The sequence below is a fragment of the Solemya pervernicosa gill symbiont genome, from assembly GCF_002020875.1.
Classification (GTDB): Bacteria; Pseudomonadota; Gammaproteobacteria.
This window is the reverse complement of the sequence record NZ_MPRL01000010.1, coordinates 1-54,872: the sequence shown is the minus strand read 5'-3', so window position 1 is coordinate 54,872 and position 54,872 is coordinate 1. Positions and strand designations below refer to the sequence as shown.

The window sequence follows — 54,872 nt, the reverse complement described above, 5'->3', positions numbered from 1 at the left end:
TCTTCGTCGTTCGCTCTCGCTCTCAACTACGAATAGGCAGACGGCGTCGACTATCGCGGACTAACCGCCTTCGCTTCGCTATCCATGGCGGTCAGCGTCGGAGCAAGTAATTACATCCGGGAATAAAGATCAAACACCCAGCAGGCCAAACAAGAAGGGCGCGAAACAACACGCCTCCTCTTGAGGTGTCTTCATTCAACAACCCAATCAGGCACACCCCTCCAGCCCCCTGCCAAGCCCCTATGTTAAACTCTCCACATCACTTTCAACACGTAGAAACAAGGCATACCAATGGGCAATTCACTTCAGGACCAGCTACTCAAGGCGGGTGCGGTCAGCAAGAAAAAGGCACATCAGGCGACCAAGTCAAAGCAGAAGAAAACCAAGCTGAAACAGAAGCAGAAGGTTGAGGATGTTAACGATACCAAGATCGCCGCTGAGCGTGCACAGCGTGAAAAAGCGGAGCGTGATCGTCAGCTCAACCTTCAACGCAAGGCCGAGGCGGAACAGAAGGCTGTTACCGCTCAGATTCGCCAGCTAATTGAGAGCAACCGACTTGAGCTAGGCGAGGGTGAGATTGCCTATAGCTTTACCGATGAGAGCAAGATCAAGCAGCTCTACGTGAATGAGTCACAGCAGCGACAACTTGGTAAGGGGCGTCTCGCGATCATTAAGCTCGATGAACGTTTTGAACTGGTGCCAACACCCGTGGCAGAGAAGATCTCACTACGCGACAAGAGCTATATCATCCAGATCAATGAATCTCAGCCACAAGAGACTGACGAGGATGATCCCTATGCCGAGTTTGAAATCCCTGATGACCTGATGTGGTAGTTAACAATAAAGAGGCAGGCTAATGCCCGCCTCTTTATTGTTAACTGACTGAGTGCTACTTGGTCTTGATCCGTGTCCAGCCGGGATCGATCGGTGGTGGCACATCCTCTTCGCCGTACTCTGCCCCCATCTCGAAGGTTGGCATCTCATTCCAGTCGACCTCGCTCTTCTTCTCGCCCTCATTATTTTCACTGGAGAGCTGCATCCATGCGGAAGAGGCGGTGCGCGTTGCATGCCGACGCCTTCTGGCATTTGCTGCTGAACGCGCATCGACGTCTGCAGGCGCGGACTGTTCTGCAATACTCTTCGCCACAATCTCTGCCTTGAGTTTGGCATTCTCACGTTTGTACTGTTCGAACAACACACGCAGCTCTGCCATCTGGCTTGCGTTGCCTTCGCTCTCATCAGTCAGTTGACTACGCATCTGCTCCGATTCACTCTGAACAGAGGTGAGTTCGTTACTGAGCTGTGCCTTCTCGCCATGAAGCTGCTTGATTTTTAGCAGCGCGGTTTCAATTTCATGTTTGTGCTGCTCGCGTATCTCATCGAGTGCTCGCTGCTGCTCATCCAGCTCACGTTTCAACTCAGCCTCACGTTGCTCAGCCTCACTGAGTGTGATGGCATGCCGCTCACTCTCACGGCGTGCGTGATCAAGGGCTACCGTTAGCTGGCCAATCTCTGCCTCAAACTCAACACGAACGCGTTCATTCTCATTGCCTAGCTCGGCAATACGCGTTCTGAGTGAGACCACCTCTTCCTGTACGGCGGCCAGCTCTGCTTCAAACTGCTGCCGACTCAGTTCAACCTCATCTTTCTGCCTGGCGATGGTTGCCTCGAGGCTGGCTCGATCTTGCTCAAGTTGCTGTTGCCTGCTCTCCGCACCATTGGCACGCTCACGCATCTCACCAAGTTCAGACTCGAGACCGGTGATAACACTCTGCTGTTCGCTCTGCAGTTGCTCCATCTCTGTACGTTGCACTGCAAGTGCTGCTTCACTCTCACTCAACTGCAGCTGATGCTGCTCAAGCTCTTGCTGTAATTTGACGAGTTCATCAGAGTGGCTCGTTTTGAGCTGTTCAGCAGCACGTTCAGCCTCGACTGCTCGCGTCTTCGCAGCCTCAACACCCTCTTCGAGCTGTGACAGCGACTGACTCTGCTCACCCTTAACCGCATCAAGCGATGCTTCTCTATCGGCCAGTGCACTTTCAGCATCTGCCACACGTTCACGCGCCTGTTGTAGCTCATTCTGTAGCTTCTGCTCACTCTCAGCGTAGGAGCTCTTGAGAGACTCGATCGTGGCACTGTGTGCGTTGAGCTCCGATTCAGCCTGCCCACTACGCTGCTGCGCCTGTTCAATCTCACACTGCTGTGCCTCGAGCGCTTCGGTATGCTCACGCCTAAGCGACTCGAGCAGGGCATTCGCTCTTTCAAGATTTTCGTTCTGTTCGTTTGCACGCTGCTCAGCATCGCTGCGTTGCAAAGTCATATCGTCATGCAGGCGAGAAATTTGCTGCTCAAGAGTGCCCTGAGTCGTTTCTGCCGCAACGGCTCGCTGCAGTGCCTGCTCTAACTCACCCTTGATTTCACCTAGCTGCTGATTGAATGTCTCACCCTCCTCACCAGTACTCTGTTGCATCGTCTCCATCTGCTGGCGCAGTGCTGCCAATTCTGTCGCTACACGACGGTGAGCCTGCTTGCTCTCATCGGTCTGACGCAGCTGTTGAGTGAGTGCCGATTCGAGCTGGCTCTTGACGGTTGAGGCCTGCTGCTCTGCTTTCTTAACCTCATTCTGCAGTCGCAGGTTCTGCTTCTTCAGTAGTGTCAGTTCATCTTCACCACGTACCGCAGCGGTGGTCTTGACCGGTGAGGCAACGCCCTCGGTCGCTGCCGTTGGCGCGGCCTTCTTGCCACCCTGTTTCTCCAACGACTCCTCAATTGCCTGACGATGCATGACGAGCCCGCCCTGCAGGGCGTGCACATTCATTCCCATGCGGCGCATCAGGAAGGCAGCAGCAGCAGAGCGTTTGCCATCATCACAGACGACGATATATTTTCGGTCCGGATCGAAATGGCTCATCTCACGACGTAGCAGTGCGATCGGCATACTGCGCCCTACACCGTTCTGGTGATACTCCTCGGGTGTACGCACATCGAGCAGTACCGTACCGGTAGAGAGAAGCTCGTGTGCCTCTTTACCGTTGACCTGTGCTACCAGGAAGCTGGCGATCAGGCTGTTGAAATCACTCTTGTCGAGCTTTAACAGCACACCATCCTCAATCATGGTGACAGTAGCGTTACGACGACCCTGAGTGATCAGTGCCTCCTCCCCAAAACCCTCACCCGCTTTCAGTTCGCATAGCGTGGTCGCCTCACTATCACCCGGCATAACGCGACTGACCTGACAGCGCCCCTGCTTGATGATGTAGTAGAAGTCATCCTCTTCACCCTCCTTGAGCACTACATCACCGCTTGCCAGCGGCACCTCTTGCAGACGGGTTACCAGTGCCTGAATGCTCTGCGGCGGGAGATTGAGGAGTCCCTGGGTATAGAGCAACTGCGAAATCCAGTCGGCATCATCGGAGAAGTCGATCTCCTCAACCTCATAGCTACCCTCGTCATCACCCCAGTTAAGCGCCATATCAAGCAGATCACTATCGATGCTGAGCAGCTGAACATCTGTACGGGTATGCGCGGTAATTATCCGAGGACTCTCGGTATCAATGGGACTGTGCGCTGCCTGGTGATTCGACTTAAGCACCATCGTCGCGCCACTGCTGTTACTCAGCTTGAGCTCACCACTGAGCAGATAGAGGGTACGATTATCGACATCACCCTGTTTAAACACCTCACGATCTGCAAGCAATTCAATTACGCGTGACTTATCGGCAAGCTCCTGTAATCGATCGGCATTCAGCTCCCTAAGCAACTCTAGATGACGGAGCTGATTAATTTCAATTCTCTGATTTGATGCACTCATGGATTCCACCACCCTTTCCAACACCGCATGGAAAGCTAAATTTTCTGCGACACACAAACGGTCGCTCTCTGCTAAACAGTATAGTTTTTCGTGTCCTACGCCGTGGCGAACTGGTTCACATATCTTATCTATGCAGATCTGAACGCAAAGCCCGAAACAAACGTTTTTACATTTATATTACAAATAGTTACCAGCAAACCAATCAAGACCCACAACCACTCTTCTCACCCTTGATCGGGCAGCAACCACCAAAGAACTCTCCGCACTCATCCATCGAACGTGGCATCGCCAGGTGGTAACCCTGTGCATAATCGACACCCAGTTCACGTAGCGCCTGCAGAATAGCCTCATCCTCTACAAATTCCGCGATGGTCTTGATTCCCATCGACTGGCCAACACGGTGTATCGCCTCCACCATCGCACGATCGACAGGATCGGTTGCCATGTCACGGACAAAGGAGCCATCAATCTTGAGAAAATCGACCTTGAGATTTTTCAGGTAGGCAAACGAGCTCAGACCACTGCCAAAGTCATCAAGTGCAAAGCGGCAGCCCAACTCATGAAGTGCGTTGATAAATCGCTCGGCCTGTTCAAGATTTGAGATCGCCGCCGTCTCTGTGATCTCAAAGATCAGGTCCTCGTGTGGCACCTTAGAGTTATTAATGGCATCAATGGTGTAGTCGAGCATCGCATCATCGCTAAGCGACGCACCGGATAGATTGATAGCACAGATATAGTCACCACATTTCAGACTGCTCTCAAGCTTGTAGTCGAGTGCGGTGCGGATCACCCACCGATCAATCATCGGCATCAGATTGTAGCGTTCAGCCGCCGGGATAAAGGCCATCGGCGGCACCAGATCGCCCCGCTCATCTTTGAGTCGAATCAGCGCCTCATAGTGGGGCTGTGCATCGCTCTCCGGATCGACCGGTACGATCGGCTGGTAATAGAGGCAGAAGCGATCCTCCTCCATAGCGCGCTTAATTCTAGAGACCCACTGCATCTCACCGTGACGCTGTGCCATCTCATGGTCATCGGGTTTATAGAGATGGACACGATTGCGCCCCAGATCCTTCGCTGCATAACAGGCAACATCGGCGGCACTCATCAGTTCAGAGACATTGATGTTCTCTGCAGTGACCGCCACTACGCCGATGCTCGCACCCACTTCGAAGGAGCGATCCTCCCAGACAAAGCGAAAATCGTTTATCACCCGTAACAGTCGCTCGGAGACTTCACTGGCCTCATCAATATCGCTATTGACCAGCAGCACACCGATCTCATCACCACCAAGGCGCGCCAACACATCGAGTTCACGCATCTGCTTGTCCAGCAGATGTGAAAGCTGGCGCAACAGTTCATCACCCGCCATATGACCACAGGTATCATTGACCACTTTGAACTGATCGAGATCGATGTAGCAGAGCGCATGCTCACCCTCCCCTTCATGCACACGTTCAAGTGCCGACTGGAGACGATCTTCAAATTCATTACGATTAAAGAGGCCGGTCAGCGCATCGTGAGAGGCCTGATAGGAGAGCTCCTTGGCGAGCCTGCGCGTGGGTGTAACATCCTTGAGCACCATGATGGCACCCACCACCTGATTCTCATGATCGCAAATCGGAGCAGCCGACTCCGACACGGGCAGCAACGTGCCATCGTGACGCATCAGAGAGCTTCCACTCTCCTGCATCACCACCTGCACCTCACTCATCGCCTGACTGATAGGATTGAGCATGCCCTCACCGCTATCCTCTTCAACCAGTCGAATCACCTCATCAACATGCCGACCGATCGCATCGTCACATTGCCAGCCTGTCAGTCGCTCAGCAACGGGATTGAAAAAATCGATTAAGCCCATCGCATCAGTAGCAACTACTGCCTCACTAATCGACTGCAGCGTAATCTCAACCCGCTCTTTCTCCTTGTAGAGCGCAGCCTCCGATTCAGTAATCCGAACCACAATATCTGCCAACTCATCCTTCTGCTGAGTAAGATTATCGAGAGAGCGATTAATAAACTTGGCCAGAAAACCGAACTCATCATCACGCTGTTGATCAAAACGCGCCGTGTTATCACCCGAAGAGATTTGGTCTGCGGTATCCACCATTTTGAAAAAGGGGGCTGTCAAGACACGCTGCAGAACCCACTGCAAGACAAAACCAAATAACATGAAGGCAACCCCCATCGAGAGCAGCAGCTGCTTGCGTTCCTGTGCGATCACCTGATCGAATGGCGTGAGATAGATCGTCACTTCGGATGCGAGGTGATAGAGGCCATGCTGACCGTGCAGAATAATGGGACGCGTCACCTGGGCCAACGTCACGTCAACGTTACCGCTCTGTAGCACCAGGCCATCGACATCTATCTTCACGCCCTGCAACGCCATACCGCCTTCAAGCTCAAACATTCGCTCGAACAGCAGATTAAGATTTGCCTGGGTAATCTCTTCCGGGGAGCCAAAATAATTCATTAAGTGGAAGGAGGTGCGATCGGCAAGGCTCTGGTAACGCGCTTCCAGTCGCTGTTCACTCTCCTGAAGTAGATAACCGGTAATCGCAAGGCCAACCACTACCAGACCCCAGAAGACGATACCGGTAATACGACCGGCTAAGGCAGGGCGCAATTTATCCTGTTTTGAAGACAACTCGCTCATTTAAAGCCCACATAACAGAGCAGCCACATCAATGGACAGACACCACTGAGCCCAGCGCCTAATACGGCAAAGCCAATAAACCAGCTTAGATACCAGAGCTGATCAGTGAACAGGATGGAGACCAGCAACACCAGACCGATCACCAGCCGCCAACCACGGGTTGCCTCGAAATCAATCACTCGTTCACGATGAACGGCTGGACAGACCATGCCACCGGCCACGGAGGTATGGGTAGCACCCGCAACTGTTCTTATAATGACTCGGTTTGCTATACCTTCAATGAGATTGATAGCCACCAGCAGATAGAGCAACTCATTCCACTCAAAATAGAGCCCCGCCAGAACGGCGACACCAAAAAAAGCATGTAGAAACGTTCTGCCATCACCATCTCCCGAGCACGCAGCAAACTCAATCGACACTCGAAATAAATTCACGGATATCTTTATTAGCAAAAACCGATATTCTTCAGTAATTTACGCATCCATACTAGGGATTCACCTGCACGACGGCAAGGATAAATAATTGCACTACTTAAGCTCACGAATACGCCGCTCGATCAGTTTACGAATCACACGGGAAACGGCGGCAAATCCGAAGCCAGCGGTAACGAAAGTGGCTGAGCCATAACCGTAGTTACAGTCGAGCGTAGCACCCTTCACACCCGGTTTGCGCTGACAGACCGATCCATCGGGCTTTGGATAGACCTGCTGCTCACTTGAGAAGACACACTCAACGCTGAAACGGCGTTTCGGATTATTGGTATAGCCGTAACGACTGCGTAGCGTCGAACGCACCTTGGCGGCCAGCGGATCATTATAGGTTTTACTCAGATCGGCGATCTCGATGGCGGTTGGATCACTTAATCCACCGGCGCCACCGGTGGTGATAATGGGAATTTTATTGCGCCGACAGTAGTTAATCATCGCCGCCTTATGGCTGATCGAATCGATGGCATCGATCACGTAGTCGTAATTTTGATCGAGGTAACGTTCGATAGTCGCCTCAACCAGCAGATCATCAATCGGGTGGCAGCGACACTCGGGGTTGATCGCCTTCACCCGTTCCGCCATCACCGCCACCTTGGAGCGTCCGACGGTGCTCTCCAGCGTGTGTAACTGACGGTTGCTATTACTGGCCGAGATATCATCGTGGTCAATCAGTGTAATCTCACCAATACCGCTACGCGCTAACGCCTCAACCGCCCACGAGCCAACACCACCGATACCGATCACGCAGATATGCGCCGCTTCCAGCCACGCCACCTCGCGTTCACCATAGAGACGGGCAATGCCGCCAAAGCGTTCCTGATAGACCTCCGTACTCATTCAACTCAAGATTCCATCAAACCACATCATTCGAAATCAGGCCTCTAAACAACGGCCGGACTTTGACCGGCTCAGCCTTGCCCTTCGCTTCAATCTCACGTTGATTACCAAACAGGTAGTCGGAACCGAGCACGTAGTACATATCGGTTGAGGCGAGGATCTCATTCAGCTCCGCATTATCACAGAGCCGTTTAGCGGTATTAACACTATCACCCAGCAGGTCGTAGCTCTTGCGCGCATTGCCCCCCATCACACCCTCAACAACTGGACCGGTGTGGATACCGGTACCCACACCGAGCCCATGTATTTCAAGCAGTGGTCGAACCGCCTCCAGCATCGCAATCGCTGCCTCTGCGGCTGCCTCAGGCGAGGAGAAGACCAACATGATTTCATCCGCTGTCAGCTTGACCTTGATCGCCTGGTACTTCACCCAGACCGGTTCTGCTGCTTCATAGTAGGCGTTCATCACCGCGACTACCTCTTCAGGAGACCGGGTTTCACTCCAGCGGGTAAAACCACGAATATCGGTAAACACCATCGAACGTTCGTGACGCTTGAGGCTCAGCACCTCCGGATTGTTCACCGCCTTGGAGAGTAAATCAGTACCGAGAAACCACTCCGAATATTCCCGCAGTTGCTGCGCGGTGCGCATCAGAACGTTGTGGTAGCGTTCCGTATTGATATTGGCAAAACCAAACACCATGCCCAGCAGCGGAATTACCATCACCACGAACTGGTGCGAGGCCGATGCCATAAACTCCCCATAGGAGCTGTAACCATCCTTGAGCACTTCAAGAATCATATAGAGCGCCAGAAAGATGCAGGTTCTGACCACGCTCTCGAGCATGATCATCGCATCGTGTAGCTCCTCATTTGCCGTACCGTCACGCACCTGTTGAGTAATACCGATAGCAATAGCAAAACCCCAGTAGGCGATATGGTGGGGGGACTCAAAGAACTCCATCCCCTCCAGCGACACTTCGAACAGGGTATAGATTGCGGGGGCGATCAGATTACCGACAAATTGCCGATTAAGCCCACGATGTAGCCAGCTGCCGTAGAACATCGCCTGGATAACAGCCGCTGAAATAATCACATAGGGATCGATCTCATAGAGGTAGCTGAGTGCATCATGCAGCAGCAGCTCCAGAATGATACTGGCCAGCGGGTAATGGAAGGTGTTGGTGAAGAACTCATGCACAATGTAGCGTGTGCGTGTCCCCTTCAGCCGCGCTGTGACATCTAAATCCATCTCTCTGAAACCCTCTTCCTATTTATCTGCGTGGAGCATACTGCGCACCATCATCAACATCTACTTTGCGCAACACCAGCGCACCGACCACAAACAGGATCAACAGCGTCAACATCGAGAGCCGTGGACTACCGCTTACCGCACTCGCCCACCCCACCATCACCGGGCCAAGTACCGCCGCGAATTTACCCAGCATGTTATAAAAACCGAAAAATTCGGCCGACTTGTCGGCGGGAATAATATGCGCATAGAGCGAACGGCTCAGCGATTGAATACCGCCCTGCACCAGACCGATCACCACGGCCAACAAGTAGAACTCTTTAACATGCTCCATCTGTGCCGCCCAGATCACCACCACGATGTAGACAGCGATCGCAATATAGATACCGCTACGCGCGCCGATACGGCTACCGAGCCAACCAAAGGCGAGCGCCGCTGGGAATCCGACACCCTGAGTGATCAGCAGTGCGACGATCAGGCTATTGGAATCGAAGCCGAGTGACAAACCGTAGTCGACCGCCATGCGTACGATGGTATCGACGCCATCGATATAGAACCAGTAGGCGATCAGAAACAGAAAGATATTGCGCAGCGCACGTATCTCGCGAAAGGTCTCCCGCAACTGAGACCAACCCGCCACAACTGCCGCTCGCGCCCCAATACCGCTACCATCTGTTTCTGTGACATAACGAGCCAGAGGCAGTGTGAAAAGCGCCCACCAGATCGCCACGGTGAAGAATGAGAGTTTCACCGCTTCGGCGGCATCGGTCAGGCCAAAGGTCTGTGGGCTTAGCGTCATCCAGACGTTAACCGCAAATAGAAGGCCACCGCCAAGATAGCCAAGCGCGTAGCCGAGCGCCGAGACACGCTCATACTCGGGCTTATCTGCGACGAAGACCAACAGCGAATCGGAGAAACTGATACTGCCGGAGAAGCCGATGGTTGCCAGTACATAGAGCACTACCGCCAGCCACCAATCGCCCTGCGCTACCCACGGCAGTAGCGCAGTCATCAAAATACCCAGCGTGGCGAAGGTAAGCAGAAAGCGTTTACGAGCCCCACAGCGGTCAGCGATCGCGCCTAATAGTGGTGCCAGTATTACGATTACCAGACTCGCCACCGAGTTGGCGATACCGAGGCGGAAGGTACTCTCGGTTACGCTCGCACCCGCACTCCAGTACTGTTTAAAAAAGAGCGGGAAGAAACCTGCCATGATGGTAGTGGCGTAGGCAGAGTTGGCCCAGTCATAGAGCGCCCAGGAGATCGCCTCGCGTCGTTTTTGCAGAGCCACTTCAACGACCTCCCTGTCGAGGGACTCTGGTCATCCGGCCAGCCCGAAGATACGACGTGCATTCTGCGCACTAATACGCGCCAACACCTCACGATTGATATTGCGTAGCTCAGCCATCGCATCGAGAATCAGCGGTAGATTGGTCGGAGAGTTTCGCTCGTTGCGATGCGGATAGGGGGCCATATCGGGTGCGTCGGTCTCGAGCACAATTGCATTCAGTGGTACTTCACGCACCAGCTGCCGCAGCTTGGTCGCTTTCTCATAGGTCAGAGCCCCACCAAAGCCGAGTTTGAATCCCATCGAGAGGTAGCGTTTGGCCTGATGCAGACTGCCATTGAATGCGTGGGCGATGCCGCCAGGTACCTTGGCGCGCTGCAGCATATCGAGCACCTCATCATGCGCCTTACGCACATGCAGTATCACCGGTAGACCGTGGTTACGGGCGACCTCTAGCTGCGCCTCAAATAGAAAACGCTGCCGATCCCGGTCAGATCCCTTGTGATAGTAGTCGAGACCGATCTCTCCCATCGCCAACGGCTGATGCTTTTCGATATAAAGCTCCAGGTCATCGAGGTGCTCATTCTCATGCCTCTCAATGACCATCGGATGAAGCCCCAGGGCGGGGTGTAACATCGGCTCATCGGCACTCACCTCAAGCAGGTGATCCCAGCTATCCCTACTGATTCCAGGGACAATAATATCGGTCATGCCAAAGGCACGGCACTGCTGCAGAATCGCGGCGCGATCCGCATCAAATTCTGGCAGGTCAATATGGCAGTGGCTGTCGATCAGATCCATCGCGCTATTGTAGTGTCCATTGCCCAGCCGACCAAGGCTCTACCTTGTATACTATTGGGCTCACCCCAATAGTAAGGTGTAATTCCCCTTTTTCGGTCGCCAAGGAAACCCGTTAACGATGAGTAATCCGCAAACGCACCCCAGTTTCGAGTGGGTGCAGAACAGTTCGATCCCCTCTCTCAATATCGAAGTCGAGATCTATCGTCACAAGGTGACCGGCGCCCAGCATATTCATCTCGCCACCGATGACGATCAAAACACCTTCCTGGTCGGGTTCAAGACCGTCCCCCAGGACTCGACCGGCGTGGCCCATATTCTCGAACACACCTCACTCTGCGGCAGTCGCAACTATCCAGTACGCGATCCCTTTTTCATGATGACGCGCCGTTCACTCAACACCTTCATGAACGCCTTCACCAGCAGCGACTGGACCGCCTACCCCTTTGCCAGTCGCAACCGTAAGGATTTCGACAACCTCTCCAAGGTCTATCTCGATGCGGTCTTCTTTCCCACTCTCGATAGACTCGACTTCGCTCAGGAGGGCCACCGGGTTGAATTCGCCGAGGCGGACAACGGCAACAGTGAGCTGCAGTTCAAGGGGGTGGTTTTCAACGAGATGAAGGGAGCGATGAGTTCACCCGTCTCCACTCTATGGCAGACCCTGACCCGCGAACTCTTCCCGACTATCACCTACCACCACAACAGCGGTGGTGAGCCAGCCAACATCCCCGATCTGAGCTACGAGGAGCTGAAGGCGTTTCATGCCGATCACTATCACCCTTCCAACGCACTGTTCATGACCTTTGGCGATATTTCTGCCAACGAACACCAGGCGCTGTTTGAGGAGCGTGCATTGAAAGAGTTCAGCCACAAGGAACTCGATATTGATGTACCTGATGAGCAGCGCTATACACAGCCGATCACTATAGAGGAGCACTACGCACTCGATGGTGAGGATGAGACCAGCGACAAGACCCACATAGTGCTCGGTTGGCTGCTCGATAAGAGCACCGACATGGATAAGGTACTGACCGCCCATCTGGTCAGTGGTGTGCTGCTCGACAACGGCGCTTCACCACTACGTCATGTACTCGAGACCACCGAGCTCGGTTCTGCACCCTCGCCCCTCTGTGGTCCGCAGGACTCTAATCGTGAAATGGTCTTCGCCTGTGGCATCGAGGGTTCCAACCCTGAGCAGGCCGAGGCGGTCGAAGCGTTGATTCTGGATGTGCTTAAAAAGGTCGCCGATGAGGGCGTTGAGCAAGAGATGGTCGAGGCGGTACTGCACCAGCTTGAACTCTCACAGCGCGAGATCAGCGGCGACGGCTTCCCCTACGGTCTACACCTGATCCTGCAGGCACTCGGTCCTACCCTGCACGGTGCTGATCCGGTAGCGGCTATTGATATCGACCCGATCCTTACCCGCCTGCGTGAGCAGATTAAAGATCCCGAGTTTATTAAATCAGAGGTGCGCGCCCTACTCGACAATCAGCACCGTGTACGCCTGGTAATGGCTCCCGACACAGAATTGAGCAGCAAGCGTGCAGCGGCTGAGGCCGAGCGCCTAGCTGGCATTAAGACCCGCATGAACAGCGATCAAATCGCCGAAACCATCAAACTGGCTGCCGACCTCGAGACCCGACAAAACCAGCAGGATGATCCCGACGTGTTACCCAAGGTGGGTCTCGATGACATCCCCGATGAGCTGCCGATACCCGAGGGTGAAGAGCAACAGGTCGGCTCTACACCAACTACCTGGTTCTCTCGCAGCACCAACGGCATCGTCTACCAAGATTTGGTGATCGAAATACCAGTGCTTGAACCCGAGCTCTCCGGCCTGCTGCCGATGCTCAGCGACATCATCACTGAGGTGGGCTGCGGCGGACGCGACTACCTGACCACCCAGGCACTGCAGGCCGCAGTCACGGGCGGTATCGGTTCGCGCACCTCGGTACGTAGCAGTGTTGAAGATCTCGATAGCAATCGCAGCCTGTTTGTCCTCTCCGGTAAGGCACTCAATCGCAATCACGAAGCACTCGAAGCACTACTACTCGATACCCTTGAGACGGCTCGTTTCGATGAACTACCACGACTACGTGAACTGGTCGGCCAGGAGCGCCTGCATCAGGAGCAGTCCGTAACCAGCCACGGCCACGGACTGGCCATGAGCGCAGCCGCCAGCGGTATGAGCCGCGCGGCGGCCCTCGCCCATCAATGGCAGGGACTTGCTTCGATCAAGAGCCTCAAGGGACTCGACGATTCGCTGGATGACGCTGAAATGTTATCGCAGTTTGCTGCCAACCTGGAGCAGCTGCGTAACCAGCTGCTCAACGCCCCCCGACAGCTGCTTCTGATTGGAGAGTCTAATCAGAAGAGTGAAATTGGGCAGTCGATCAGTCGCCGCTGGCAGCCGCTGAGCGGGAGTGACAACGACTCACAACTCATCCTGCCCAAGGCGACAGGAACGGTGCGTGAAGCGTGGACAACCTCAACCCAGGTCAACTTCTGTGCCCGCGCCTATGCCGCCGTACCTGGCAGCCACGCCGACGCACCCGCACTGATGGTTCTGGCCGCATTCCTGCGCAACAATTTCCTACACCGTTCTATCCGCGAACAGGGTGGTGCCTACGGCGGTGGCGCCAGCTATGACGCCGACTCAGGTGCGATGCGTTTTTACTCTTATCGAGACCCGCGCCTGAGTGAAACACTCTCCGATTTTGATGCCTCCATCGACTGGTTACTGAGCAACAATCACGAGTGGCGCACCATCGAAGAGGCGATCCTCGGCGTGGTTGGCGGTATCGACAAACCCGGCTCTCCGGCGGGTGAGGCGCGCGTTGCCTTCTATGCCGCACTGCATGGTCGCACTCCTGAGCATCGTCGCCGTTTCCGCAGCCGGGTACTCGACATCACTGAGGCCGACCTCAAACGTGTCGCCGAAACTTACCTAAAACCTGAAATTGCCAGCACCGCGGTGATCACCAGCTCCGCTATTCTCGATAGTCAGAGCGATCTCGGACTGGAACGTATTGACCTCTGAATAGAACAGACATGACCAAGGCATTAGAGATAAGCGGTCTCAAAAAGACCTATAAAAACGGATTTGTCGCCCTCAACGGTATCGACCTCACAGTCGAGCAAGGTGACTTCTTCGCCCTGCTCGGTCCCAATGGTGCCGGCAAATCGACCACCATTGGCATCATCACCGCACTGGTCAACAAGAGCGGTGGCAACGTTAAGGTGTTTGGCAAGGATATCGAACAGGATGAGATGGATGCGAAGCGCATGCTTGGCCTGGTGCCGCAGGAGTTCAATTTCAACATGTTTGAACCAGTCGAAGAGGTGGTACTCAATCAGGCCGGCTATTACGGGCTGACCACCGCAGAGGCACGAGAGCGTTGCGACTACGCATTAAAGAAACTAGGTCTCTGGGAGAAGCGCCGCGATATACCTCGCCAGCTCTCCGGCGGGATGAAACGTCGTCTGATGATTGCTCGTGCACTGGTGCACAAACCAAAACTACTCATTCTCGATGAGCCAACCGCTGGCGTCGATATCGAACTACGCCGTTCGATGTGGAGTTTTCTGCGTGAGGTTAATGAGAGTGGCACCACCATTATTCTCACCACTCACTACCTGGAGGAGGCGGAGAGCCTCTGCCGCAACATCGCCATTATCGATAAGGGCGACATCGTCGAGCACAGCAGCATGAAGGCGCTGCTCAACAAACTCGATCGCGAGACACTGGTACTCGATATCAGAGAACCACTTGAGCAGCCACCCCAGCTCTGTGGCTATCCACTCGAACTGACTGATCCGCACACCATGGAGGTCGAGATACAGCGAGAACAGGGACTCAACCCGCTCTTTGCCGAACTGGGTGAAAACGGCATCGAAGTACTCAGCATGCGTAACAAGGCCAACCGCCTTGAGGAGCTCTTTCTCGACATGGTAGAGACCGGGGAGGATCGTCCATGAACAGTCGCAGCTACACCGTCGCCTTCATGACACTGGTGCGCAAGGAGATGCGCCGCTTCTTCCGCATCTGGCCACAGACCATCCTGCCACCAATCATCACCACCTCGCTCTACTTTGTGATCTTTGGCACGCTGATCGGCAGTCAGATTAGCCCTATCGATGGTTCCACCTATATGGAATACATCGCACCTGGCATCATTCTGATGAGCATCATCAGTAACTCCTACGCCAACGTCGTCTCCTCTTTTTATGGATCGAAGTTTCAACGTTTCATTGAGGAGGTACTGATCGCACCGATCCCGGCCTGGGTCATTTTGCTCGGTTATATCAGCGGCGGTGTGGCCCGCGGTCTGACGGTCGGTCTGGTCGTTGCTATCATCGCCTCACTCTTCACCGATTTCCCGATGCACAATATTGCAGTGACGCTGATAGTGGCCGTATTAACGGCCGTACTCTTCTCACTGGGTGGCTTTATCAACGCCGTCTACGCCAAGAGCTTCGATGACATCTCTATCATCCCCACCTTCGTACTAACGCCACTCACCTATCTCGGTGGTATCTTCTATTCGATCGAGATGCTGCCGCCGATCTGGCGCGACCTTTCTCTCTTCAACCCAATCCTCTACATGATCAATGCCACCCGCTACGGCATGCTCGGCATCAGCGACATCGACATCGTCACCGCATTTGCCATCATCATCGCCTTTATCGTGGCACTGTTCAGCTTCTCGCTCTATCTGCTCAAACGAGGTGTCGGCATTCGAAACTAGTCAGCTCATTTAACTGACAGCAGCGCAATAAAAAAGGCCGACCCCGTTTCCGGGATCGGCCTTTTTACAGGCTCGTTAAGACTTAGAGCTTGTCGGCGTTATCAGCCAGGTACTCAGCAACGCCATCAGGGGTCGCCTTCATACCGGCGTCGCCCTTGTTCCAACCCGCTGGACAAACCTCACCGTGCTCTTCGGTGAACTGCAGCGCATCGATCATGCGCAGCATCTCATCGATGTTACGGCCCAGAGGAAGATCGTTAACAACCTGGTGGCGAACATTACCAGCGGTGTCAATCAGGAATGAAGCGCGGAATGCAACGCCAGCAGCAGGATGCTCAACGTCATAGTCCTGGCAGATGCTGTGGTTGATATCAGCAACCAGAGGGTACTTAACCGCACCGATACCACCATCATTGATGGCGGTGTTGCGCCATGCGTTGTGGGTGAAGTGTGAATCGATTGAGACACCGATTACTTCAACGTTGCGAGACTTGAACTCCTCGAGGCGGTGATCGAAAGCGATCAGCTCTGAAGGACATACGAAGGTGAAGTCGAGCGGGTAGAAGAAGACAACCGCGTACTTGCCCTTGATGGACTCTTTCAGGTTGAAGTTGGGAACGATCTCGCCATTACCCAGTACAGCATTCGCAGTAAAATCGGGAGCCTCGCGGCCTACCAGTACACCCATGGTAATTCCTCCAAATTGGTTAATTTTAGACTCTGTCTAGAAACAGAGCGCAATAGTATGCCTTATCGTTTTTCGGGTCAATGCTCGCGTGTCGAACGGAAGCGGATATCGGGCCAGCGCTCCTCGGTGAGCTGCAGATTGACGCGGGTCGGGGCGATATAGGTCAGGTCACCCGCACCGTCGATGGCAAGGTTGTCCTGCGCCTTCTTCTTAAACTCATCGAGCATCTTCTCGTCATCGCACTCAACCCAGCGTGCGGTGGCGACCTGAATATTTTCAAAAATCGCCTCGACCTTGTACTCATCCTTGAGCCGCTGCGCCACCACATCGAACTGCAGCACACCCACGGCACCGAGGATCAGGTCGTTATTGCGCATCGGGCGGAAGAGCTGAGTCGCCCCCTCCTCTGAGAGCTGCTGCAGCCCTTTGATCAGCTGTTTGTTTTTCAGTGGATCCTTGAGCACCGCACGACGGAATAGCTCCGGTGCAAAGTGAGGGATACCAGTGAACTTGAGATCCTCGCCCAGGGTAAAGGTATCGCCAATCTGAATGGTACCGTGGTTGTGCAGGCCAATGATGTCTCCAGGCCACGCCTCTTCGACGTGACCACGTTCCTGAGCCAGGAAGGTGATGGCGTTGGGGATTTTCACATCACGCCCCAGACGCACCTGTTTCATCTTCATACCGGGGATAAAGTGACCGGAGCAGACACGCATGAAGGCGACACGGTCGCGATGCTGCGGATCCATATTCGCCTGGATCTTGAAGACAAAGCCGCTGAACTTCTCCTCATCGGGCGCTACTTCACGATCAGCTGTCGGACGCGCCAGTGGCGCAGGTGCATTATCGACCAGTGCGTCGAGGATCTCCTGCACACCGAAGTTATTGATCGCCGAGCCGAACAACACCGGAGTCAGGTCACCACGGAGATAGGCCTCGAGATCGAACTCGTGGCTCGCGCCACGTACCAGCTCTACCTCTTCTCGGAACTCCTCGATCAAGGTACCGAAGAGTTCATCGAGGCGCGGATTATCCAGTCCCTCAATCACCTCACCATCGAGCTTCTTACCTCCATGGGTGGCACTCATGATGGTGATACGATCGTTATAGAGATCGTAAACACCTTTGAAATTCTTGCCCATGCCAATCGGCCAGGTAAGCGGCGCGCACTGGATCTTGAGCACATCCTCCACCTCATCCATCAGTTCAATAGGCTCCTTGCCCTCGCGGTCGAGTTTGTTGATAAAGGTGATGATAGGCGTGGTACGCAGGCGACAGACCTCCATCAGCTTGATAGTGCGATCCTCAACACCCTTGGCGACATCGATCACCATCAACGCCGAATCGACCGCCGTGAGGGTACGGTAGGTATCCTCGGAGAAGTCCTCATGACCGGGGGTATCGAGCAGGTTGATGGTGTGTTCGCGATAGGGGAACTGCATCACCGATGAACTGACCGAGATGCCACGCTCCTGCTCCAGCTTCATCCAGTCGGAGGTGGCGTGACGTGCCGCCTTGCGCCCCTTAACGGTTCCAGCAAGCTGAATTGCACCACCAAAGAGCAGCAGCTTCTCGGTGAGCGTGGTTTTACCGGCATCGGGGTGGGAGATGATGGCGAAGGTGCGACGTTTCTTCGCCTGTTCAGCAATCTCGGGGGGCATGGCAGCTTATCTTCCGCTAAAAACGTGGCATTTTATCACGTCTCTGACGGCTGAGGTTCGGCGAAGACGCTATAAAACCTTGACCAATACCAGCGCATCCTCTTTCCCATCCCCAGCAGGATAGTAGTTGCGACGCTGGCCGATCTCGTTAAAACCGAGTGAGTCGTATAGGTGGATAGCGGCGGCGTTCGACTCGCGCACCTCAAGCAGAATGGTATCGACATCTAAACGGCGCACCACGGTTAGCATATGGTTGATGATTTTGCGCCCCAAGCCCTCACCCTGATGCTCTGGTTTCACACAGAGATTGAGTAGATGCGCTTCACCGGCTGCAAAGGAGAAGATCGCAAAGCCGAGAATCTCCCCTGCCTCTTCATAGACCCAGCAGCCGTAGCCAACGCGCAGACAGTCTCGCAGTATGCCCTCGGTCCAGGGGTGTGAGTGGGCACGTATCTCGATAGCAAAGACCGCCTCGATATCGTCGAGCTGCATTAGGCGCATACCCATTGCAGGATTATCGACTACGGCACTCACTCTCCACCCTGCATAACACGCACCGCGAGTTTGAGATCCTCCCACGCCTTGCGCTTGTCGATCGGATTTCGTAGCAGATAGGCAGGGTGGTAGGTAACGATAACGGGAATTTGTTGATCACCCAATCGATGCACACGACCACGCAGCTTGGAGATAGACTCCTCTGTTCCAAGCAGATTGTGTACGGCGATTCGACCAACGGCGAGGATCAGTCTGGGTGCCACGAGTTCAATCTGACGATCGAGATAGGGACGACACTGCTGCGCCTCTTCGGTGGTGGGATTACGGTTACCCGGTGGACGACACTTGAGAGTATTGGCAATATAGATCGATTCACGCGGTAGATTGATCGCCGCCAGCATCGCATTTAGAAGCTGCCCGGCAACACCGACAAAGGGCTCCCCCTGACGATCCTCATCGGCACCCGGTGCCTCACCGATCACCATCCAGTCGGCATCGGCATTGCCTACACCAAAAACAGTTTGAGTTCGGTTGGAAACCAGCTCGCCGCAGGCCCTGCAGCCTGCAACCTGCTGCTGCAGCCCTTGCCAGTCAGTTGCTACTTCAGTGGGCAGAGCCGAATCAGTAGCGGCCGGATCTTCTACAATGCTATCGGGCTGTTCAACCTCTCTGCCACGCAACCGCCAGCGCTGGATGCCCATTGCATCCAGATAGCGGTCCCTGCGTGGAGAGAGACTTCCCATCGTTGGTTAAACGTCCGCCGCCTGTGGGTGAGCACGATCCTCAGGCAGCAGGATCTTGTTCAAACCGTTGAGATAGGCCTTGGCCGAGGCAATCACGATATCGGTATCGGCCCCCTGACCATTAACGATACGCCCACCCTTCTCCAGACGGACCGTGACCTCACCCTGCGAGTCAGTGCCGCTGGTGATGTTGTTGACCGAGTAGAGCTGCAGCTCGGTACCGCTCTGCGCAATGCTTTCAATCGCCTTGAAGGTTGCATCGACCGGACCGGAACCCTGCGCGCAGAGCTTGTGCTCCTCACCGTCGACAGAGAGGGTAATGCACGCCTCAGGCGTCTCACCCGTTTCAGAGCAGACCTTGAGTGAGGCGAGTTTAAAACGCTCGTTAACGATACTGTCGAGATTCGCCTCGGTCACCAGGGCCTGAAGATCCTCGTCATAGATCTCGTGCTTTTTATCGGCCAACTCCTTGAAACGTGAAAACGCCTCATTGAGTGCCTCGTCTGAATCGAAATCGATTCCGAGTTCGGTGAGACGTGTTTTGAAGGCGTTTCGACCCGAGTGTTTACCGAGCACCATACGATTGGCACTCCAACCAACATCCTCGGCTCGCATGATTTCGTATGTCTCGCGATGCTTGAGTACGCCATCCTGGTGGATGCCCGATTCATGCGCGAAGGCGTTAGCACCAACGATCGCCTTGTTGGGCTGCACCGCAAAACCGGTAATACCCGAGACGAGACGAGAGGTCGGCACGATATGGCTGGTATCGATATCAGTTGTGCAGCTGAAGAGATCCTTACGGGTCTTCACCGCCATCACCACCTCTTCGAGCGAGGCGTTACCGGCACGCTCTCCGAGACCGTTGATGGTGCACTCCACCTGACGTGCACCGTTGACTACAGCTGAGAGCGAGTTGGCCACCGCAAGCCCAAGGTCATTGTGGCAGTGAACGGAGAAGATCGCCTTATCCGCGTTGGGCATCTTTTCGCGCAGCTGGTGGATGGTGGTGCCGAACTGCTCAGGAAGGTTGTAACCGACCGTATCGGGCACATTAAGAGTGGTTGCACCCGCCTCAATCACCGCTTCAAAAATACGGCAGAGGAAATCGATCTCGGAACGCCCCGCATCTTCGGCAGAGAACTCAACATCGTCAGTAAACTGACGTGCACGTTTTACCGCGCTTACCGCCTGCGCCACCACCTCATCGGGTGACATACGCAATTTCATCTGCATATGGATCGGTGAAGTGGCAATAAAGGTGTGGATACGGCTTGAGTTGGCCTCTTTTAACGCCTCACCAGCACGATCGATATCGCGATCAAGCGCACGCGCCAGGCCACAGATCGTACTATCCTTGACGCTTCGTGCGACTGCCTGAACCGCATCGAAATCACCGGGGCTTGCGATCGGGAAACCCGCCTCGATCACATCGACCTTCATGCGCTCCAGCGCCTTGGCAATACGCACCTTTTCATCTTTGGTCATTGAGGCGCCAGGGCTCTGCTCGCCATCGCGTAAGGTAGTATCAAATATGATTAATTTGTCGCTCATCTTCCCGCTCCAAAAGTTCGCGCCAGTTTACTGGACGCAAGAAAAATATAGAAATTTTCCGGCTCAGTTTGCCGAAAATAATTTGTCTGGGTGGCCGAAACGGCCTGATCGAAGAGTTAGTGTCTGCCCTAGGGCAGTAGCAGCGACAGGGATAGCAGGAGATAGACAGACACAACACCACTGCCGGGACGGCAGATTGCAGATACGTTGTTGTGTACGGTCTGTTGCATGGTTTCCAATATAGAGATCTAAAACGGCTTTGCCAACCCCTAACCATTACCTCTGCGTGCCGCACGCATCTTGCGCAGGTTCACCAGGGTCAACACAGGACCGGAAACGGCATAGAGCAGGAACACCCCAAACAGAACCTTGGGTGGATCGATCGAGGTCAATACAAAGGCCAGCACCAACACCAGCATCGCAACAAAAGGCACACGGTTGCGCAGATCGAGATCCTTGAAGCTGTGGTAGCGAACATTGCTCACCATCAGCAGACCCGCCGATACGGTGAGCAGCAGCGCAGGCAGCCACCACTCGGCACCATCGATACCCAATTCCGTACCGACCCAGACCATACCCGCCATCAGTGCAGCGGCAGCAGGACTCGGCAAACCCTGAAAGTAACGTTTATCTGTCGACTCCGCCTGGGTATTAAAACGAGCCAGTCGCAGCGCACCACCCGCCGTATAGATAAAGGCAGCCGCCCAGGCGACCTTCCCCCAGCCCCAGCCATTCTGAACCAGATCAGCAAGCGCCCACTGATAGACCACCAGCGAGGGTGCGAGACCGAAGGAGACCATATCGGCCAGGCTGTCGTACTCCATGCCGAAATCACTTTGGGTATTGGTCATGCGTGCGACACGCCCATCGAGACCATCCATGATCATGGCGATAAAGATCGCGACTGCTGCGGCCTCAAAGCGGCCATCCATTGCAACCAGGATGGCATAGAAACCGGCAAACAGACCGGCGGTGGTAAATAGATTGGGCAGCAGATAGATTCCGCGGCGGCGCTTCTCTGTCATAGATCCCAAGGCCTGTAACGTTTTGTTGTCATAGTGGGCCTATTCTAGAGCAATTGGTACCTAGATCACTAACTCGAAATCAACTCACTACTACAAACTACCGCAACAGCAGATTGGAATGTGTAAATAGACGGAAACCGGAGATACCGATTCCCGCTTCACACTATCTTCTTCTACGATTATATGAGTCAACGTTCTTATTCGATCTATTGCCCCTAGGCCATGCAATCAAGGTCTCAATTGCATCCTGTTCCACCACCTCATCGCCATCGATGGCATAACCGGTCAACGAGACAGAGTTGGCGCCGGAGTCGATACCGACCTGTCGGCTGCGGAACTGCAGCACCATATCGAGATCACCACCACAACCAGTGTGAGCAGTTTATTTGTACCGGTATTAAGCACATCGACAAACGTACTGGCACCGCTCTCAGGCTCGACCGTAAAGCGTCGCTGCCATCAGCCAGGGCACATGACGTTTATGCAGCTTCGTTTTTCTATTTTTTCAGGCTTCTGATAACCGGTAGAAAAGCGGCAACAAATGGTAGCTCCTCAACCATCACTGTTAATATCGACCACGGCGTATGCTCATCTATTTATAGAGTGAGACCTATTACTGCTTCCATTAAAAAGGCCAGTCATCTTTCGATGACTGGCCTTTTGATCAACTCGGCCGTAATACGACCAGGTATTACCGCTTAGTTCTTGTCTTTATCGACCAGCTGATTGGCGGTTATCCAGGGCATTTTGGCACGCAGTTCAGCACCGACCGTTTCGATCGGGTGTGCCGCATTGTTACGACGCCATGCGGTCATCTCTGGGTAGTTGGTCAGTCCCTCAAGGATAAACTTCTTGGCGTACTCACCATTCTGGATGTTCTCCAGAGCCTCTTTCATTGCCCAGCGCGACTCTTCGTTGATCACCTTGTTGCCGGTGACATACTCGCCGTATTCAGCGTTATTGGAGATTGAGTAGTTCATGTTGGCGATGCCACCTTCGTACATCAGGTCAACGATCAGCTTCAGCTCGTGCAGACACTCGAAGTAGGCCATCTCAGGCTCGTAACCGCCCTCAACCAGGGTCTCAAAACCGGCCTTGACCAGTTCAACGGCACCACCACATAGAACCGCCTGCTCACCAAACAGATCGGTCTCGGTCTCATCCTTGAATGAGGTCTCGAGAATACCGGTACGTCCGCCACCCACACCACTGGCATAGGAGAGCGCAATATTCTTAGCCTTACCTGAAGCGTCCTGATGGACTGCGATCAGATCGGGAATACCGCCGCCCTTTACAAACTCAGAGCGTACGGTGTGACCTGGCGCCTTCGGAGCAACCATGATGACATCAAGATCAGCACGTGGTGTGACCTGGTTGTAGTGGATGGCAAAACCGTGAGCAAAGGCGAGTACTGCACCCTGCTTGATGTTGGGCTCGATGTCGCTCTTGTAGAGCTGCGACTGGAACTCATCGGGGGTCAGGACCATAACCAGATCGGCACCCTTAACCGCCTCAGAGGTCTCCTTGACGGTCAGACCTGCGCCTTCTGCCTTCTTCGCAGAGGTTGAACCGGCACGCAGACCGATGGTGACCTCAACGCCGGAATCCTTCAGGTTGTTGGCGTGTGCGTGGCCCTGTGAGCCGTAGCCAAGGATGGTGACCTTCATCCCCTGGATGATCGAGAGGTCGCAGTCTTTGTCGTAGTATCTGTTAAGTGCCATGGTTGTTGTCCTTCAAACGTTCAAAGTTAATTAAGAATAAGTTGTTCTAAATCTGGAGTGCCTTGTCACCGCGCCCGATACCGGTCACACCGGAACGGACCGTCTCGAGGATGTCATCTTTTTTCAGCGCACCCAGAAACGCCTCAAGCTTGTCGGCATGGCCGGTCAGCTCAATGGTAAAGCTCTTGTCGGTGACATCAATGATGTTGCCGCGGAAGATATCGGAGAGGCGTTTCACCTCATCACGCTGCCCCATGGTTGAGGCCTTCACCTTGACCATCATCATCTCGCGCTCAATATGACTGCCCTCGGTCAGATCAAGCAGTTTAACCACATCGATCAGCTTGTTGAGCTGTTTGGTGATCTGTTCGATGATCTCCTCAGAGCCGCGAGTAACCAGGGTCATGCGCGACAGTGAAGGATCCTCGGTCACCGCGACCGTCAGCGATTCGATGTTATAACCACGCGCCGAGAAGAGCCCCGCCACACGCGACAGAGCACCCGCCTCGTTTTCCATCAAAATAGAAATTATGTGTCTCATATCAGGATCATCTCCTCCAGACCAGCACCCGCAGGCACCATGGGGAAGACATTCTCGCTCGGGTCGGTGACAAAATTCATAAATACCAAACGATCCTTCAACTTGAAGGCCTCTCTGATCGACTCCTCAACATCGCCCGGCTTCTCGATCTGCATGCCAACGTGACCGTAGGCCTCAGCCAACTTAACAAAATCGGGCTGCACCTCCATCGTCACCTCGGAGTAGCGCTCGTCATAGAAGAACTCCTGCCACTGGCGCACCATGCCGAGGTAACCGTTATTGAGACAGAGGATCTTCACCGGCAGGTTGTACTGTAAACAGGTGGCAAGATCCTGGATATTCATCTGGATACTGCCATCGCCGGTGATACAGGCGACCTTCGCCTTCGGATGTGCGGCCTGAACACCCATCGCTGCCGGCAGACCGAAGCCCATCGTGCCGAGACCACCGGAGTTGATCCAGCGGCGCGGCTTATCAAATTTGTAGAACTGTGCCGCCCACATCTGGTGCTGACCAACATCAGAGGTGACATAGGCATCGCCCTTGGTCACTTCATAGAGCTTGTCGACCACAAACTGCGGTTTGATCTTGCCGGTCTTGGTCTGCTTGTAGCTGAGGCAATCTTTAGCGCGCCACTGTTCGATCTGCTCCCACCATTTGGTAAGCGCGTCTTTATCCTGTTCGGTATCGCTCTCTTTGAGCAGCTTGATCATGTCGCGCACTACGTTACGCACACCACCGACAATCGGCACATCGACCTTAACGTTCTTGGAGATCGAAGCGGGGTCGATATCAACGTGTACGATCTTGGCACGCGGTGCGAACTTGGCGATATTGCCTGTCACGCGATCATCAAAACGGGCACCGATGGCGATCAGCAGATCACAGTGCGAAACCGCCATATTGGCCTCAACAGTACCGTGCATACCGAGCATGCCGACAAACTGTCGATCGGTCGCAGGGTAGCCACCCAGTCCCATCGAGGTGTTGGTAACGGGCGCATTGAGCAGCTTGGCAAGATCGGTCAGCGGTTTGGCAGCGTCATCGAGAATGACACCACCACCGGTATAGAGCATCGGACGCTTTGCCTTCAGCATCATCTCAGTGGCGCGTTTGATCTGTCCCTTGTGACCCTTTACCACCGGATTGTAGGAGCGCATCGAGACGCGTTTCGGATAGGTGTACTTGGTCTTCTCGGCGGTGACATCCTTGGGGATGTCGACCACGACCGGACCGGGACGACCGGTGGTAGCAATGTAGAACGCCTTCTTCAGCGTGGTCGCCAGATCTTTAACATCCTTGACCAGGAAGTTGTGCTTCACGCAGGGACGAGTGATACCAACGGCGTCGACCTCCTGGAAGGCGTCATTACCGATCAGGCTAGTCGGCACCTGACCGGTGATCACCACCATCGGAATCGAGTCGAGATAGGCGGTAGCAATACCGGTCACGGCATTGGTCGCACCCGGCCCCGAAGTTACCAGCACCACGCCCGGCTTACCGGTCGAACGTGCATAACCATCGGCAGCGTGTGTTGCCGCCTGTTCATGACGTGTCAGGATGTGCTGAACGTCACTCTGCTTGTAGATCTCATCATATATATGAAGGACCGCCCCGCCAGGGTAGCCGAAGAGGTGTTCAACCCCTTCATCCTTCAAAAAGCGCACGATGATCTCGGCACCAGTCATTTCCACTGCAATGATCTCCCGCTGAGGTGGTCTGGATGGATAATTCGGAGGTCCAATCCGGCCAGACAGGCTTTTTCGGACACAATCTTAGAAAGCTACTGATATTCGCCCTACAGGTCAAGAGATTGCCCTATTTTCAGGGCATTCAGAGGGTTTTTACGCTATACCCATCAGAGCCATGTTCGATTGCCGATATAGACAGCCGATAACCTCTGCTAATAGAGTATCGGTAATAACAAGAAGGCTTGCGGGAGAAACCCGGTGCGAATAACCATTTTACTAACATCATTGCTAATACTAGCGCCACCAATTGTCGGTGCTGATATCTACAAATGGGTCGACGATCAGGGCATCACTCACTTCACCCAACAGCCCCCTATGAGCCAGCCCGCCGAAACGGTGAAACCACGCGGTATCAAACCACCCGATGACGCCGAGGCGAAGAAGCAGCGTGAGTCGTACTGGGATGCCTTCAAAAAGGATAAGAGCCAGACAGAACCAAAACCGATAAGCGCGGAGAATCAGGCAATTCGGCAGGAGAACTGCAAGCGCGCCAAGGAAAACCTACAGAAGCTAGCCGACAATCCGGGACGTCGCATGCGCGACAATGATGGCAACGTCTACATGATGCCCGAAGAGCAGCGTCAGCAGCGCATGGAAGAGGCTCGCAAACAGATAAAAGAGAACTGCAACTAAGACAGGTACCGCAATGCCCTACCTAAAGATCCAGACCAACGTTGAACTGATCCCCACTAGCCGCGCCGATACGATGAAACGTATCTCCGCACACATTGCCGAACTGCTGGGAAAACCAGAGCGCTACGTGATGATGGCACTTCAAGACGGCACCTCTATGCTCTTCGACGGCAGTGACGACCCAGTCGCCTTTCTCGAACTGAAGAGCCTTGGACTACCCGAAGAGAGGAGCGCTGAATTTTCCGAGGGGCTCTGCGCACTGATCGCCAGTGAGTTTGAGATCGCCACCGACCGGATCTATATCGAGTTCGCTTCACCCGAGCGTCATATGTTTGGCTGGAACAGTGCTACCTTCTAACCATGAAGAGCCTTCTGATTCTTATCCTTATCCTGCTGGGTGGCTTCGCCCTCAGCCTCTATCTAAAACCCGAGCTGCGCGACCAGGTGCAGGATCAGGTTCGCGATATTCCCGGCGCCTCAATTGTCGCCCCCGCAGAGACCACTCTCTACAAATGGCAGGATGCCACGGGACGCTGGCAATACACCGACCGGCCTCCCAGCGACGGTACTGCCTACACAACGATGCCGATTACCCATGACACCAACGTCGTGCCAGCACTCAAGCAGGACGAGGAGTAGCTCCTGGCCTCTCCCGCGCCGCTGCGGGTATCTACCCATGAGTTCGCCGCTGTACCCCCCTAACGCCAACAGATAGAATGGCGCGCTGAAATTCATATAACGAACCGAGGCCGCCCATGCGTCTATCACAATTCCCACTCTCCACGCTCAAAGAGACCCCTGCCAACGCCGAGGTGATCAGTCACCAGCTGATGCTGCGCTCCGGCATGATTCGCAGACTCGCCTCCGGTCTCTATACCTGGATGCCGTTAGGTCTTAAGGTACTGCGCAAGGTGGAGAACATTGTGCGCGAGGAGATGAACCGCGCCGGTGGAGTTGAACTACTGATGCCGGCGGTGCAACCCGCTGAGCTGTGGCAGGAATCGGGACGCTGGGATGCGATGGGCCCCGAGATGCTGCGTCTGAGTGATCGCCACAACCGCGACTTCTGCTTCGGACCGACACACGAAGAGATCATTACCGACCTGGCGCGTAACGAGCTGCGCAGTTACAAACAGCTGCCGATGACCTACTACCAGATCCAGACCAAATTCCGCGACGAGCGTCGCCCCCGCTTTGGTGTGATGCGTGCACGAGAGTTCCTGATGAAGGATGCCTACTCCTTCCATGTCGATGACGCCTCGCTCAAGGAGACCTATCAGGTAATGCACGACGCTTACTCGCGCATCTTCACCCGTCTCGGACTCAACTTCCGGCCAGTGCTGGCCGATACCGGCGCCATCGGTGGCAGTGGCTCACACGAGTTCCACGTGTTGGCCGACTCGGGCGAGGATGCCATCGCCTTCTCTACCGAGAGCGACTACGCCGCCAACATCGAGAAGGCCGAGGCACTGCAGCCACAGGGTGAGCGCCCCGCGCCCTCTGCCGAGATGGCGGTGGTCGAGACCCCCGAGCAGAAAACGATCGAGGAGGTTTCTAACTTCCTCAAGGTCGCAACCGACCAGACCCTCAAGACGTTATTGGTGCACGGTGCCACTGAAGAGGGTGAGCTTGAGGGCGTGGTAGCACTGGTATTGCGTGGCGATCATGAACTCAACGAGATCAAGGCTGAGAATCTGTCGCAGGTCTTTGCCCCTCTGACCATGGCATCCGATGAGGAGATTCGTGCTGCAGTCGGCTGTAGCGCCGGCTCAATCGGACCGCTTGATGTCGGCATTCCGACCATCGTCGATCGCGATGCCGCACAGCTGGCCGATTTTATTTGTGGTGCCAACGAAGACGGAAAACACCTTAGCGGTGTGAACTGGGAGCGTGATCTACCGATGGCGCAGATTGCCGATCTACGCAACGTTGTCGAGGGAGATGCCAGCCCCGACGGCAAGGGTACGTTGACCATCAAACGTGGTATTGAAGTCGGCCACATCTTTCAGCTCGGCGAGAAGTACAGCAAGGCACTTAACGCCACCGTGCTCGATGAATCTGGACGCGAACAGGTGATGACCATGGGCTGTTACGGCATCGGTGTCTCACGCGTGGTCGCGGCAGCGATTGAACAGAATCACGATGATAACGGCATCAGCTGGCCCACCCCGATCGCCCCCTTCCAGGTCGCTCTGCTGCCGATGAATATGCAGAAATCACAACGCCTGCGCGAGGCGATCGAGAAGCTCTATGCCGAGATGAATGAGACCGGGCTCGATGTGGTGCTGGATGATCGCGGTGTTCGCCCCGGCGTGATGTTCGCCGACATTGAGCTGATCGGAATCCCACATCGCGTGGTACTGGGTGAGCGTGGACTCGACAGCGGCATGGTCGAGTACAAGGGTCGCAACGATAGCGACTCCAGAGATATTCCACTGAGTGATCTGGTCGCGTTTCTTAAAGAGGCGTGCGCCGACTAGGTACTACTGAGTGGTAAAGGTGGTGGGGGGTATCTCGTCTGCCAGCTCACACACCACCTGATCCACTTGGGAACCGGGTGAACCAAGCCAGAGCCACTCACTCAATAGATCGACCTGCCCCTCTTCCCCACAGGCGAGCACCTCAACGGTGCCATCGACCAGATTACGCGCATAACCGACCAGGCCCAGCTGTGCAGCACGCTGCTGGGTGGTGGCACGAAACCAGACACCCTGCACTCGTCCAGTGACCCGGCAGCGCTTGCAGACGGTCATGGCAGAATAATCTTCGCCTTTTGACCTAGATAGAGATGGTCGTTGCTGTGTGAAAAGGCGACATCTAGCTGGTGCCCCCCTTCAACAGCACCAATCGATGCAACACGAGCACGATAACGCTGCTTACCCACTACGACCGTTGCCGAGCTGCCGATCTCAATCTTTCTGGCCAGGCTCGATTCGATTTTAGTCACCGCCCGCATCCGTCCTGCATAGGTAACCACCAGCAGTGGTGCTGTCTGTAGCTCACTAACAATTGAAGCGCCCGGCTCAACCAACCGCTCCACCACCCAGGCATCAAAGGGGGCGGAGATGGCACTCCGCTCCAGATCGAGCGTTGTCTCTACCAGTCGCAGCTCTGCGCTTCGCATCGCAAGGGAAGCTGCTGCGAAGTTAACCTTAGACTGCTCATACTCATGATTGGAGAGCACGGTCCGATCGTAGAGTTCATCGGCACGTTGCTGTTCACGCTCAGCCTCCTGAAAGAGCAACCTGGCATGTTCAAGCGCGGCCTCGGCCTCAGCATTGCGTGCCTTAAAGAGACGATCATCGAACTGCAATAGAAGCGCGCCCTGATCAACATGCTGCCCCGGCTCAACATTCACCGCTTTCACCACACCCGAGACGAGCGGTGAGAGTTCAACTCGCTTTGACCAGTCGAGCTTGGCTGCCAGTTCTGCACTCCAGGCCTGAGCAGGCATCGAGAGCAGTAGCGACAGGAAAAGTGTTCTCATAGTTACCGCAGCCATTAATTCTCCCCTACTCATTACCCTTTACTCCTCCAGCCAGCCAGTAACTTCCCGGTCGATTGCCGGTCAGTGCATCGAGCTTCGCCCACGCTAGCAGCAGTTCATAGTCGGTCTTGGTTCGCTGATAACGTGCCTCGGCAAAACGCACCATTGCATCACCAAGATCGGTCTTCACCTCCAGCTCATAGAGCGCCCGGCTCCGATCGAGGTAGAGGTCACGATAGTCAGCCAGCGCCACCATCTCTTCGCGCTTGATATGCAGCAAGCCGATCTGCTGCCACAGCTCCAGCAGCCGCTGATTCATCTCGCGCTGTTCAATAGCGTAGTCGGCCTGCAAGCCGTGTAGAGAGGCACGCGCCTTGGCAACCGCCGCATTTACCCGCCCACCCGTGAAGAGCGGCACATCGAGCACCAACCCGGCACGGAAGGGATCGCGTGAGCCACCGTCACGATTGTAAATGCTGCTCTCCAGCTCACCGCTAAGCTGCGGACGCCCCTCTCGACGCGCCGCCTCAACACGCAGCCGTGCGGCCTCCAACAACTCTCGCTGGGCACGCATACGTGGATTGGATTCAACAGCTGCGGCCAACAGCGTCTCGAACTCAGGCAGCTTACGATCAAGCGCACCCAGCTCCGGTTCGACCAGTTCAGAAGAGAGTTCACCGGGACGATTCAGCGCCGCTGCCAATAGGGCACGCGTGCTGCGCTTCTGGGCACTGCTTGAGGCAACTCGCAGACGCTGGGTCTGATAGTTACTCTCATACTCGAGCAACTCAATATCAGAGAGCTGTCCGAGTTCGTTACGATCCCGCGCCTTGTCGAGGGTGACAAAGGCGATCGCCATCCCCTCGTTATCGACCCCGTTCTGGACATCGGCCAGCAGCACATCAAAAAAGCGCTCCATCACCTCGATCCGTTTCTGATCCTCGGCGCGCCGTAGGTTGAGGCGCTCACCCGTGAGCTGCGCCTCTCCAGCCGCCTCGGCGTGACGGCTCTGGCCAAAGTCATAGAGGCGTTTACGTAGATAGAGATGCGCGCTGCTGTCGTTATGGGATTGATCGGCGGCCAGATCCGCGGGTTCGATCCAGCGCGCCTTACCCTGCAGGCTCAGCTGGGTACCGTTGGCAGCATCGACTGCAAGCAGCTCCGCCTCAGCACGCTGGTAGGCGGCCTCGACACGTTGAAATTGGGGGTGTGACTCCGCATCTGCAACGACAAACGCCTCGCTAAGTGAGAGCGGTTCCGGCAGTGAACCGGCAGCCGATTCAGCCGAGGCCCATGTCGCAACAAGCAGTAGTGCACTGCCGAGCATCCCGGCAGCGATGCATCTCGGCGCGTGGATCATCTGTTCTTCGACGCCTTACGTTTCTCTCGCTTATAGCGGGTGAATGACTGCTTCTGGTAGTGGCCATCGACAAAGTATTCACCCATCCAGAGAAACTCATCGGGACCCGAAGTAGCGCCTGTATAGCGAACCACCTGCTCGCCCTGCAGGTCATAGAAGGCAATCACCGGAGTGGCACGCACCCGGTTTACCTTGAAGGAGAAATCTTTCTGCGACATCGTCTCGCCCTTGAAGTCGACCATCTCCACATCGCCTTCGATATCGATAGCGAAGCTGAGCATGTTCTCCTTGAAGAACTTCTGCACCTCGGGGCGATTTAGCACGGTGCGCTTCATGCGATGACAGAAGGGACACTCGTCCATCTCAAAGAAGATCAGCACCCCCTTTTTGCCCTCCTCCTTGGCGTTGGCCAGCTCCTCCTGCAGATCACCAAAGAACTGATCGAAGAAGTGGACGTACGGATCACGAGTTTCGACCGATGCAGCCTCAATCGTTACGGTAAAGATAAGCAGCGAGATGGCTGCCAGTAGCTGTTTCACGAACGCTCCTCCCTGTCGCGTTTTTCATCTTCAATAAATTGCTCAAGCATCTGTGCCTCAATACCACCCAGATAGCTTCCGACCACCTTACCCTCAGGCGAGACGACAAAGGTGGTTGGCAAACCCTTGAGGGGCTCGAACGATTTAACCGGTTTGTTATTTGTCAGCAGCACTGGATAGGAGATCAATTGGTCATCGACAAAGCTGCCCAGCCGATCACTGTCAATCTGCTCAAAGTTGATTCCCAACACCACTGAGTCGTTATCTTTATGCTTGTCGTGATAACCAATCAGCTCTGGAATCTCCTCAAGGCAGGGTGGACACCAGGTTGCCCAGAAGTTAACCACCACCCACTTGCCACGATAGTCAGAGAGCTTGTGGATCTTGCCATCGACACCCTGCAGCGCAAAATCGGCCGCATCAGCAGCAAACAGCGAGGGGGTAAAAAGGAGTAGAATCAGAGTCAAAATTCGACGCATTACAAACCCTTCCTTACGAGACAAAACCGATCTGATATAAACTGTAGGGAAATTCATAGTCGCACACCTCTCTACCCAAAGACATCAGGGATTACCATGACTCTTATTCGCCAAGATGATTTCATCACAACCGTTGCCGATGCCCTCCAGTTCATCTCTTTTTACCACCCTACTGACTTTATTGAAGCACTTGGAACGGCATACGAAAAGGAGCAATCGCCTGCAGCCCGTGATGCCATCGCGCAGATTCTGACCAATTCGAAGATGTGCGCCGAGGGACACCGACCAATTTGCCAGGATACTGGTATCGTCACAGTGTTCCTCAAGATCGGTATGGGCGTGAGCTGGGAGGCAAGCCAGAGCGTCGAAGAGATGGTCAACGAGGCGGTGCGGCGTGCATACACCGCCGCAGAAAACCCGCTACGCGCCTCGATCGTCAGCGATCCTGCCGGCAAACGCAGCAATACCCGAGATAACACCCCAGCAGTGATCCACACCGAGGTGGTTGCGGGTGACAAGCTCGATATCACCGTCGCCGCCAAGGGAGCAGGATCGGAGAACAAGACCAAGTTTACGGTGCTCAATCCAAGTGACAGCCTGGTTGATTGGGTGGTCAAAACGGTTCCCACTCTGGGTGCAGGCTGGTGTCCACCCGGTATGCTCGGTATCGGTATCGGCGGTACGGCCGAAAAGGCGATGCTGCTGGCCAAAGAGGCGCTGATGGAGCCGATCGATATTCAGCAGCTTCAGGAGCGTGGCGCACAGAATCGTGCCGAGGAGCTACGCCTTGAGATCTACGACAAGGTCAACGCACTGGGTATCGGCGCACAGGGACTCGGTGGTCTCACCACCGTGCTCGATGTAAAGGTCTTCGACTACCCAACCCATGCCGCCTCACTGCCGGTGGCACTGATCCCCAACTGCGCCGCCACCCGCCATGCACATGTGGTGATGGATGGTCGCGGCCCGGTGCTACTCGAGCCACCCAAGCCTGAGACGTGGCCTGCAGTCGAGTGGCAGCCGAGTCCCGATGCACGGGTTGTCGATCTTGAGACCCTGACCCAGACTGATACCAACGATTGGAAGCCGGGCGAAACGCTACTGCTCAACGGCAAGATCCTCACTGGTCGCGATGCGGCCCACAAACGCATCTGTGATCTGCTCGATCGTGGTGAACCGCTGCCCGAGGGGCTCGACTTTACCAACCGCTTCATCTACTACGTCGGACCTGTCGATGCGGTGGGTGATGAGCCGGTCGGACCTGCGGGGCCGACCACTGCAACCCGCATGGACAAGTTCTCCGATCAGATGCTCGACACCGGCCTGCTCGGCATGATTGGCAAGGCGGAGCGTGGTGCAGCAACCATCAACAGTCTTGAGCAGCACCACGGCGTCTACCTGATTGCTACCGGCGGTGCCGCCTATCTGATCTCACGCGCCATTCGTGGATCTCGAGTCATCGCCTTTCCCGAACTAGGCATGGAGGCGATCTACGAGTTCGAGGTGGAGAATATGCCGGTCACCGTAGCGGTCGATGCGCATGGCGGTTCGGTGCACAACAGCGGCCCCGCAGAGTGGCAGGCGAAGATCGGTAAGATTCCCGTCGTAACGGCTTAAGGTCTACTTCTCTGCAGCACGCGAGTGTTTATCACCCGCGTGAGAGAGATAGAGCGCCAACCCGATCAGGGCGATACCACCCGCCAGATAGAGTAGATCGATCGGTGTCTTGAAGGGCATTCCAATGGCGTGCTCAAAGAATTTCACTACCAGAATCATCAGGATCACCTTTGCCAATCGCGCCTTCAGGTCATCAAGACTGTGGATCAGCAGGATATTGGATGAGTTTTCAGAACCTTCCGCCTGATCGATTTTGCTAATAAAGAGTTCATAGAGACCCAACGCAAAGATCAGCAATACTGTCGCCAGTAGATAACCATCAATAATCTCCACCACATGGGTCACTGTGGTACTCCGCAGCTCGTTACGCGCTTCGATTGAGAGCGAGAATGAAGCGTAGTCACCAAGGTGAGAAATCATCACGACTGCATCGATGGTTGCCATATAGAAGACAGCAAAGGCGGTCAGTAGACTCGTGATCACTGCCGAAAGCACTACCAACCGGCTATTCCACAACGCACCTTCGAACCACTTTTCAAGCCGTTTCAACATCACTACTAATCCATATAATTATCTGTCGCGCACGATACACGCAGCTTTCCCCACTTTACAAATAGTATTGGCAAGTTATTCTGTCTGAATATTCACCAGCAGCAAGGTGCAGCGGTTCACGCAGGGAAACCACTAACAAGATGAGAACGCTCCGCCTCACCACCCCAGCGCCTAGCAAACGCATCGATCAATCGATAGTGACAAAACCGAAGGCCTTCAAGGATTGGCTCGACTATCTTCCCTACGCCACCCCGGCCAACGCATTAGAGAAGTTAATCAAGGGTGTTTCCACCCACAACCGCCAGCAGATCTCAACGGCCCACCGCTTCGAGATGCTGGAGATGGTGCAACAGCCCTTTGCAGTCCTGCTCGACGCCTATCTGCAGCCACGCCCCGATCGCGGCACCCTGCCAATAAACAAACGCAATCGTCAGATCGGCAGCGCCCTGCACAAACTCAGCACCGAGATCGCCTTCGGCTACAAGCTGGTTATCAAGCAGAGTCTCGGCAGCTCAATCAAACTCGGCCGACACAAGATTCTCCACCCTTCCCTGCAGCGCGCCATGAAGTACCTGGGCATGACACTGCTCCAATCCTTTATCGACTACACACCAGGCCCGAACAATGTTTGGCGCGAAATTTACCAGATCTACGCATATGCTGAAGAGGCGAAAATTCATGATCAAACGATCAGCGATCAAAACGACCGCTTCAATACCGTCACGACCATCCAACGCCTCTTCAAACAGATCATCCTACTCAGCCTGGTCGACCCCTATCGCCTGCCCGATGGACAGACCTGGCTACTCTTTAACTACCTCAACAACCTTGAGGAGAGCTGCAAGATCACCCCTTTTGGTGAGACAAACAATAATCTTGGATTCTTTGTTGTCGACCTCAACAGCGACCTGATGCCACAACCGCTCACTGATGAGCAACTACTACTCGACGCACCTCAACTGATCGACACACGCACATTGGTCGCACGTGTGAATCAAGAACGTGAATTGGCACAAAAAGGAAATGTACCGGCAAATTTCCCACTACCCACAGAACTCCCCATCAACGACAAGATTCAACTCTTGATTCGGCTACAAAAGGGGTGGACCAGTAAACAATCCCGCAAGATGCCACGCGTTGAAGAGGTTGGGAGAGCGCAGGTATTGTGTGGCCTTGATGCCGTTCACCACCATCTGGCGACCGACCACCCTAAGAGTGAAAACCAAGAGCAGCACAACGATCAGATTGAGATCACCTCTCAGCTGGGTGATCGACTAAAAAACGGAACCCAGGACCATGCGCTTAATCAGTGGCGCCTCATCAACCGAAGCCTCGGCGGGCTCTCACTCGCTGCCAATGCAGCAAGCAACTGCAATCTCACCACCGGCCAACTGCTCGCCATTCATAGCAACGATAAAGAGAGTGACGAGTGGATCATCGCCATTAGTCGTTGGTTGATTTACGACGCCAATCAGAACGAAAACAAGTTCGGCATCCAGTACCTGAGCAAAAAACCGCAGGCAGTCCAAATAAAGGCACAGGTTGGCAGCCAGCTGGAGATGGAGTGGCGCCCAGCCATCACCTTTGAACTCCGGACCAAGAGTGGCATACAGCAGTGCATCGTCTGCGCCAAGGGATTCCACCTGTCGGAACGTGAATTTCAGTTAGTGGAGAACGGAAGTAGCAAAACGATCAATTGTGGACAGCTGGTTGAGACAACATCATTGATCGATTGGTTTATATATACCGACTAATCGAACTGTAAACCAAACATGCCGCTACAGCTTCCACACAATCAGCCAGACGTATCCATCAAAAAACCGGGGGCAGACAGGATGTCCAGACATTATTTTTCCATCATCCTTTGCTGCATAGTCGTCACAATATTCACTACCATTAGTGTCATTAGTAATAACTGGAATTGGTTCGCAAGATCAGGGGCATTACTTGTAATAATCGCTATTGTCACAGAGTATTTACCCACGCTTAAAACGAAAAAAGCGGATGAGATGTTGGCGTGGACAAATCAAGATGATCACAACGCTACCAGAGTCGCAGCAACCCTAGTTGTAGCAGGCACGTTAATATGGGGATTTGGTGATCTAGTTGGAGAACTCTAGAATTAGCGTTACAAATTCATCAATGATTCATACGCCAATTTATCAAGGCCACGTCAAATGGCTTGTCGCAACATCATCACACTATATCGGTAGAGTAAACTGAGCATAGATAATCACCTACCGCTCAGAGCTTGGGATGAAAATAATTACAAGTGAGCAGTCAAACTTAACATCCACTCTATTTTGACAAATAACTCAAAAAGTTTAGTGGGATCGCGACACAGCTATTGTGGTGAATCACCTGTTTTTTACTGTCATCTGGCGCGCTTCAATTGCCAGTGAACGTGCCTCTTCGGCATTCTTTCTTGCGGCGCGATACTCTCCCGCTTCAAGACTCCTCTCCGCCTTCTGCATCAGCCGTTCGGCTTTTGCCATCATGGCGGGGGCTGACTCCATGGCACCGCTATCCTGCGCTGCACGCAAGGCCTGACGGGCATCGGACATCTCCTGTGCCGGCACGGCGGCACAGCCTGCCACCACGACCAGTAGGGTAATGAGAAACAGACGCACTCTTTTTGTTATATTGCGACTCACTTGCGGTAGGACTCCCTAAAAACCAGCTAGTTATGCTATCTGGAGAGCCTACCACGCACCGCAAAAGGGCATCAACAACCGATAACCGAGATTGAGAACATGACCAACAACACCATCAAGCTCTACCACAACCCCCGCTGCTCCAAATCACGCCAGACCCTGCAGTTGCTTGAGCAGCAGGGCGTTGAGCCACAGATTGTTGAGTATCTAACAACCCCACCTACTGTCGTGGAGCTAACTGAGATTCTCGAGATGCTTGGGCTTGAACCACGCGAGCTGATGCGTAACAAGGAGGCGGAGTACCAGGAGAACGGGCTCGACAACCCAGAGCTAAGTCGTGAGCAGCTGATTGAGGCAATGGTCAACACACCCAAACTGATTGAGCGCCCGATTGTGATCAGCAACGGCAGGGCCGCGATTGGCCGCCCACCGGAGAAGGTATTGGAGATCGTCAAATGAGTGAAGTCCTGGTGCTCTATTACAGCCGCCACGGCGCTACCGCTGAGATGGCTCAACAGATTGGTCGTGGCATCGAGGAGATCAGTGGTGTCGAGGCGAGGATTCGTACCGTCCCCGCCGTCTCCACCGTCTGCGAGGCCGTTGAGGACGATATCCCCGAGAGCGGTGCGCCCTATGTCTCCGCTGACGATATGCGCGAGTGCATCGGTTTGGCTGTGGGTAGTCCAACCCGCTTTGGTAACATGGCGGCACCAATGAAGTACTTCATCGACTCAACCAGCAATCTCTGGCTGGCTGGCGAGATGATCGACAAACCCGCCACCGTCTTTACCTCCAGTTCCAGCCTGCACGGCGGCCAGGAGAGCACTCTGCTAAGCATGATGCTGCCGCTGATGCATCACGGCATGTTGGTTATGGGCCTCCCTTATAGCGAGAGTGACCTGCTCACCACCACAACTGGCGGCACTCCCTATGGCGCCAGCCACCTTGCAGGCAGTGATAGTCAGCTACCACTCAGCGATGAAGAGAAACGGCTCTGTCGGGCACAGGGCAAGCGCCTTGCCGAGTGTGCGGTTGCGATGAATAGCAAACGAAGCGGCAACAGCTGATGCAGCGCGTCAAACTTGCACAGGCCACGGCACTGACCGGCTACTTCGGTCTAATCTTTCTACTGCTGCTGTGGAATATCTGGATCGCCCCCTCGAAACACTTTCCGATCAGCCTGGTACTGATCGTGCTGGTGGTACCCCTACTCTTTCCACTACGCGGCCTGCTACACGGCCGTAGCTACACCTACGCCTGGAGCAGCATGCTCTCACTGCTCTACCTCGCACTCGGCATTATGGAAGCAGTCACCAAGCCCTATGAAGTAACGCAGACACCGGAGCGACTACTCGGCATTATCGAGATTATCTTTAGTGTGATGCTGTTTGTCGGCGCGATCCTCTACGTACGCTTAAAAGCACGAGCGGACCGTGCCGCAGCACTAGAGGAAGAGACTAAGGATTGAGTACCGACTTGATGAAGGGGATGGTCAGGCGTCGCTGCTCGATCATCGACGCCTCATCAAGCCGGTCCAGCAGCGAGAAGAGCAGCCCCTGCCCTCGCGGCGCATGGCGTAACAGATAGGTTGCCGACTCATCGGGTAGTTCCAGACCTCGCCGCTGTGCCAGCGTTTTTAGTGCCTGCTGCTTCTGCTCATCGTCGAGTGGTTGCAGCTGAAAGGTAAGCCCCCAGGCAAGACGACTCTTCAAATCATTGAGCTTTACCGACAGAGAGGCCGGTGCCACATCTGCACTTACTAGCAGAATACCGCCCGCTTCCTGCAGACGATTAAAGAGGTGGAACAGTGCCTCTTCCCAATCGGCTCGCCCTGCCACCTGCCCCACATCGTCAAGACAGACCAGCTCAAGCGACTCAAACCCCTCGATCATCTCGGGCGGCCAGCTCTCCGCCTCACCGAGTGGCAGGTAGGTCGAGCTCATCCCAGACTCCGCAGCCAGATGACAGGCAGCCTGCAGCAGATGCGACTTACCAACCTCACCGCCACCCCAGAGATAGATCACTGCCGACTCACCAACAGAAAGCGCTGTACGAATGGCGTTGAGCGCCTGATCGTTATCGGTGGTGAAGTAGTTTTCAAAAGTGGCGGCTTCGCGCAGTGCGATGCCAAGGGGGAGCTGCATCATAGGGCGTTATCTCACCATTCAATCAGGCGTCGTGTTGGTCGACACCTTCCAGTTCAACCGCCACACTCCCCTCATCGTAGAGCGCGCTGTCGAGATACTCCTGATGTAGATGGCGAACCATCACCATAATCACCGCAGCCACTGGCAGCGCCAACAGTACACCGAGGAAACCAAACAGCTGACCACCCGCCAGCACCGCAAAGATCACCGCCACTGGGTGGAGGCCGATACGATCTCCCACCAGCTTCGGTGTCAACACCATGCCTTCGAGCAGCTGCCCAACAATAAAGGGCACAAAGACCAGCACAATCGGTAACACATCCTGAAACTGCATCAACGCAGCAACACCAGCCACGACCACGCCGACGATCAGACCTAGATAGGGAACGAAACTGACCAATCCCGCCAGCACACCAATCAGTAGCGCCAGCTCCAGCCCCACCATCCAGAGACCGAGCGTGTAGATGGTTGCCAGCGCCAGCATCACCAACATCTGTCCGCGCAGGAACGCACCCAGCACCTCATCCGACTCCAGTGTCAGCAGCGTGACGCGTGGTTCGATACGACGCGGTAACATCTCGTGGATGTGAGCGACCAGGATGTCCCAGTCCCGCAGAAGATAGAAGGTCACCACCGGAATCAGCAGCAGGTTGGCGGCCAGTGCCAACAACGCCATACCCGATTGCGAAGCGCCAGCAATCAGCTGGCCGATGACATCACTGCCCTCGCCCCAGTGCTGGCGAATGGCGTTGAAGATTAGCTGCGGATCGATCGCTTCGATCTCGATACCTAGCTGCTGCAGCCACGGCAGCATTTTGCCCTGTAGCATTTCGAAGTAGCCCGGCAGGTTACCGATCAGAATCCCCAACTGTTTACCGAGAATCGGTACCAGTAGAAACAGCACAATCATCAATACCGAGAGGATGGCAGCAAAGACGATCGTGACCGAAACGGTACGCGAGAGACGCTTAGCCTCCAGTCGATCAACAAGGGGATCGCCAAGATAGGCGAGCAGCCCACCCGCCATAAAGGGGACCAGGACTGGCCCCAGCAGATAGAGTAACCACCCCGCACCAGCCACTCCACCAATCACCATCCAGCGCTGTGAATCACTCATGCGCTTACTCCCTGTGCTTTCCTGAGACATTATTCAACCATTGAGTAGATAGGTAACTACGGCAGACGATAGTAGAGGCGTGAGACCTGGCTCAGCCCCGCCTCTTCGGCCTCGATATCGGCCTCGAGCGACATCGACTCGTAGCTGCGTTCATGCAACACCTTGCCGAGTGCGATAGCCCGACGTAGCGCATCCTCACCGCCCTTGGCCACCGCCTTGAAAATGACACTGTTACCACCAACTCGCTCCGCCGTTACCGACTCAATCGGATCGAGAGAGGTGAGATACGCGGAGACCTTGGCGTACTGTTTCAAATCATTAATACCGAGCACGCTGATCGCAATCTGCTCATTGAACTCAATCGAACCATCCACTGAAAAGCGCGCCGCGAGCATATCGGCTGCCGCATGTACGCCACGACCGAGCACAATGTCGGTCTGCGCCAACGGGGCATTCCAGCTCTGTCCCATGAACTCCTCTTTGGGATTGGCGTAGAGGGTCCAGCGTGATGCCCAGCTACCGGCACTGGTCGGGTAGATGCGGGCCACCAGAATGGCATCTGCACGGTAGCGCTGCGAGGCGAGGATCAGCTCCTCACTGGCGTTGGCCCAGACATCCATCAGGTGCACCTTGGCCTGATCCTCAACGTCCATTGCAGGCAGTATCAGTGGCAATCCACGCTCAGCAGCGGCCTCCTGCAACAACGCGCGCCAGGATGATTCGCTCTGACTATCGAGCAGGTAGCGACTTCCCTGCTCCTCAACCGCAAGCCAGACAATGGCCTGTGGACGATTCTTGCCCCACACGGGTCGGCCGATGCGCTCCAGAAGCCGCTCAACCGCTTTCTGGTCGAAGCTGACGTGCATTTTCAACACCTCAATCGCGCTCTGCGTCTCATCCTCTGCGGCAACCTTATCGCTGCGATAGCGGTACTGCTGCAGATAGCGCGACGCACCTCTTAACTCGGCAGCCACCTCAGGACTCTCGGCAATCGCATCCACACCCGAGATCTTGACCAGCACCTCGGCAAAGGCATCAACCAGCGCACGGTTACGCTCGCCTGCCGACTGATCGGCCACGATCACCTCAGTCTCATTGAGACCAGAGACCTCTACCGCAGCGAGGTTCGTCACAAAGAGAAACGACAGGATCGCCCCCAGCAGCAGCTTTTCAACGCTTTTCAATCGAATTCCACCCTTTTTAGCGCTATTGAATGCGCCATCACAGCGCAGTTGCGGTTACAATAGCAAATTACGCAATTGCAAAGAAACGAAACACTCCGGAGCCCAATGTGAACAGCAACGACCCAGCCGCGAATAAAGGTACTTCACTCAGCTATCAGGACGCGGGCGTCGATATCGAGGCGGGCAACCGACTGATCGATCGCATCAAGCCGATTGCGGCGAAAACACAGCGTCCCGGCATCCTCGGTGGCCTGGGCGGCTTCGGTGCACTTTTCGAGCTGCCGCTCGATCGCTACAAAGAGCCGGTATTGGTCTCGGGAACCGATGGCGTCGGCACCAAGCTGAAGCTGGCGATGGAGATGGGTAAACACGACACCATCGGTATCGATCTGGTGGCGATGTGCGCCAACGACTTGATCGTACAGGGCGCTGAACCACTTTTCTTCCTCGACTACTACGCCACCGGCAAGCTCGACATCGACACCGCCGCTGAGGTAGTTGCCGGTATCGGTCGTGGCTGTGAACTCTCTGGTGCCGCGCTCACCGGCGGTGAGACGGCCGAGATGCCCGGTATGTACCAGGAGGGTGACTACGACCTGGCTGGCTTTTGTGTCGGTGTGGTGGAGAAGAGTCGCATCATCGACGGCAGCAAGGTCGCTGCGGGTGACAAGCTGATCGGCATCGCCTCCTCCGGCCCCCACTCCAACGGCTACTCGCTAATTCGCAAGATCCTTGAGGTCAGCGAGACACCGCTCGATCAGCCCTTCGAGGAGAGCACCATCGGCGCGGCACTGCTCGAACCGACCAAGCTCTATATCAAGTCACTGCTGTCACTCTTCGAACAGGTCGATGTACACGCACTTGCCCACATCACCGGCGGTGGCCTGACCGAGAACCTGCCACGCGTAATGCCGGAGGGGACCTCAGCGAAGATTGATGCCAACAGCTGGCAGCGTCCGGCCATCTTCAACTGGCTGCAGGAGAAGGGTGGCGTGATCAAGGAGGAGATGTACCGCACCTTCAACTGCGGTATCGGTATGGTGGTCTGTGTAGCGGCAGCAGATGCAGACAAGAGCCTGGAGCTGCTTTCAGCAGCTGGAGAGCAGGCCTCGATCATCGGCACCATCGAAGCCGGTACGGATGGCGAACAGGTCACCATCGAGGAGTAGTCGCTTTGCAGGAGTCCGCAAAACGGCTACCGATCGTCGTTCTAATCTCTGGCGGCGGCAGCAATCTGCAGGCGATCATCGACGCAGCCAACAACGATCTGCCGGTCGAGATTCGTGCTGTGATCAGCAATCGCAGCGACGCCTATGGGCTTGAGCGCGCGCAGCAGGCAGCCATCCCTACCGCTGTGCTCGACCACACGCACTACGAGGGTCGCGAGGCGTTCGATACGGCACTGATTGAACTGATCGACAGCCACCAGCCACAGCTGGTGGTGCTGGCGGGCTTCATGCGCATCCTCACCCCGGAGTTTGTACGCCACTATCAGGGGCGACTGATCAATATCCACCCCTCGCTGCTGCCCGAGTTTCGTGGTCTGCACACCCACCGCCGCGCCATCGAAGCTGCCGCCTCGCACCACGGTGCCACGGTCCACTTCGTCACCGATGAACTCGATGGTGGTCCACTGATCCTGCAGGCGCAGGTGCCGGTGCTGGCCGATGACAGCGAGGAACTTCTCGCCGCACGGGTGCTCGAACAGGAACATAAGATCTACCCGCTGGCGATTCGCTGGTTTGCAGAGGGACGACTGGAGATGAGGGATCACACCGTAGTGCTGGACAATCAACCGCTAGAAAAACCCGCACAGCTTGAGGCGTAGTTGATAGCTCTTACCATGCAACTATCTCGATTTCTGATAACGCTATTATTGATCATCACACTCGGCACGGCCTCTGCCGAGCCACAGCTGATCCCCTACTCCGCAGACTACATTCTCAACAAGAGCGGCCTGGCAATCGCCGAGGGACGTTTCAAACTCAAGCAGAACAGTACGGGGAATTACACCTACGAATCCCGCTCGACACCCGTTAGTGTCGTCTCCTGGTTCCGCAGTGATGAGATTCTTGAGCAGACCACCTGGAGCGTGAGCGATAGCCACGTCACACCCAGTTTCTATCGTTACGAACATACCGGGATCGATGATGAGAAGATGATCCACGTCAGCTTCGATTACGATGCCGAACGAGTCACTACCCGCGTCAACAGCGCCCCCTGGAGCATGGAACTGGAGGCGGGCATGCAGGACAAGATGAGTGTGCAGATGGCCCTACAGCTGGCACTGATGGCTGGAGAGCGGGGGCGCTTTGAGTACCGCGTCGCCGATGGCGGCACGCCGAAGACCTTCAGCTTCCTCTATCAAGGCGAAGAGGTCATCAAGACACCACTCGGAAAATTCCACACCCTGCGGGTCAAACGCGAGAACGACAAACGCGGCACCACCATGTGGTTTGCGCCTGAACTGAACTATATTCCGGTGCGGGTCGAGCAGAAGAAGAAGGGAATGAACCTGCTGATCAAAAAGTTGAAGGGACTACCGCTCCCAGACAGCAAGAGCGGCAGTTAAACCTGACTGTTACGCCTTGGGTAGGGTAACGCCTGTCTGCCCCTGATACTTTCCACCACGATCACCGTAAGAGGTTTCACAGATCTCATCCGACTCGAAGAAGAGCATCTGTGCCACACCCTCGTTGGCGTAGATCTTCGCCGGCAGTGGCGTGGTGTTTGAGAACTCCAGCGTCACGTGACCTTCCCACTCCGGTTCCAGCGGGGTGACGTTAACGATAATGCCACAGCGGGCGTAGGTCGATTTACCAAGGCAGACCGTCAGCACGCTACGTGGAATGCGGAAAAACTCCACCGTGCGCGCCAGCGCAAAGGAGTTGGGCGGGATGATGCAGACATCGGACTTCACATCGACAAAACTGTTCTCATCAAACGCCTTCGGATCGACCACCGCCGAGTTGATGTTGGTGAAGATCTTGAACTCATCGGCGCAGCGCACATCGTAGCCGTAACTCGAGGTGCCGTATGAGACGATCCGCTCACCATTGACCTCGCGCACCTGCCCCGGCTCGAAGGGTTCGATCATCCCCTCACTCTCGGCCATGCGTCGGATCCACTTGTCGGCTTTGATACTCATCCTATTCCTCTCAACTGTGACATTGTCGCTCTTGTGCATCCCTGCACCCGCGACATACCGTCCATCCCTGGACATAAAAATACCGGCTGTTAGTCAAAACAGCCGGCATTATAGTGGCATTTAGCGTTCCGCTACAAAGCGGTCACTTCTGCCTAGTCGTTGGCGATAACGATCTGCGGGAACTTCGCCTCGTAGTTCTTCGCCTGAATCGCCAGACGCGCAGCCGTGCGACGTGCGATCTGCATGTAGATCTCGCTGATGCGACCCTCAGGATCGGCAACCACGGTTGGCTTACCGTTATCGGCGTTCTCGCGAATCGAGATGTCGAGTGGCAGTGAGCCAAGGAAGTCGACATCGTACTGGTCGGCCATCTTCTCGCCACCACCTCGACCGAAGATATGCTCCTCGTGACCACAGCTGCTGCAGATGTGCATGCTCATATTCTCGACTATGCCGAGCACAGGAACCTCAACCTTCTGGAACATCTTCAGACCCTTACGCGCATCGAGTAGGGCGATGTCCTGCGGAGTGGTGACGATAACTGCACCGCTAACCGGCACCTTCTGCGCCAGAGTCAGCTGGGTATCACCGGTGCCGGGTGGCAGGTCGATGATCAGGTAGTCGAGATCGCTCCAGTTGGTATCATTGAGCAGCTGCTCGAGTGCCTGGGTGACCATGGGTCCACGCCAGATCATCGGGGTCTCTTCATCAATCAGGTTACCGATCGACATCGACTCGATGCCGTAGTTTTTCATCGGCTCAAGGGTCTTGCCATCAGGTGAATCGGGACGCCCCTCAACACCGAGCATACGGGTCTGGCTGGGACCGTAGATATCGGCATCAAGGACACCGACCTTGGCACCCTCGGCAGCGAGGGCCAGCGCCAGGTTGGCAGAGACGGTCGACTTACCCACACCGCCCTTACCCGAAGCAACGGCGATGATATTCTTCACACCCTTGATCGTCTTCACACCCTTCTGTACCGAGTGCTCCACAATCTTGCACTCGACGGTGACGCTGGCCTCGGATACACCCTCGATACCGCTAACCAGATCCTGCAGCTTGCCGGTCAGCTCTGCCTTGAAGCTATCGGCGGGATAGCCAAGCTGAACATCAACAATCACCTTGCCACCATCAACCGCAATACTCTTGATGCTCTTCGAGGTAACCAGATCCCGATCTGAGTTGGGATCGATATACGCCTTCAGTGCAGACTCAACCTGCTCTTTGCTCACGTCAGCCATTGAAAAAAACTCCCATAATTCGTGCCCGGCACCAGTGCCATCAGCTATTTCCGACTAAATTGGCTGGGGATTCTACACAAAATCGGTTAGAGCGTCTTCCATGCAGTTACTCTGGAAAATCACCACCAAAATGGCCTTTCCCTGAGTGTTTACTGCACGTTTCACTACAATCCAACGATATCGCCCCACCTAAACCCAGCTTTCGGTCAGTAACCGAAGCGGTGGCAAGAGAAAATATCAGTGCTTGGAATTCCCGCATGCTACTATATGCGGCCCGTTTAGCCGCTATTCAAGTCACCGTATCGATATGTCTGAAAACACACGCAAAATCCTGGTCACCAGCGCTCTTCCATACGCCAATGGACCGATCCATCTCGGTCATCTGGTGGAGTATATCCAGACCGATATCTGGGTTCGTTTTCAGAAACTGCGTGGTCACAACTGCACCTACGTCTGCGCCGATGACGCCCACGGCACACCGATTATGCTGCGGGCACAAAACGAGGGGATCACTCCCGAGGCGCTGATCGAGCGTATCAGTGGCGAACATCAGGCCGACTTTGCAGAGTTTGGTATCGGCTTCGATAACTACCACTCGACCCACTCCAAGGAGAACCGCGACTGCGCCAGCACCATCTACACGCGCCTGCGCGACGGTGGCCACATCGCCACCCGCACCATCACCCAGGCCTACGACCCCGAAAAGGAGATGTTCCTTCCCGATCGCTTCATTAAAGGTGATTGCCCCAAGTGCGGCGCCGAAGACCAGTACGGTGACTCCTGCGAGGTCTGTGGCGCGACCTACTCACCGACTGAACTGAAAAATGCCGTCTCTGCCATCTCAGGTGCCACCCCGGTTGAGCGCGACTCCGAACACCACTTCTTCAAGCTGGGTGATTTCGAGAAGATGCTGCGCGAGTGGCACAAGGCAGGCCATATTCAGGATGGCGTGGCGGCCAAACTCAAGGAGTGGTTCGAATCGGGCCTGCAGGATTGGGATATCTCCCGTGATGCACCCTACTTCGGCTTTGAGATCCCCGATGCACCGGGCAAGTACTTCTACGTCTGGCTCGACGCACCGATCGGCTACATGGCCAGCTTTAAAAACCTCTGCAGCAAAAACAGTGCCTACGATTTCGACAGCTACTGGCTGCCGGGTGGTGAAACCGAGCTCTACCACTTCATCGGCAAGGATATCGCCTACTTCCACACCCTCTTCTGGCCGGCGATGCTGCACGGCGCCGGTTTCCGCACCCCTAACGCCGTCTACTGCCACGGTTTCCTCACCGTCGATGGCAAGAAGATGTCGAAGTCTCGCGGCACCTTCATCATGGCACGCAGCTACCTCGACCATCTGCAGCCGGAGTATCTGCGCTACTACTTCGCCGCCAAGCTCAGCAGCGGTATCGACGACATCGATCTCAACCTGGAGGACTTCCAGGCACGCGTTAACTCTGACCTGGTCGGCAAGGTGGTCAACATCGCCAGCCGCTGCGCAGGATTCATCAAGAAGCGTTTTGACGGCAAGTTGGCCGAAACACTCGGCGATGAGGGACTCTTCAATACCTGCAGCCGCGCCGGCAGTGAAATCGCTGAACTCTACGAGGCGCGTGAATTTGGCCACGCGATGCGCCAGATCATGTCGCTGGCCGATCTCGCCAATCAGTACATCGACGAGCAGAAGCCGTGGGTTATCGCCAAGCAGGAGGGGAGTGATGCGAAGCTGCATGAGATCTGCAGCATGGGCATTAACCTCTACCGTCTGCTGGTCACCTATCTCAAACCGGTCCTACCACAGCTGGCTGCCGGTTCTGAGGCGTTCCTCAACATCGATCCACTGCAGTGGGATCACATTAAGGAGCCGCTGCTGGGCCACGCCATCAACAAGTTCAAACCGCTGATGACCCGTATTGATAAGGATAAGATCGACGCCATGCTTGAAGATTCAAAGCAGAATCTTCCAGGCGGCGAAAGCGAAGCTCCAGCGCTCAGCGGTCCACTCGCCGATGCCCCGATCAGCGATACCATCAACTACGATGATTTCGCCAAGATCGATCTGCGCATCGCCAGGATCGTCAAGGCAGAACATGTTGAGAAGGCCGACAAGCTGTTACAGCTGACCCTCGATCTCGGCGGCGAGCAACGCAATGTCTTTGCCGGCATCAAGTCGGCCTACGCACCGGAGGATCTGGAAGGAAAGCTGACGGTGATGGTCGCCAATCTGGCACCACGTAAGATGCGTTTTGGCCTCTCAGAAGGAATGGTGCTGGCAGCAGGCCCTGGCGGCAAGGACCTGTTTATCCTCACCCCCGATGAGGGCGCTGAGCTGGGAATGCGGGTTAAATAAACGGGTAACAGGAGGCGGGCAACAGCAAGTCCTACAAGATTCGCTGCTCTATCTAGGCTCTATCCTGTTACCCGCTGCCTTTTTTAAACCTCCAAGTCCGCTATCGGATGCGGTCTGGCAATCGCATAACCCTGCACATAGTCGACGCCGATCTCGGCCAGTTTCTCGACCACCGCATCATTCTCCGCATATTCTGCGATCACCTTCTTCTCCATGAAGTGTGCAACCTCCTTGATCGAGCGCACCATCGCGTAGTCGTTGGGTTCGGTACAGATATCCTTAACCAATACTCCATCAATCTTCAGATAGTCGACGGGCAACTTCTTCAAGTAGGAGTAGGAGGAGAGACCTGAGCCAAAATCATCCAGTGAGAAGGAGCAGCCAAGATTACGCATCTCATCGATAAAGTCGGAGGCGTCCTCAAAGTTACCAATCGCCGCCGTTTCGGTAATCTCAAAGCAGATCTTTTTGCGTGGCACGTTGTAACTGGAAAGTTGTTCGAAGACGTACTCAAGCAGCCGTTCGCTACCGAGTGACTGCCCTGAGAGGTTGATGGAGAGCTTACCAATCTCTCGCATCGCGTCGGGATTGGCATCGATCCAACTAAAGATCTTGCTGATCATCTTTCGATCGACTTCATGCATCAAATTGTGTTTTTCTGCCGCGTCGATGAACTCCGCCGGTGGTTCAACCTTGCCCTCTCTGTCGACCACGCGCATCAACACCTCATAGTGCATCTTTCCCTTACCTGAAATCGGCGCAATCTCCTGCACATAGGGCACGATACGCTCCTCCTCCAGGATGCGATTTACCCGAATCGTCCAGTCAAGTTCACTATCGAGTCTCTGCAGTTTTTCATCATCCTGCTCATAGAGCTTGATCGTATTGCGGCCAGCATTTTTTGCCACCGTACAGGCAAGTTCCGCCTCGTTGAGCACCGTCGGTGCAAACTTGCTCTCACCAGTGATCGGCACCAGACCGATACTGATGCTGACCGAGTAGGGGGTATCAGCAAAGTGGAACCGGTAATCCTGAACCCGATCGACCTGCTTGCCGGATATTCGATATGCCTCCTCCACGGAGAGCCCCTCATAGAGCACCGAGAACTCATCGACCCCCATACGCGACAGCGTGCAACCCTCATCACCGAGCACGCCATCGAGTAGCTCACTCAACTCCTTGAGCGCCTGGTTACCCGCACCGTAACCGTGCAGTTTCCGCACCGTCTCGAGCTGATGAATATTGATAAAGCCCACCACATGACGGACATCACCCGTCTCTGCCTGGTCCAGTGCGAGACCGAGACGTCGTTCAAACTCACGCCGATTGACCAGACCGGTTAACTCATCGTGGCTCGCTTGATAGGCGAGCTGACCATAAAGCCGCTCAACGATCAGCTCGATACTGTTATCGACAAAGGTGAGATCGTTATCATTGATCGGCGTCAGCTCACCGTTTTTCAGCGCATTAACCAGCTCGTTGAAACGCTGATCGAGAGCCTTCATGCCGAGTGAGTTAACAAAAACGTAACGCGCATAGTTCTGACCAATCCACGAGAGGCGCACATTTATCGCCTGATCTTCGCGTGCAAAACGGAACCAGGCACCGATATTTAGTTTGATCGCCTCATCCAACCAGGGTGTGAGACGCTCATCATCACGATCGAGCTCAACATCGAACTGCGTTGCGCTTAAGAGTTCACTGTTGTTTTCAATCTCTACCAGGGCATGCTCGGGTAGTGACACACCACCGTCCTTCGTACGCTGCTTAATCGAATCACGAAGATCATCAAACAGTCCCTTCTCACAGAGATGGTTGCAGTGGTACTCACTAACCAACGACTCGGCCCGCTCCACCATCTCCAACCGCTCATACTCGGGGGTATCACTCTGGCCCGATTTTTCGGCGAGCGTGCGGGTCAACTCCATCGCCTCGTTCCACTCACTCCCCTCACCCTTTCGCATGTAGATCAGGGTTAATACCTGCCGCCAGGCCGACTCAATAATTCGTTTGACCGGCTCCGGCACCTTCTTGCCCACCAGCAGCTGTTTCAACTCCTCGCTGACATAGTGCTTGGCACCGGTGACAATCTGATCACCTTCACAACTATCGATGACCGACTCAACATTTCTGTTGATACGACGCTGACGATCCTGAATCACCGGCGTAAGCGACTCCATTGCTCTCGCAAAGAGTTCACTCCCCTCATCCTCACCAGTAATTATGCCTTCGATGACGGGATCGATTGCCGCTTCGATATCTGCCGTGACTTCCTCGTCGCTCAAACCGAGTTCGGTAAGGAGCCCGAGCATCTTTCGCGCCGGGTGCTGTGGATTATCGATAAATGAATCGTCGAGCAGCATCGTCTTGGTATAGGCCGCCTCCAACCGCGTCAGCCAGCTTTTGACGCTGCTCGATAGATTGTCGCTCTGCTGCAGACTGGAGAAGAGTTCCTTCGACATTTCCAGTACACGCCGGTCGTGACTCGAGAGCCGTTCCAGGAAACTGCTGTCGCCACCACCGAGCTCCTCGGTAAGACGTCGAACAACCTCACCCTGCCCCCTGATGGCATCAAGATGGGAGACCAGATCATCAAGTGTGTAGCTGCTATTGCCACCCTCATTAAGCAGCCCGGAACTATCGAGCAGGCCCGAGAGACTGGCAATCACATTGCGTCGATCCTGCTCATCGCTCGTCCCTCGGTTCACCACCTGATAGAGCACCCGGATATCGGGCACCACACCCTGCTCCTTCAGATAGTTATTGAAACGTTTGTAGAACGGTGAAAAATCGGCTGTGGCTGCCGCTTCAATAACGTTGATTACCTGCTGCCGACTCTGCACGGTGGCGTAGGTGGATGAGAGCTCGTCCATCAAGGTCTCAACGATCTGTTTCGGTGCCATCTCAGCAATCTGGCTATCGGTCTCCAGACCAAACAGAACAGCCATTCTCATCATCGCGTGGTTGAGCTCTTCACCCCCGGCACGTTGAATCGCCGAGGTCATGCTATTGATTAGCAGTCGCTCATCCATCTCATCGTGCTCAACCAGTGAGAGTTCATCGAGCGAGAAACTATGGATATCCGTCTCGCCCTGCGGCTCATCCAGATGACCAATCTTGTGCAGTTCACCACTAATGGTTTCAAGAAATGTATTGCGAATTCGCACCTGCCCCGCCTCAAACTGGGCCAGCACGTAGAGCAGCTCATTTTGCTCCTGTGCATCACGGCAATTAGTCGCGACACTGAATAGCTCGTTGCTCAGCTTTCTGGCAAAGGCGTCGTAGGAGGTTCCTAGAAGCGAGGCAAACTGATTAACCGCCGCCTCACGGCTGACGACCAATGAAGCAGAGTCCACTGCCTCACTGCTCTGCTCCATCTCATTTGGAACTTCACCAGGGGTATAGACAATATGGTCACGCAGCCTCTCAACCAACGGTGCCTCATCGTGCAGATAGGCAACGCCAATCTGTGCACGCATGACACGCACGATACGTGCGGAGACGGAGATCGAGCTCGACTCTTCTGCACTTTCGAGACTAAGATTGATCGGTACTACCAATCCCTCTGAGATCGGCGTACCCATGGCTCTATAACGAGCCAGAATGGCATCATCAACTTCGATACAGAGACCGTTCTGACTAAAATCACGAATCCGACACGCCACCGGTGCATCAACATCGAAGCCGATCTCACCTGTCAGGAGTACTGAATAACGTTGGTGCGCCCTTTTCTCTCTTTTTGTCACGCCCGTCCTGCATATATATCGCACGGCAAATGCCGTAGCAGCCTAGATTATCGGCTAGCGTGACAGAAGGGAACAAACCATACAAATTTAATCAATTTATGGCTCAAACGGGATTGATGGACTCGTTCAGTTCCTTCTCAAACTCATCAACAGGGAGTGGGCGATTGAAATAGTAACCCTGGAAGTGGTGACAACCACTGTGTTTTAGAAAATCGAGCTGACCTCGTGTTTCAACACCCTCCGCAATCACCTCCAGGCCAAGGTGGTGAGTCATCGAGATAATCGTCTCAACAATGGCCGACCCGCTATCCCCCTTCTCGATAATGCGACTGACCATCACCACAAAATCTCGTTGCTTGAACTGTTTAGGGCTGACGTTAATCGCCAGACGGTTTATTTCCCCACCACGCCCCTCCAGCTCCCACATCCGCAGCTGTTTACAGGCGCTGCGCATCACCCACTCACCGATAGAGAGAATCAGCCCACTATCTTCGGCGACGGGAATAAACCGGGCCTGCGAGATCATCCCCTCTTCGGGGTGCAGCCAGCGCAGCAGGCACTCAGCTCCCATCAGCCGGTCATCTATCGAGAACTGCGGCTGATAGTGAAGACTCAACTCACCGTTATGAATCGCCTTGCGTAGATCGTTCTCCATCTGCAACCGCTCACTGGCGGCGAGCTGCATACTCGGGAGGTAGAATTGGAAGGTATCGCGCCCCTGCTCCTTGGCTTTATACATAGCGATATCGGCCTGTTTCAGTACATCATCGGCCACATCGGAGTTCTCAGGAAAGAGCGTGATACCGATACTGATACTGACATGTAACTCATTGCCATCAATATGGAAGGGACGGGCGATAGCGGACTGAATTTTCTGCACCACTATTTGTGTCTCCATTAACGCCATCTCAGGATCTTCTGCCAACTCAGTCATCAGCACGACAAACTCATCTCCCCCGAGCCGAGCCGCCGTATCTTCGGCTCGCACCTCACCCGCCAGCCGCTCTGCCACCTGCTTAACCAGGCCATCACCCACCTAGTGTCCGAGTGAATCATTGATTACCTTGAAGTGATCAACATCAAGAAAGAGCAGCGCACCTGTATGACCATGTCGCTTGCAGCGCGACAGCGCCTTTTGCAGTTGATCGTAGATGAAACGGCGGTTGGGCAAATCGGTCAACGCATCGTAGTAGGCCTGACGCTCAATCTTCGATGCGGCACGTTTGCGCTCGGTTATATCCTGAAAATGGCCAACATAGTGAGTCGTTTCGCCCGCCTCATTCTTCACCGCCGTGATACCAAGCCACTCCGGATAGGCCTCACCATCCTTACGGCGGTTAACGATCTCGCCTTCCCAGACCCCCTTCTCTAGTAACACCTGCCACATCTTCCTGTAGAAGGCCTTACTCTGCTGACCCGATGAAAGCACTCGGCTATGTTTGCCAACGATCTCCTCCGCCGTATAACCGGTGATACTGGTAAAGGCCTCATTGACGCGCAGGACTACCCCGTTGGGATCGGTGATCGTGATCGCCTCATGTGATTCGAAGGCACTCGCCGCCAGACGAAGGTCCTCCTCTACCCGCTTACGTTCTGTGATATCACGGAAACTAACCACTGCTCCGGTGACCTGATTACTCTCAAAGATTGGCGTACTGGTGTACTCAACCGAGAAGCTGCTGCCATCCTCGCGCCACAGCACCTCATCACTTACATATTTAGTTTCACCATCCCGGACCGCAGCTCGCATGCGACAGCTCTTCTCCGGATACTCCCGGCCGTCTGCATGGGAGTGGTGCATCTGCGTATGGCTGTGCTTGCCGATGAGTTCATCTGGTCGATAACCGAGCATCGCTGCGCCGCTCTGGTTAATGAAAGTGGTCTTGCCCTCACGATCAAGGCCGTAGATGCCATCACTCGTGGAGTTGAGCAGTAGTTCACGTTGGTAGCGCTGCTGCTCAATCTTGCGCATCGCATTTTCCAGCTCGATGGTCCGCTCATTGATGCGCCACTCCAGATCGCTACGCAGGGAGTTGAGTTCAATATCGGCACGCGCGAGACTCCTGTAGAGCCTCTGCACAAATAGACCTGCCGCAACCGAGAGAGAGAAGAGCAGTAGTCGCACCCACACCTCTACCGGTTCCGGCGCAAAGAGTTGCTGTGAAAGATCACCCTCACCCAGCAGGGTGACATCGACCCAGATATCGAACACACAGAGCAGCAGACCGACCACAACACTGCGAATCAGAATCCGACTACTACTCAGTGAAATTACGGGTCTAAACAGCATTTCTTGACTAAAACATAGGGCTTTCAAATACATATTGAAGAATCACGAAGCAACATCCACACCAATGCTCACAATTTTGTAACACATTTTAACAATTGAATAATTCACCACAATTCACTAAAAGGAGGATATCCCTACAACAACGGCGTTTTTTTGATATCTATCAAGTCAGAGCAGTGATGATATTTGTGACATTAATTGAAACAATCAACCCATCTATTAGACACATTTCAACATTCAAAGACCTGTCATGTCATGTCATGTCATT

Annotated in this window: 48 protein-coding genes and 1 pseudogene; 17 read left to right on the top strand and 32 right to left on the bottom strand. The window is 54.7% G+C overall.

Features of this window, described 5'->3' with window-relative positions; translation table 11 throughout:
* The first annotated feature begins 291 nt into the window (after positions 1–291).
* Complete coding sequence (locus BOW52_RS04020) at positions 292–834, top strand: DUF2058 domain-containing protein (RefSeq protein WP_078482803.1); 543 nt, start codon at positions 292–294, stop codon at positions 832–834.
* Positions 835–889: 55 nt separating this feature from the next.
* Here BOW52_RS04020 and BOW52_RS04015 read toward each other — a convergent pair whose 3' ends face one another.
* The 7 genes from BOW52_RS04015 to BOW52_RS03985 all read right to left on the bottom strand — a co-directional run bounded on the left by BOW52_RS04015 (position 890) and on the right by BOW52_RS03985 (position 11,133).
* On the bottom strand, positions 890–3,811 hold the full coding sequence (locus BOW52_RS04015; RefSeq protein WP_078482802.1) for a cyclic nucleotide-binding domain-containing protein: 2,922 nt from the start codon (positions 3,809–3,811) through the stop codon (positions 890–892).
* Between the two features lie 202 nt (positions 3,812–4,013).
* Positions 4,014–6,467: an EAL domain-containing protein gene (locus BOW52_RS04010; RefSeq protein WP_078482801.1), complete on the bottom strand. Its 2,454-nt coding sequence runs from the start codon at positions 6,465–6,467 to the stop codon at positions 4,014–4,016.
* The gene (locus BOW52_RS04005) at positions 6,464–6,901 is read right to left on the bottom strand and encodes a hypothetical protein (RefSeq protein WP_135622009.1); all 438 of its coding nucleotides are present in this window, start codon (positions 6,899–6,901) and stop codon (positions 6,464–6,466) included. Before BOW52_RS04005 ends, BOW52_RS04010 begins: the two co-directional genes overlap by 4 nt.
* A gap of 93 nt (positions 6,902–6,994) precedes the next feature.
* Positions 6,995–7,792: a tRNA cyclic N6-threonylcarbamoyladenosine(37) synthase TcdA gene (gene tcdA, locus BOW52_RS04000; protein ID WP_078482799.1), complete on the bottom strand. Its 798-nt coding sequence runs from the start codon at positions 7,790–7,792 to the stop codon at positions 6,995–6,997.
* Positions 7,793–7,808: 16 nt separating this feature from the next.
* Positions 7,809–9,044, bottom strand: a complete 1,236-nt coding sequence (locus tag BOW52_RS03995) for an adenylate/guanylate cyclase domain-containing protein (RefSeq protein ID WP_078482798.1) — start codon at positions 9,042–9,044, stop codon at positions 7,809–7,811.
* Between the two features lie 22 nt (positions 9,045–9,066).
* The gene (locus tag BOW52_RS03990) at positions 9,067–10,335 is read right to left on the bottom strand and encodes an MFS transporter (RefSeq protein WP_236725630.1); all 1,269 of its coding nucleotides are present in this window, start codon (positions 10,333–10,335) and stop codon (positions 9,067–9,069) included.
* 30 nt (positions 10,336–10,365) lie between these two features.
* Positions 10,366–11,133 (bottom strand): TatD family hydrolase, encoded by a 768-nt coding sequence (locus tag BOW52_RS03985; protein WP_078482797.1) that lies wholly within the window; start codon positions 11,131–11,133, stop codon positions 10,366–10,368.
* A 118-nt stretch (positions 11,134–11,251) separates the two neighbouring features.
* Between BOW52_RS03985 and BOW52_RS03980 the strand changes: the two genes are divergently transcribed.
* The 3 genes from BOW52_RS03980 to BOW52_RS03970 are packed head-to-tail and all read left to right on the top strand — an operon-like array spanning position 11,252 to position 15,881.
* Positions 11,252–14,173, top strand: coding sequence for an insulinase family protein (locus BOW52_RS03980; RefSeq protein WP_078482796.1), 2,922 nt, complete (start codon positions 11,252–11,254; stop codon positions 14,171–14,173).
* Between the two features lie 11 nt (positions 14,174–14,184).
* Positions 14,185–15,111 (top strand): ABC transporter ATP-binding protein, encoded by a 927-nt coding sequence (locus BOW52_RS03975; RefSeq protein ID WP_078482795.1) that lies wholly within the window; start codon positions 14,185–14,187, stop codon positions 15,109–15,111.
* The gene (locus tag BOW52_RS03970; protein ID WP_078482794.1) at positions 15,108–15,881 is read left to right on the top strand and encodes an ABC transporter permease; all 774 of its coding nucleotides are present in this window, start codon (positions 15,108–15,110) and stop codon (positions 15,879–15,881) included. The genes BOW52_RS03975 and BOW52_RS03970 overlap by 4 nt, the downstream gene beginning before the upstream one ends.
* Positions 15,882–15,963: 82 nt before the next feature.
* Here BOW52_RS03970 and BOW52_RS03965 read toward each other — a convergent pair whose 3' ends face one another.
* From BOW52_RS03965 to BOW52_RS03920, 10 genes are all read right to left on the bottom strand, one after another.
* Complete coding sequence (locus BOW52_RS03965) at positions 15,964–16,569, bottom strand: peroxiredoxin (protein ID WP_078482793.1); 606 nt, start codon at positions 16,567–16,569, stop codon at positions 15,964–15,966.
* A 77-nt stretch (positions 16,570–16,646) separates the two neighbouring features.
* Positions 16,647–18,230, bottom strand: a complete 1,584-nt coding sequence (locus tag BOW52_RS03960; RefSeq protein WP_078482792.1) for a peptide chain release factor 3 — start codon at positions 18,228–18,230, stop codon at positions 16,647–16,649.
* Between the two features lie 69 nt (positions 18,231–18,299).
* Entirely contained in the window at positions 18,300–18,764 is a 465-nt protein-coding gene (gene rimI / locus BOW52_RS03955) for a ribosomal protein S18-alanine N-acetyltransferase (RefSeq protein ID WP_078482791.1), read from the bottom strand.
* On the bottom strand, positions 18,761–19,468 hold the full coding sequence (locus BOW52_RS03950) for a uracil-DNA glycosylase (protein WP_078482790.1): 708 nt from the start codon (positions 19,466–19,468) through the stop codon (positions 18,761–18,763). Before BOW52_RS03950 ends, rimI begins: the two co-directional genes overlap by 4 nt.
* Positions 19,469–19,474: 6 nt before the next feature.
* On the bottom strand, positions 19,475–21,022 hold the full coding sequence (locus BOW52_RS03945; RefSeq protein ID WP_078482789.1) for a 2-isopropylmalate synthase: 1,548 nt from the start codon (positions 21,020–21,022) through the stop codon (positions 19,475–19,477).
* Between the two features lie 269 nt (positions 21,023–21,291).
* Positions 21,292–22,047 carry a CDP-diacylglycerol--serine O-phosphatidyltransferase gene (gene pssA, locus BOW52_RS03940; RefSeq protein ID WP_078482788.1) on the bottom strand — a complete coding sequence of 252 codons (756 nt, stop codon included), beginning with the start codon at positions 22,045–22,047 and terminating at the stop codon, positions 21,292–21,294.
* Between the two features lie 163 nt (positions 22,048–22,210).
* Positions 22,211–22,396, bottom strand: a complete 186-nt coding sequence (locus BOW52_RS03935; RefSeq protein WP_078482787.1) for a hypothetical protein — start codon at positions 22,394–22,396, stop codon at positions 22,211–22,213.
* 349 nt (positions 22,397–22,745) lie between these two features.
* On the bottom strand, positions 22,746–23,768 hold the full coding sequence (gene ilvC / locus BOW52_RS03930; protein ID WP_078482786.1) for a ketol-acid reductoisomerase: 1,023 nt from the start codon (positions 23,766–23,768) through the stop codon (positions 22,746–22,748).
* A gap of 46 nt (positions 23,769–23,814) precedes the next feature.
* Complete coding sequence (ilvN, locus tag BOW52_RS03925; RefSeq protein ID WP_078482785.1) at positions 23,815–24,309, bottom strand: acetolactate synthase small subunit; 495 nt, start codon at positions 24,307–24,309, stop codon at positions 23,815–23,817.
* Positions 24,306–26,003, bottom strand: a complete 1,698-nt coding sequence (locus BOW52_RS03920; protein WP_078482784.1) for an acetolactate synthase 3 large subunit — start codon at positions 26,001–26,003, stop codon at positions 24,306–24,308. The genes ilvN and BOW52_RS03920 overlap by 4 nt, the downstream gene beginning before the upstream one ends.
* Positions 26,004–26,258: 255 nt before the next feature.
* Between BOW52_RS03920 and BOW52_RS03915 the strand changes: the two genes are divergently transcribed.
* The 4 genes from BOW52_RS03915 (at position 26,259) to BOW52_RS03900 (ending at position 29,173) form a co-directional block, all read left to right on the top strand.
* Positions 26,259–26,693 carry a DUF4124 domain-containing protein gene (locus BOW52_RS03915; protein ID WP_172840136.1) on the top strand — a complete coding sequence of 145 codons (435 nt, stop codon included), beginning with the start codon at positions 26,259–26,261 and terminating at the stop codon, positions 26,691–26,693.
* A 13-nt stretch (positions 26,694–26,706) separates the two neighbouring features.
* A complete protein-coding gene (locus BOW52_RS03910) occupies positions 26,707–27,051 on the top strand; it encodes a phenylpyruvate tautomerase MIF-related protein (protein ID WP_078482782.1) in 345 nt (114 codons plus the stop codon).
* A 2-nt stretch (positions 27,052–27,053) separates the two neighbouring features.
* Positions 27,054–27,332, top strand: coding sequence for a DUF4124 domain-containing protein (locus BOW52_RS03905; protein ID WP_078482781.1), 279 nt, complete (start codon positions 27,054–27,056; stop codon positions 27,330–27,332).
* Between the two features lie 116 nt (positions 27,333–27,448).
* On the top strand, positions 27,449–29,173 hold the full coding sequence (locus BOW52_RS03900) for a proline--tRNA ligase (RefSeq protein ID WP_078482780.1): 1,725 nt from the start codon (positions 27,449–27,451) through the stop codon (positions 29,171–29,173).
* Positions 29,174–29,176: 3 nt separating this feature from the next.
* Here the strand turns inward: BOW52_RS03900 and BOW52_RS03895 are convergent, their stop codons facing one another.
* From BOW52_RS03895 to BOW52_RS03875, 5 genes are read right to left on the bottom strand one after another with little or no spacing between them, the layout of a single operon-like run.
* Positions 29,177–29,446 carry an acylphosphatase gene (locus BOW52_RS03895; RefSeq protein WP_078482779.1) on the bottom strand — a complete coding sequence of 90 codons (270 nt, stop codon included), beginning with the start codon at positions 29,444–29,446 and terminating at the stop codon, positions 29,177–29,179.
* On the bottom strand, positions 29,443–30,180 hold the full coding sequence (locus tag BOW52_RS03890) for an efflux RND transporter periplasmic adaptor subunit (protein ID WP_172840134.1): 738 nt from the start codon (positions 30,178–30,180) through the stop codon (positions 29,443–29,445). Before BOW52_RS03890 ends, BOW52_RS03895 begins: the two co-directional genes overlap by 4 nt.
* Positions 30,181–30,205: 25 nt before the next feature.
* Positions 30,206–31,540 (bottom strand): TolC family protein, encoded by a 1,335-nt coding sequence (locus BOW52_RS03885; RefSeq protein ID WP_078482777.1) that lies wholly within the window; start codon positions 31,538–31,540, stop codon positions 30,206–30,208.
* Positions 31,537–32,079, bottom strand: a complete 543-nt coding sequence (locus tag BOW52_RS03880) for a thioredoxin family protein (RefSeq protein ID WP_236725629.1) — start codon at positions 32,077–32,079, stop codon at positions 31,537–31,539. Before BOW52_RS03880 ends, BOW52_RS03885 begins: the two co-directional genes overlap by 4 nt.
* Positions 32,076–32,558: a TlpA disulfide reductase family protein gene (locus BOW52_RS03875; RefSeq protein WP_078482776.1), complete on the bottom strand. Its 483-nt coding sequence runs from the start codon at positions 32,556–32,558 to the stop codon at positions 32,076–32,078. Before BOW52_RS03875 ends, BOW52_RS03880 begins: the two co-directional genes overlap by 4 nt.
* A gap of 96 nt (positions 32,559–32,654) precedes the next feature.
* On the opposite strand from BOW52_RS03875, the gene BOW52_RS03870 reads away from it, so the two are divergent.
* Entirely contained in the window at positions 32,655–34,175 is a 1,521-nt protein-coding gene (locus BOW52_RS03870; protein ID WP_078482775.1) for a fumarate hydratase, read from the top strand.
* 3 nt (positions 34,176–34,178) lie between these two features.
* On the opposite strand, the gene BOW52_RS03865 is transcribed toward BOW52_RS03870, so the two are convergent.
* Entirely contained in the window at positions 34,179–34,727 is a 549-nt protein-coding gene (locus tag BOW52_RS03865; RefSeq protein WP_078482774.1) for a YqhA family protein, read from the bottom strand.
* 140 nt (positions 34,728–34,867) lie between these two features.
* On the opposite strand from BOW52_RS03865, the gene BOW52_RS03860 reads away from it, so the two are divergent.
* Complete coding sequence (locus BOW52_RS03860; protein ID WP_135622005.1) at positions 34,868–36,481, top strand: hypothetical protein; 1,614 nt, start codon at positions 34,868–34,870, stop codon at positions 36,479–36,481.
* A 603-nt stretch (positions 36,482–37,084) separates the two neighbouring features.
* Here the strand turns inward: BOW52_RS03860 and BOW52_RS03855 are convergent.
* Positions 37,085–37,381, bottom strand: coding sequence for a DUF4398 domain-containing protein (locus BOW52_RS03855; RefSeq protein WP_236725628.1), 297 nt, complete (start codon positions 37,379–37,381; stop codon positions 37,085–37,087).
* Positions 37,382–37,480: 99 nt separating this feature from the next.
* On the opposite strand from BOW52_RS03855, the gene arsC reads away from it, so the two are divergent.
* From arsC to BOW52_RS03840, 3 genes are read left to right on the top strand one after another with little or no spacing between them, the layout of a single operon-like run.
* Positions 37,481–37,840, top strand: a complete 360-nt coding sequence (gene arsC, locus BOW52_RS03850) for an arsenate reductase (glutaredoxin) (protein ID WP_078482771.1) — start codon at positions 37,481–37,483, stop codon at positions 37,838–37,840.
* Positions 37,837–38,448 (top strand): NAD(P)H:quinone oxidoreductase, encoded by a 612-nt coding sequence (wrbA, locus tag BOW52_RS03845; protein WP_078482770.1) that lies wholly within the window; start codon positions 37,837–37,839, stop codon positions 38,446–38,448. Before arsC ends, wrbA begins: the two co-directional genes overlap by 4 nt.
* Positions 38,448–38,849: a DUF2069 domain-containing protein gene (locus BOW52_RS03840; RefSeq protein WP_078482769.1), complete on the top strand. Its 402-nt coding sequence runs from the start codon at positions 38,448–38,450 to the stop codon at positions 38,847–38,849. The genes wrbA and BOW52_RS03840 overlap by 1 nt, the downstream gene beginning before the upstream one ends.
* Here BOW52_RS03840 and hda read toward each other — a convergent pair.
* Genes hda through BOW52_RS03825 form a run of 3 tightly spaced genes read right to left on the bottom strand, consistent with a single transcriptional unit; the run spans position 38,839 to position 41,829 of the window.
* Positions 38,839–39,528, bottom strand: a complete 690-nt coding sequence (gene hda / locus BOW52_RS03835) for a DnaA regulatory inactivator Hda (protein WP_078482768.1) — start codon at positions 39,526–39,528, stop codon at positions 38,839–38,841. The genes BOW52_RS03840 and hda overlap by 11 nt on opposite strands.
* Positions 39,529–39,550: 22 nt before the next feature.
* On the bottom strand, positions 39,551–40,645 hold the full coding sequence (locus tag BOW52_RS03830; protein ID WP_078482767.1) for an AI-2E family transporter: 1,095 nt from the start codon (positions 40,643–40,645) through the stop codon (positions 39,551–39,553).
* A 56-nt stretch (positions 40,646–40,701) separates the two neighbouring features.
* A complete protein-coding gene (locus tag BOW52_RS03825) occupies positions 40,702–41,829 on the bottom strand; it encodes a DUF2066 domain-containing protein (RefSeq protein ID WP_172840132.1) in 1,128 nt (375 codons plus the stop codon).
* Between the two features lie 107 nt (positions 41,830–41,936).
* On the opposite strand from BOW52_RS03825, the gene purM reads away from it, so the two are divergent.
* The 3 genes from purM to BOW52_RS03810 are packed head-to-tail and all read left to right on the top strand — an operon-like array spanning position 41,937 to position 44,401.
* The gene (purM, locus tag BOW52_RS03820) at positions 41,937–42,998 is read left to right on the top strand and encodes a phosphoribosylformylglycinamidine cyclo-ligase (RefSeq protein WP_236725627.1); all 1,062 of its coding nucleotides are present in this window, start codon (positions 41,937–41,939) and stop codon (positions 42,996–42,998) included.
* Between the two features lie 5 nt (positions 42,999–43,003).
* A complete protein-coding gene (gene purN / locus BOW52_RS03815) occupies positions 43,004–43,657 on the top strand; it encodes a phosphoribosylglycinamide formyltransferase (protein WP_078482764.1) in 654 nt (217 codons plus the stop codon).
* 15 nt (positions 43,658–43,672) lie between these two features.
* Positions 43,673–44,401 (top strand): DUF3108 domain-containing protein, encoded by a 729-nt coding sequence (locus tag BOW52_RS03810; protein ID WP_078482763.1) that lies wholly within the window; start codon positions 43,673–43,675, stop codon positions 44,399–44,401.
* A gap of 9 nt (positions 44,402–44,410) precedes the next feature.
* Here BOW52_RS03810 and dcd read toward each other — a convergent pair whose 3' ends face one another.
* Both dcd and apbC read right to left on the bottom strand, forming a co-directional pair.
* A complete protein-coding gene (gene dcd / locus BOW52_RS03805; protein WP_078482762.1) occupies positions 44,411–44,977 on the bottom strand; it encodes a dCTP deaminase in 567 nt (188 codons plus the stop codon).
* Positions 44,978–45,129: 152 nt separating this feature from the next.
* On the bottom strand, positions 45,130–46,221 hold the full coding sequence (apbC, locus tag BOW52_RS03800; RefSeq protein WP_078482761.1) for an iron-sulfur cluster carrier protein ApbC: 1,092 nt from the start codon (positions 46,219–46,221) through the stop codon (positions 45,130–45,132).
* A 307-nt stretch (positions 46,222–46,528) separates the two neighbouring features.
* Between apbC and metG the strand changes: the two genes are divergently transcribed.
* The gene (gene metG, locus BOW52_RS03795; protein WP_078482760.1) at positions 46,529–48,568 is read left to right on the top strand and encodes a methionine--tRNA ligase; all 2,040 of its coding nucleotides are present in this window, start codon (positions 46,529–46,531) and stop codon (positions 48,566–48,568) included.
* Positions 48,569–48,651: 83 nt separating this feature from the next.
* Here metG and BOW52_RS03790 read toward each other — a convergent pair whose 3' ends face one another.
* The 3 genes and pseudogenes from BOW52_RS03790 to BOW52_RS17300 form a co-directional block, all read right to left on the bottom strand.
* The gene (locus tag BOW52_RS03790; protein WP_172840131.1) at positions 48,652–52,314 is read right to left on the bottom strand and encodes a DUF1631 family protein; all 3,663 of its coding nucleotides are present in this window, start codon (positions 52,312–52,314) and stop codon (positions 48,652–48,654) included.
* 103 nt (positions 52,315–52,417) lie between these two features.
* Positions 52,418–52,651, bottom strand: coding sequence for an EAL domain-containing protein (locus BOW52_RS17305; RefSeq protein WP_269087628.1), 234 nt, complete (start codon positions 52,649–52,651; stop codon positions 52,418–52,420).
* A pseudogene (locus BOW52_RS17300) lies at positions 52,649–54,286 on the bottom strand (diguanylate cyclase domain-containing protein); the annotation flags it as partial. The pseudogene BOW52_RS17300 and the gene BOW52_RS17305, both read right to left, overlap by 3 nt.
* Between the last annotated feature and the right edge of the window lie 586 nt (positions 54,287–54,872).

Excerpts from the sequence above, each read along its gene's own strand:
- BOW52_RS04020 (WP_078482803.1), top strand. The coding sequence starts at position 292 with ATGGGCAATTCACTTCAGGACCAGCTACTCAAGGCGGGTGCGGTCAGC.
- BOW52_RS04015 (WP_078482802.1), bottom strand. The coding sequence starts at position 3,811 with ATGAGTGCATCAAATCAGAGAATTGAAATTAATCAGCTCCGTCATCTA.
- BOW52_RS04010 (WP_078482801.1), bottom strand. The coding sequence starts at position 6,467 with ATGAGCGAGTTGTCTTCAAAACAGGATAAATTGCGCCCTGCCTTAGCC.
- tcdA (WP_078482799.1), bottom strand. The coding sequence starts at position 7,792 with ATGAGTACGGAGGTCTATCAGGAACGCTTTGGCGGCATTGCCCGTCTC.
- BOW52_RS03995 (WP_078482798.1), bottom strand. The coding sequence starts at position 9,044 with ATGGATTTAGATGTCACAGCGCGGCTGAAGGGGACACGCACACGCTAC.
- BOW52_RS03985 (WP_078482797.1), bottom strand. The coding sequence starts at position 11,133 with ATGGATCTGATCGACAGCCACTGCCATATTGACCTGCCAGAATTTGAT.
- BOW52_RS03980 (WP_078482796.1), top strand. The coding sequence starts at position 11,252 with ATGAGTAATCCGCAAACGCACCCCAGTTTCGAGTGGGTGCAGAACAGT.
- BOW52_RS03975 (WP_078482795.1), top strand. The coding sequence starts at position 14,185 with ATGACCAAGGCATTAGAGATAAGCGGTCTCAAAAAGACCTATAAAAAC.
- BOW52_RS03970 (WP_078482794.1), top strand. The coding sequence starts at position 15,108 with ATGAACAGTCGCAGCTACACCGTCGCCTTCATGACACTGGTGCGCAAG.
- BOW52_RS03965 (WP_078482793.1), bottom strand. The coding sequence starts at position 16,569 with ATGGGTGTACTGGTAGGCCGCGAGGCTCCCGATTTTACTGCGAATGCT.
- BOW52_RS03960 (WP_078482792.1), bottom strand. The coding sequence starts at position 18,230 with ATGCCCCCCGAGATTGCTGAACAGGCGAAGAAACGTCGCACCTTCGCC.
- BOW52_RS03950 (WP_078482790.1), bottom strand. The coding sequence starts at position 19,468 with ATGGGAAGTCTCTCTCCACGCAGGGACCGCTATCTGGATGCAATGGGC.
- BOW52_RS03945 (WP_078482789.1), bottom strand. The coding sequence starts at position 21,022 with ATGAGCGACAAATTAATCATATTTGATACTACCTTACGCGATGGCGAG.
- pssA (WP_078482788.1), bottom strand. The coding sequence starts at position 22,047 with ATGACAGAGAAGCGCCGCCGCGGAATCTATCTGCTGCCCAATCTATTT.
- BOW52_RS03935 (WP_078482787.1), bottom strand. The coding sequence starts at position 22,396 with ATGGTGCTGCAGTTCCGCAGCCGACAGGTCGGTATCGACTCCGGCGCC.
- ilvC (WP_078482786.1), bottom strand. The coding sequence starts at position 23,768 with ATGGCACTTAACAGATACTACGACAAAGACTGCGACCTCTCGATCATC.
- ilvN (WP_078482785.1), bottom strand. The coding sequence starts at position 24,309 with ATGAGACACATAATTTCTATTTTGATGGAAAACGAGGCGGGTGCTCTG.
- BOW52_RS03910 (WP_078482782.1), top strand. The coding sequence starts at position 26,707 with ATGCCCTACCTAAAGATCCAGACCAACGTTGAACTGATCCCCACTAGC.
- BOW52_RS03905 (WP_078482781.1), top strand. The coding sequence starts at position 27,054 with ATGAAGAGCCTTCTGATTCTTATCCTTATCCTGCTGGGTGGCTTCGCC.
- BOW52_RS03900 (WP_078482780.1), top strand. The coding sequence starts at position 27,449 with ATGCGTCTATCACAATTCCCACTCTCCACGCTCAAAGAGACCCCTGCC.
- BOW52_RS03895 (WP_078482779.1), bottom strand. The coding sequence starts at position 29,446 with ATGACCGTCTGCAAGCGCTGCCGGGTCACTGGACGAGTGCAGGGTGTC.
- BOW52_RS03890 (WP_172840134.1), bottom strand. The coding sequence starts at position 30,180 with ATGAGAACACTTTTCCTGTCGCTACTGCTCTCGATGCCTGCTCAGGCC.
- BOW52_RS03885 (WP_078482777.1), bottom strand. The coding sequence starts at position 31,540 with ATGATCCACGCGCCGAGATGCATCGCTGCCGGGATGCTCGGCAGTGCA.
- BOW52_RS03875 (WP_078482776.1), bottom strand. The coding sequence starts at position 32,558 with ATGCGTCGAATTTTGACTCTGATTCTACTCCTTTTTACCCCCTCGCTG.
- BOW52_RS03870 (WP_078482775.1), top strand. The coding sequence starts at position 32,655 with ATGACTCTTATTCGCCAAGATGATTTCATCACAACCGTTGCCGATGCC.
- BOW52_RS03865 (WP_078482774.1), bottom strand. The coding sequence starts at position 34,727 with ATGTTGAAACGGCTTGAAAAGTGGTTCGAAGGTGCGTTGTGGAATAGC.
- BOW52_RS03860 (WP_135622005.1), top strand. The coding sequence starts at position 34,868 with ATGAGAACGCTCCGCCTCACCACCCCAGCGCCTAGCAAACGCATCGAT.
- arsC (WP_078482771.1), top strand. The coding sequence starts at position 37,481 with ATGACCAACAACACCATCAAGCTCTACCACAACCCCCGCTGCTCCAAA.
- wrbA (WP_078482770.1), top strand. The coding sequence starts at position 37,837 with ATGAGTGAAGTCCTGGTGCTCTATTACAGCCGCCACGGCGCTACCGCT.
- BOW52_RS03840 (WP_078482769.1), top strand. The coding sequence starts at position 38,448 with ATGCAGCGCGTCAAACTTGCACAGGCCACGGCACTGACCGGCTACTTC.
- hda (WP_078482768.1), bottom strand. The coding sequence starts at position 39,528 with ATGATGCAGCTCCCCCTTGGCATCGCACTGCGCGAAGCCGCCACTTTT.
- BOW52_RS03830 (WP_078482767.1), bottom strand. The coding sequence starts at position 40,645 with ATGAGTGATTCACAGCGCTGGATGGTGATTGGTGGAGTGGCTGGTGCG.
- BOW52_RS03810 (WP_078482763.1), top strand. The coding sequence starts at position 43,673 with ATGCAACTATCTCGATTTCTGATAACGCTATTATTGATCATCACACTC.
- dcd (WP_078482762.1), bottom strand. The coding sequence starts at position 44,977 with ATGAGTATCAAAGCCGACAAGTGGATCCGACGCATGGCCGAGAGTGAG.
- apbC (WP_078482761.1), bottom strand. The coding sequence starts at position 46,221 with ATGGCTGACGTGAGCAAAGAGCAGGTTGAGTCTGCACTGAAGGCGTAT.
- metG (WP_078482760.1), top strand. The coding sequence starts at position 46,529 with ATGTCTGAAAACACACGCAAAATCCTGGTCACCAGCGCTCTTCCATAC.
- BOW52_RS17305 (WP_269087628.1), bottom strand. The coding sequence starts at position 52,651 with ATGGTCAGTCGCATTATCGAGAAGGGGGATAGCGGGTCGGCCATTGTT.